Source organism: Citrobacter sp. Marseille-Q5395 (assembly GCF_947057495.1).
In the GTDB taxonomy this organism is placed as follows: domain Bacteria; phylum Pseudomonadota; class Gammaproteobacteria; order Enterobacterales; family Enterobacteriaceae; genus Citrobacter; species Citrobacter murliniae.
In genome coordinates this window covers 1-57671 of record NZ_CAMSEL010000023.1, presented here as the reverse complement: position 1 = coordinate 57671, position 57671 = coordinate 1, and the positions used below count along the sequence as shown (strand labels likewise).

The following is a 57671-nucleotide window of genomic DNA, read 5'->3' as shown; positions in this document are numbered from 1 at the left end:
GCAGAAACGGCAGGAATACCAGCGCCGCAAGCCCAACACGAACCAGTACCGCAAAATAGCTATCGACATGACCAGCAAGGTACTCGCCAAACAGGCTAAAAGAAAAGGCCCACAGAATCGTGGTAATGATGAGTAACGCCACAATGGATGTCTCTGAACAAAAGGTACACCCATTGTAGCGAAGAGTTTAGTTGACAACTGGTCAACTAAAGAACAATTACTTTAAAAAGAGATCGCGCAGATAGTGCGGCACGGCATCGTCGGCATTGAGACCAATCACATCCAGTTCCGGATGCAGATCTTTCAGGCGCTGATGCGCATTCCCCATAATGCAGCCTTTTCCTGCCATGGAGAGCATCTCTGCATCATTCATACCGTCGCCGAAGGCAATGCAGTCCTGAAGGCTGTAACCCATCGCTTTCGCTACCGCTTCCAGTGCATGGCCTTTCGAGACGCCGCCAGCCATCACTTCCAGGCAAGTGAGAGTGGAGAAACTGACGTTCACGCGATCGCCCCAGCGGGCATTAATCGCCTGCTCCAGCGGTAGCAGCCTTTCGTGTGAGTCGGTGGTGAAAAACACTTTGCTGATGCCTTCCGGCTCCAGTAGCGCAGGTTCAAACAGCGAGTAGTTAAATACCGCTTCTTTGAAAAAACGCATTTCATCCGGGCGATGGCGGTTCATAAACCACTCATCATCGCGATAAACGTTAGTCACGATGTCCGGATTTGCATTCACCACACCAAACAGGTCACTGGCAATGTCACGATCCAGGTTATGCGAGAACACCAGCTTTCCATCAGGATCATGCACACGCGCGCCGTTGGAGGTGATCATGTAGGATTTAATCCCCAGGTTATCGCGAATTTGCCCCACATCAACATGATGCCGACCGGTTGCGAACACAAAGTTGACACCACGAGCAGTCAGCAATTTCAGTGTCTCTTTGGCATAAGGGGACAGGGTATGGTCGGGGGAAAGCAATGTACCATCTAAATCAGACGCAACAACCTGATACATAAGAAAATTAAACCTCTAAGCAAAGCGATTTCCGCTGGATGAGTTATGCCTGTTGAAAAATTCAACAATGGCGTTGAGCGCGACTGAGCGCATTGCGTCCTTTTCAAAAAGGATCTCATGGTACGCGCCTTTTATGACAAGCGGCTGACCTCCTTCTACAGGATGGTCCGCTGCGGCGCGGAGTTCACAAAAACGATCGTGCATGCGGTTATCCACCACACGTTCTTCTTCAGCCTGAATTAGCAGCATTGGGGTAGCGTCATCTCCAGCTCCGGCCAGGACCTGCTCACCAGCCAGAATGCCTTCACGCACCCAGTGATAAGTGGGACCGCCGACACGCAGTTGCGGATCATCAGCATAGAAGCGCAAATTACGCCGATAGCGCTGTCGGCTATGGGTTAGCGAATTCATCCCAAACGGCAGTGCCCGCCAGCGACCGGTTCCCATAGCATAGCCTTCGCGAATGCGCGGGTGCCCCTCGGCCCAGTCAAGAATATGGCGCACCATCCAGTCAGGAAAACGCATCACAATACCAAACATTGGGGCGCAGAGCGCGATGGCATCACACTGATTAGGATGGCGCTGCAGGAACAGCGTTGCAATCGCACCGCCCATGGAATGCGCCAGTATGTAACGTTTTCTCCATGGACCTGGCTGTACTTCCTGCTGCCAGAAGGCGGCTAAATCGTCAACATAGTCATTAAAGTTATCCACATGACCACGATGCGGGTCCGATAACATCCGCCCGGAACGCCCTTGCCCGCGGTGATCGATAATGAGTATGTCAAAACCAGAATAAAACAGGTCATACGCCAGTTCAGCGTACTTCACGTAGCTTTCAATGCGCCCAGGACAGATAACGATCACACGATCGTTTTTTTCTGCACGAAAGCGGACGAAACGAACAGGGACATCATCTACGCCTGTAAACTCCGCTTCCTCCCGCTGATGCCAGAAATCTGTCAGTGGCCCCATGGAAAAAGCGGCAAACGCGTTTTCTCTTGTTTCCCAGTCTTTTTGCTGCTGAAACATCAGGTATCCAGCCTCGCTGACCAAGTAAAATCGTTTTTTTCGCCGTGTCTGACACAACGCAGCGACAGTAGCGTATTGTGGCATAAAAATAGACAATCCGGGAGTTTCTCATGACCTTTGAATGGTGGTTCGCCTACCTGCTGACCTCTATTATTTTGAGCTTGTCTCCGGGCTCAGGTGCAATCAATACCATGACTACCGCCATCAGCCACGGCTATCGGGGAGCAAGTGCATCGATTGCTGGTTTGCAAACCGGGCTGGGTATCCATATCGTGCTGGTTGGCGTTGGACTGGGAACGTTATTCTCACGTTCGGTTATCGCATTTGAGGTGTTGAAATGGGCGGGAGCGGCTTATCTGATTTGGCTGGGAATTCAACAATGGCGCGCTGCGGGCGCTATCGACCTGAACACCATGGCGAATTCACAATCACGCAGTCGCCTGTTCAAACGGGCCGTTTTTGTCAATCTGACTAACCCGAAGAGTATTGTGTTTCTCGCCGCACTGTTCCCCCAGTTCATTATGCCGCAGGAGCCTCAGTTAATGCAGTATGTCGTGCTTGGCATCACGACCATTGTGGTCGATGTGATAGTGATGATCGGTTACGCGACGCTGGCCACGCGCATTGCAGGCTGGATTAAAGGGCCAAAGCAAATGAAGGCGCTAAACAAAGTGTTTGGGTCACTGTTTATGCTGATAGGCGCCCTGTTGGCATCAGCTCGGCATGCGTAGCAAATGGAACAGTGCTCGCACTGAAATACTGACAGTCAGAACATCTGTACATGGCTTTTCGGGCATCGCCGCAAAGGGATAAAAGTCTTTTATTCTGCGCTATCAGGGGATTAATTGCTCATGCCAGAATTCAGCCACATTCACCTTTCACGGATGATGGACGATGGCGGAAGCAACGACACCACACGATGCTGTATTTAAGACCTTCCTCTCCCGCGTGGAAACCGCGCGGGACTTCATCGAACTTCATCTTCCTCCCTCATTACTCAAAATTTGCAAACTGGAAACGCTGCAACTTGAATCAGGTAGCTTTGTGGAGGACGATCTGCGTCCCTATTTCAGTGACATCCTCTATTCACTGGAAACCACCAGCGGCCATGGCTACGTACATGTGCTTATTGAGCATCAAAGCTCACCGGATAAATATATGTCGTTTCGACTGATGCGCTATGCAATCGCAGCCATGCAACGTCATCTGGAGGCAGGAAACGATACTCTACCGCTGGTTATTCCTGTTCTCTTTTACCATGGGAAGCAAACGCCCTGGCAAGGTTCAATGAACTGGCTGGATCACTTTGAGGATCCGGGTACCGCCCGTCAGCTTTACAGCACGCCATTTCCACTGGTGGATGTGACGATAATCCCCGATGATGAAATCATGCAGCATCGCAGTATGGCAGCACTGACATTAGTGCAAAAACATATTCGCCAGCGTGACATGGCGCAGTTGCTGGATAAACTTACCCGCCTGTTTATGCTGGAGAAGATGAGCGGACAACAAATAATCGTGCTGATAAACTACATGGTGCAAGCAGGGAATACACAAGATGTTCAGACATTACTGTATAAGCTGGCACAGCGCGTGCCGCAGCATGGAGACAAACTGATGACAATGGCGGATCAGCTAAAGCAAATTGGTCGCGAAGAGGGCAAACGTATTGCCATACTGGACATTGCAAAAGCAATGCTTAAGCGAGGTCTGGATATTGATGCAATTATGGAAATGACCGGCCTTTCGAAGGATGAATTACAGAAACTTGCGCAATAAACAGCTCTCCGCCTGGGTCTACCCAGGCGGGTAACCGAATTAACGCGAAATAATCAAATGGATACCAAAACCAGCGAACAACGCGCCAGCAAATCCATCAATCCACTTCGCCAGACGCTGATAGCCACGACGCATTTTCGGTAGCGCAAACAGGCTGGCGACCACGGTAAACCAGGCCAGCGTTTCTACGATTATCAGGGCAAAAATACCCCAGCGCGCGCCGGTACCTACGCTATCACCTACAAACAGCGAGAATACAGAGCCAAAATAGATAATGGCTTTAGGATTCGCCAGGTTGGTCAGCAGGCCTTTGATAAAGCTGCGTCCACTCTGTGCCAGCTCAACCTGCGGTGCGGGAGCAGCGACATCCTGTTTTTTAAACGCGCCACGCAGCATCTGGTAGCCCATCCAGCACAGATACAGACCGCCACCCACCATAATAATAGTGTGCAGCCAGGCCATTTTTTCGATGATCAGATGCAGACCGAGCAGCGCCACACCTGCCCAGACCATGACACCACAGGTGATGCCCAGCACGCCCATCATCGCTTCTTTACGCGAACGGCTGACGGCCGTTTGAGAAACAAAGAAAAAATCGGGGCCAGGGCTCATCAGCGCAACGATGTGTACCAACGCAACGGTAAAAAATAGCGTTAACATAAAATTGACTCGCGGGGGAATAGTTCAGTGAGTCACCATCCTGGCACTTTTTTGCCTGGCTGACTACTCTTCGTCGTCACCATCAACGTGCGCACGAATAAGCGCCATAAACTCTTTGCCGAATCGCTCAAGTTTACGCATCCCTACGCCATTGACGCTCAGCATTTCGCTCGGTGAAACTGGCATCTGTTCCGCCATTTCAATCAGCGTGGCATCGTTGAAGACCACATACGGTGGAATATTCTCTTCATCTGCAATGGCTTTGCGCAGCTTACGCAATTTGGCAAACAGCTTGCGATCGTAGTTGCCGCCAAAGGATTTCTGCATCGCACGCGGTTTTAGCGCCACAATACGCGGCACGGCAAGCTGTAGCGGGACATCGCCGCGCAGTACCGGACGCGCCGCTTCGGTTAACTGTAACGCGGAGTGATGGGCAATATTCTGCGTGACCAGGCCAAGATGGATCAACTGGCGGATCACGCTCACCCAGTGCTCGTGGCTCTGCTCACGTCCAATACCGTAGACTGGCAGTTTGTCATGAGCCAGCTCACGAATACGCTGGTTATTTGCTCCGCGCAGCACTTCGACGACATAGCCCATCCCAAAACGTTGGTTAACGCGATATATCGTCGACAGCGCTTTACGCGCATCCATTAAACCATCGTACTGTTTCGGCGGATCGAGACAAATATCGCAGTTGCCGCACGGCTCCTGACGCCCTTCGCCAAAATAATTCAGCAGGACCAGACGACGGCAGGTTTGCGCCTCGGCAAACGCCCCCATCGCATTCAGCTTATGTCGCTCAATATCAAGCAATTGCCCGGCGGGTTTCTCTTCAAGGCAGCGGCGTAACCACGCCATATCGGCTGGATCATAAAACAGCATCGCTTCTGCAGGCAGGCCATCACGCCCGGCGCGCCCCGTTTCCTGGTAATACGACTCGATGTTACGTGGGATATCAAAGTGCACCACAAAGCGTACGTTAGGTTTATTAATTCCCATACCAAACGCCACGGTTGCCACGACGATTTGCAGGTCATCGCGCTGGAATTTCTCCTGCACCTCAGCACGAATGCTGTTTTCCAGCCCGGCATGATAGGCCCCTGCGCTGATCCCACGACTTTGCAGACGTGCGGCGGTATCTTCTACTTTCGCACGGCTATTACAGTAAATAATACCGGACTTGCCGCGCTGTTCTTGCACGTAACGCATCAGTTGATCGAGAGGCTTAAACTTCTCCATCAGCATGTAGCGAATGTTCGGTCGGTCAAAGCTGCTGATCTGAATTAATGGATCGTTCAGCCCCAGCAGACGAACAATATCCAGTCGGGTTGTTTCATCAGCGGTTGCCGTCAGTGCGACAAACGGCAGAGCAGGAAAACGTTGACGCAGCTGGCCCAGTGCGGCGTATTCCGGACGAAAATCATGCCCCCACTGAGAAATACAGTGCGCTTCATCAACAGCCAGCAGTACCGGATTCCAGTGCGCCAGATGCTCAAGAAAGTTATCCAGCATCAGACGTTCGGGCGCAATGTATAGCAAGCGGATTTGCCCGCTGCGGCAACCGTCCATCACCTCAAGCTGCTGCTCGCGACTCTGGGTGGAGTTCAGACACGCAGCCGCTACGCCATTTGCCAGCAGTTGATCAACCTGGTCTTTCATCAGGGAAATCAGCGGTGAAACGACAACGGTTAGCCCGTTCAGCAATAATGCGGGAATTTGATAGCAGAGGGATTTACCGCCACCGGTCGGCATGACGACCAGGCAGTCGCGGCCAGAGAGCACGGTGTCGATGATTTCTTCCTGACCAGGGCGAAACTGTTGGTAGCCAAAGGTTTCCTGTAAAACCTGTTTAGCGCCCATTTCCAGATTCAACACTTCCGCCTGCGCCACATTAACCCCATTAGCTATAAATAAAAACAGGCGCTATTTTCAGCGCCTGAGAGAGAAACTGCAATGTTTAAAACACAATCATTGCGCAGATCAGAAAATGTCATTGAGCATTACGCCCACACCCACGCGCGTCTGATTAAAGTTGTAGTCGATCAACGATTCGCCATAGCCACTGTAGACCTGGGTATAAAGACGAACATGCTTCGTGATGGGGTAACTTAAACCCAGCTCCGCGCCGCCATAGCCCGTATTCCAGTTGTACTGACCTTTGGCGCTTAACACGGCATCCCCCAGGTGATAACCAATTTTGAGCTGATAGTAACCCATGTATTTGGTGATATCGGGGTTGTCATCTGTGCTACCGATGACGTACCACGGTTTCACTTCCACCAGCCAGTTACCCTGTTCTGCCATCAGGCGGGTATACAGGCGGTTCCAGCTACGCGAGGTCGGATCGGAACGACCGTTAGAGTCATGGTTGTAACCCATTTCGACATCACGCAGCGTCCAGCCAGCAAAGCGATAGTCGGTGGCAAAACCGAGGAAAAGTTGCGGCTCGTAGTTGGTTTCGCGAAACGGTGAGGACTCTTCACTATTGGAAAGCTGCCACCATGATTTCTGGGTATAGGAGCCACCGAGCACAGAGTTCGGGCCTAAAATCCCGCGCCAGAGCGGAAACGCCAGGCTCAGCTGGAACTTAACCTCATCTTTACGCGCATTATCAGACCAGCTATAGCTACTGATAGCCTCTTTATTCATGTCGCTGGTATTGGTGTAGATGAGATAGTTGGTGTCATAAGGGTAAAGCGTGAAGGGGTTATCATGCTCCTGCAGCATATTGGCGATAACACTGCCGCGCACCGCTGGTGCATCATGAATCTCTTTCACTGTCGCTTCCTGCGCATACGCGGTCAACGGCAGCATGACTGCTGGTAATAACCAACCCAGAATCGCCCGCATTTTTAGTGTTCTCCAGACCAAATATTGATGAATTGTATAATTATCTGGCAAGTATTCTACATACTTAGCTGGCTTCTCGTTAGTTATCCCGTCTTAAAGTAGAAAACAACAAATAATAAGCATAATATCAACATTTCATTAACCAACGGGGTGTCAGGATCGTATGTCTGCCGTACTTACTGCTGAGCAAGCGCTGAAATTAGTGGGTGAAATGTTTGTCTACCATATGCCGTTTAACCGGGCTCTGGGGCTGGAACTGGAACGCTATGAAAAAGAGTTTGCGCAATTAGCGTTTAATAACCAACCCATGATGGTCGGCAACTGGGCGCAAAGTATCCTGCATGGAGGCGTAATCGCCTCAGCATTGGACGTTGCCGCCGGACTGGTATGCGTTGGCAGTACGCTGACCCGCCACGAAACCATCAGCGAGGACGAACTGCGCCAACGGATGTCTCGTATGGGGACTATCGATCTACGTGTTGATTACCTGCGCCCGGGCAGGGGCAATCGCTTCACGGCGACCAGTAGTCTGCTGAGAGCGGGCAACAAAGTTGCTGTTGCTCGTGTGGAACTGCATAACGAGGAACAACTTTATATCGCCAGCGCAACCGCCACTTATATGGTGGGGTAAGCGCGTAAAAACAGGTAAACTGCTGTTACATTTCTGAACCGAGTTTTCCCGATGGATGCTAAACAAACGCGGCAGGGCGTGTTACTCGCTCTTGCTGCCTATTTTATTTGGGGCATCGCACCCGCGTACTTCAAGCTGATTTACTATGTCCCCGCCGACGAAATCCTGACGCACCGCGTCATCTGGCCGTTTTTCTTTATGGTGGTGTTGATGAGCGTCAGCCGCCAATGGTCGGGCATCAAAACGCTGCTGCAAACGCCAAAGAAGATTTTCCTGCTGGCGCTATCAGCGGTGCTCATCGGCGGAAACTGGCTGCTTTTTATCTGGGCGGTCAATAACCACCATATGCTGGAAGCGAGCCTGGGCTATTTTATTAACCCGCTGGTAAATATTGTGCTGGGGATGATTTTCCTCGGCGAGCGCTTTCGCCGCATGCAGTGGCTGGCCGTACTGTTAGCCGCCTGCGGTGTACTGGTACAACTGTGGACATTCGGTTCACTGCCCATCATTGCGCTGGGGCTGGCTTTCAGCTTTGCTTTTTATGGTCTGGTACGTAAGAAGATTGCCGTCGAGGCGCAAACTGGCATGCTGATCGAAACCCTGTGGTTATTACCCGTTGCGGCAATTTATCTGTTTGGTATTGCAGATAGTCCAACCAGCCACATGGCTCAGAACCCTATGTCGCTAAATCTGCTGCTGATTGCTGCGGGGATCGTAACTACTATTCCCCTGCTCTGTTTTACCGGCGCAGCCACGCGTCTGCGTCTGTCCACGCTGGGCTTTTTCCAGTACATCGGCCCAACGCTGATGTTCCTGCTGGCAGTGACATTCTACGGCGAGGTTCCGGGTGCGGATAAAATGGTAACGTTCGCCTTTATCTGGGTAGCATTGGCGATTTTTGTTGCGGATGCGATTTACACCCAGCACAGGACGCGTAAAGGGCTTTAATATCGTTTACCTGATGGCGCGAGCTTATCTGGTCTACAGATTACGTAGGCCGGGAAAAGCTAAGTCGCCATCAGGCATAAAAATTACAACCAGTTCTTGCGCTTAAAGTACAGATATGGCGCCAGCCCTGCGAGCATCATAAAGACAATCGCCCCTGGGTAACCAAAACTCCAGTGCAGCTCAGGCATAAACTCAAAGTTCATCCCGTAGCTTGAAGCCACCAGTGTTGGCGGCAGGAATACCACAGATACCACCGAGAAGATCTTGATGATACGGTTCTGCTCGATATTGATAAAGCCCATCGCCGCCTGCATCAGGAAGTTAACTTTCTGAAACAGTGATTCGTTGTGCGGCAGCAGGGATTCGATATCTCGCAGGATCTCACGCGCCTGCTCCAACTGACCGCCTGGCAGACGCGCCTTGCGCACAAGGAAGTTCAATGCGCGCTGGGTATCCATCAGACACAGGCGAACTTTCCAGCCGATATCTTCCAGTTCCGCCAGCGTAGAGAGCGCCTCGTCATATTCATCGCCCTGACGTCCTTCCATAATCACGCGACTGAGCTTTTCCAGATCGCTGTAGATGTTTTCTATTTCATCTGCCAGTTGTTCGATTTTGGTTTCGAACAGGTCGAGCAACAGCTCGTAAGCGTTGCCATCTACCATCGCCTGGCTTCGCGCACGCATACGGTACAAACGGAATGCCGGCAGTTCGCGCTCACGCAGGGTAAACAGGCGCCCTTCGCGAATGGTAAATGCGACAGTTGAGTTGCCCGCGTGATCGTCGGCATCTTCATAGAAGAAGAAGGAGTGAATATGCAGACCGTCTTCGTCTTCGAAAAAACGTGCGGATGCTTCGATGTCTTCCAGTTCAGGGCGCGTAGCCAGATTCTGGCCCAAGTCCTTTTGCACACGGTTTCGTTCTTCGTCATCCGGCTCGACTAAATCGACCCAAACCGAACTGGCCAGGTGCTCGATCTCGTCTGCCTCAAGGCGAGTTAAACGATTGTTTTCCAGTTGAAATGCGCTCAGCATGACCGGGACTCCCAATGCAAAAAATTATCGGACAGTTCGGTGGGCACACAGAAACAAATTGGGTTTCAGACCATTAAACAGCCTGACTCAGCGCGACGGGAAAAAACAGAAGGTCGCTGACAACCGCGAAGGCTATCAGCAAAAAGGGATAGCCTTAGGAGTTGATCCTGGATGACAGGATAATGAGCCAGTATCTACTGGGTGTGTCCAAGGCGAATGTCCTCTTAGCGTAATCGTGCGCGCATGTTACGCCAGCAAAATTTTGACGTCAACACGCAACAGATGGCGAAAAAGTAATAATTTCCCCTCATGCACCAAGGTTAGCAGAATAAGGGTATTTATCTATGATTTCAGAAGATTAAGCGACAGATTGCCGGATAGCGGCTGCATCCTATCCGGCCTACAAATCAGAGCGTTAGCACCTTCACACCGTTTCCAGCCTTGCGTAGGCGGCTACCAGCCATTTTATCCCCTGGCCCTGGAATGCAACCTGCAAACGGCTATGTTCGCCACTCCCTTCCAGATTGACAATAGTACCTTCGCCGAACTTCGCATGCCGAACACGCTGTCCCAGCTTGTAGCCGGTGTCATTTTCCGCCATCGGAGTGCCCATCCGTTGATGGCTCACAGGGCGGCTGACCGTTGCACGTAAACGAACTTCTTCCACGCACGCTTCGGGTAATTCACCAATAAAGCGCGATGGTCGGTGGTAAACCTCTTTACCGTACAGACGGCGCGTTTCCGCATAGGTCAGCGTCAGTTTCTGCATAGCGCGGGTGACGCCAACGTAGGCCAGACGACGTTCCTCTTCAAGTCGTCCACCTTCGTCGAGTGACATCTGGCTGGGGAACATACCCTCTTCCATACCGACGATAAACACCTGCGGGAACTCGAGGCCTTTTGCCGAGTGCAAAGTCATCAGTTGTACCGCGTCCTGCCAGGTATCCGCCTGCCCTTCACCAGCTTCCAGCGCCGCATGGGAGAGGAATGCCTGCAATGGCATTAAATCTTCATCTTCTTCGTTGTAGCTGAACTGGCGCGTTGCCGTCACCAGTTCGTCTAAGTTTTCGATACGCGTCTGGCCCTTCTCGCCTTTTTCCTGCTCGTACATCATGCGCAGACCGGAGTCTTTTACCACCCTGTCGGTCTGCACGTGCAGCGGCATATCGGCCGTTTCCTGGGCCAGCGCGTCAATCAGCTCCATAAAGCGCTGCAATGCGCTGGCGGCTCTACCGGCCAGGGCTTTCTCCTGCAACAGTTCACGACACGCTTGCCACAGCGTCAGTTGGCGGTCACGCGACGTCTGGCGCACCACATCTAAGGTACGATCACCAATACCACGCGTGGGCGTATTTACCACACGTTCAAAGGCCGCATCGTCGTTACGGTTAGCGATCAGGCGCAGGTAAGAGAGTGCATCTTTGATTTCCTGGCGCTCGAAGAAGCGCATACCACCGTAAATACGGTACGGCATACTGGCCTGTAATAAAGCCTCTTCAAGCACACGCGACTGGGCGTTACTACGGTACAGAATGGCGCACTGTTCCAGCGCACCGCCGTTGTCCTGCCAGGTCTTGATACGGTTAACCACAAAGCGCGCTTCATCGAGTTCGTTGAACGCACAGTAAAGCGAAATCGGTTCACCATCGACACCGTCAGTCCACAGTTTCTTGCCCAGACGCCCGTTGTTATTCTCAATCAGGGCGTTGGCAGCGCTGAGGATATTATTGGTCGAACGGTAGTTCTGCTCCAGGCGAATAGTCTCTGCACCAGGGAAGTCGGTGAGGAAGCGCTGGATATTTTCCACCTGTGCTCCGCGCCAGCCGTAAATCGACTGGTCGTCATCACCGACGATCATCACCTTACCGGTATCACCTGCCAGCAAGCGGATCCACGCGTACTGGATATTGTTGGTATCCTGGAATTCATCCACCAGGATGTTGGTAAAGCGTTCACGATAGTGCTGCAGGATGTGTGGTTTGTTGAGCCACAGTTCGTGGGCGCGCAGCAGCAGCTCAGCGAAATCCACCAACCCCGCACGGTCACACGCTTCCTGGTAAGCCTGATAGACTTTCTGCCAGGTTTGTTCAACCGGATTGCCGTAGCTCTGTAAATGGTGCGGACGCAGGCCTTCATCTTTCTGGCTGTTGATAAACCACATTGCCTGACGCGGTGGCCACTGCTTCTCATCAAGGTTCATCGCTTTAATAAGACGCTTAAGCAGACGCAGTTGGTCTTCGCTGTCGAGGATCTGAAAATCCTGCGGCAGATTAGCGTCCATATGGTGTGCGCGCAGCAAACGATGCGCCAGACCATGGAAAGTCCCCACCCACATACCGCCCTGACTGGTCCCCATAATCTGACCAATACGATGGCGCATTTCCGCCGCGGCCTTATTGGTAAAGGTCACAGCCATAATGGAGTACGGTGAGTTATTCTCTACGGTCAACAGCCAGGCGATGCGGTGCACCAGCACGCGGGTCTTACCACTCCCCGCCCCCGCCAATACCAGCATATTGCTGCGTGGCGCGGCCACCGCTTCGCGCTGTTTATCATTGAGGCTGTCGAGCAGGTAAGAAACGTCCATTGGCACCGCCGCGTAAAAGTATGTAGGGCGGATAAGCGCAACGCCATCCGCCAAAAAGCTGGGTATATATACAGAGTTCTGTTGGTGATTATATCAGCGAGGTCAGAGATGCCAACCGTGAAATTTCGATATGCGGCAGTAAACGACTGTCAGATGTTTGCATCAGGTCGGCATTTTCCGGTTTGATCCAACAAGCCTGCATACCACAGCGAATCGCGCCAGCGACGTCTGTTGTCAGGTCGTCGCCCACATGAAGTATTTCACCAATTGGCATATTCAGTTTTTCCGCCGCCAGTGAGTACATGTCGCTGAACGGTTTGGATCGTCCATCCGGTCCGGCACGCAGCACAAACTCAAAGTAATCGCCCAGACCAAACAGTTCCGGCTGCGCATTACCGTTGGTAATAGCAACCAGTGGCCACTTGCGGGCCAGAGCCTTCAATGTGTCATGTGTAGACTGCGGGACGTCGATGCGGCTGCGCCATTTCGCGAAATTCATCATCGCGGCGTTCGCCCCCATTTTTGCCTCTGCCGCCGACAGGCCAGCCTCCAGCATGGCACGCTCTACAGCACGATGGCGCCACTGGGTAACATCATGGTAGATCTCCGGTTCGGCGTCGCGTACAGCCTGACGCAGACGCTGTAGATCGCTATTTTTTAGCGTACTCAGCGCCGGGTGATAATTTTGTACAAAGGCAAGCGCTTCCTGCTCGGTGCGCAGGATCACGGGACGGTTATCGTAAAGGGTATCATCAAGGTCAAAGGTGAGCGCAGAAATGCGCCCCAACGGCCGGTAAAAACGCATTATTTCCCCCGTTTGGCGCGCGGATGCGCCGCATCGTACACTGAAGCCAGGTGTTGAAAATCAAGATGGGTGTAGATTTGGGTGGTAGAAAGGTTGGCATGTCCCAACAGCTCTTGTACACCGCGCAGGTCGCCACTCGACTCCAGCATATGTGTCGCAAATGAGTGGCGTAATTTATGTGGATGCACGTGGCTGTTTAGCCCCTGCTTAATACCCCATTCAGCAAAACGCTTCTGCACGTTACGCGCCGAGATGCGTTTACCCAGTTTTGACAGGAAAAGAGCATCGTCATCACCACCAAACAATCCACGCAGATCCAGCCAGTGTTCAATCCACGCCACCGCGTTGCGACCAATGGGCAGACGGCGTTCTTTGCTACCTTTTCCCATCACCCAGACTTCGCCTGTGTCGAGATCGAGATGTTTAATATCCAGCCCAACCAGTTCTGATAGACGCAATCCTGCGCCGTACATAACCTCCAGCATCGCCCGGTCACGAACGGCGAGGGGATCGTTGAGATCGATATCCAGCAGACGGTTAACGTCATCCACATCAATATTTTTTGGCAGATGACGCGGTGCTTTCGGTGCGGATACACCTTTTGCCGGGTTGGCTTTCAGCTCTCCCTGATTGACCAGCCAGTCAAAGAAACTGCGCAACGCAGAGAGGCGCAATGCCAGGCTCGCAGGTCCCAAACCTTTGCGCCGGCTACGCACGGCAAAACTACGAACCATCGCAGCATCACATTGTTGCCAGCTTTGCAGGCCGGTTTCTCCGGCTAACGCGATGATGGCATCAAGCTGACGCTGATAATTGAGTAGCGTTATCGGGCTAAGTTGACGCTCAACGCCCAGATAGCGTAAGAAGCGTGCAACGTCCTGAGAAAGCGGTGAGTCGGTCATACGCGTTCAATCCAGCGCTCCAGCAGCTCCGGCAACATCAGCGAAATTTCCTGTAATAGCTGCGTTCCCTGCCCTTGCTGGTAATGATTGGCATCACGACTGCTAAACAGCATGACACCAAGAGAGCCATCCTGCCCCAGCAGCGACATGGCCACAGAACCGATAGCTTTCGCTTCCGGCATCATGACCAGCAGTTCCGGGCCGTGAAGTGGGCCAAGGTAATGCTGCGACTGACCCAGACGCTGAATACGCAACGGTTCGAACGCCTGACGACTTAATGCCAGATGGGTGAATTTCGACGGTGCGCCGAGTCGCCAGCGATCCGGAAACAAGCGAACCGTAGCGCCAGCCAGCCCCAGGTCTCGCGCCCAGCGATGCAATCGCATCAGCATATCGTCGAGACTGTTGGCTGCCACCAGGCGCCCTTGCAGATTTAACAGACGATAGAACAGACTTTCGTTGGCGTTTGCTTGTTCCATCAATAACGCCATGTTCTCTTCAAGCACGTTGATGTGATTACGCGCCCTTGCCATATGCCATTCAACTAAAGAGATCGTGCCTCGCACCGGGTGCGGGACACGCATCGCTTCAACTGCCTGGGCATTACGGATAAAAAACTCAGGATTACGTTGTAGATAATCGACGACCGCCCGATCGTCCAGATCCATGAGCGTTTCCTGTAGTTCTTCCCCTGGTTGCTTCATAAGTGAATAAATCCGTCGTAGACATGTGCCGCCGGGCCAGTCATATACAACGGATGACCCGGACCTTTCCAGGCGATATCAAGTCGACCACCCGGTAATTCCACGCGCACTTCTTCTGCCAGCAGGCCCTGCTGAATACCAACAGCAACAGCTGCGCACGCGCCGCTGCCGCAGGCTTGTGTTTCACCCGCCCCGCGTTCATAGACGCGCAGTCGGATATGCTCGCGTTTCACTACTTGCATAAACCCGATATTTGCGCGTTCAGGAAAGCGTTCATGGCTTTCCAGAACTGGCCCCAGCGTTTCCACCGTGGCAGTTTCAACATCATCAACCTGAATCACGCAATGCGGGTTACCCATTGAGACTACGCCGCACAATACTGTCTGCTCAGCCACTCGCATAATATAGGTCTTCTCTGCTTTATTGGCGCGAAAAGGGACCTGCGAAGGTTCAAAGTTGGGTTCTCCCATATTCACCCGCACCAGCTCGTCGTCCGTTACGCTCAATACCATGCGACCATTGGCAGTGCTGACTCGAATATCACGTTTGTTCGTTAGCCCTTTCAGGCGAACAAACCGGGCAAAGCAACGAGCGCCATTACCACACTGTGACACTTCACTGCCGTCGGCATTGAAGATACGGTAATGGAAATCCAGCTCCGGATCATACGGAGGCTCAACCACCAGCAGTTGATCAAACCCAACGCCAAGATGCCTGTCTGCCAGGCGGCGGATCAGCTCCGGTGAGAAAAAGACATTCTGCGTTACCGCGTCGACGACCATAAAATCGTTGCCAAGGCCATGCATTTTAGAGAATTGCATTGTTCACTCCGTTTACGCGGGTACAGAGACTTACCGTCAGTAATTCACCTGAGAAGGGCCATCTCCCGTTGCCCGATCGTTTTTCTCGGGCACCGTGGATTGCGTTTGTGGCTCAATGCTCTTTGTCGGAGGCGGCGCGGTTTTATCTGCTGGCGGAAAATAGAGTGGACCTTTCAGACCACAGCCCGTCAGGCTGAACAGAGTAAAAAGTACAGCGAGTGCCTGAAACACGTTTTTCATTATGGATTGCCTGTAAGTTCATACTTTCTGTTTTCTATCATCGCAGGAGAAGGCGTAAAAGCAAGAGTTTGCCTGCAAACTGCAACGTGATTTATTTCGCGTTATACTGCGACCATCACGAAAAACAGGATAAAAAAATGAACGACAGTGAATTTCATCGCCTTGCCGACACCCTGTGGATGGCTATTGAAGAGCGTCTGGATGACTGGGATGGCGACAGCGATATTGATTGTGAGATCAACGGCGGCGTATTGACCATCAGTTTTGAAAACGGCAGCAAAATTATCATTAACCGTCAGGAGCCGCTGCATCAGGTATGGCTGGCAACTAAACAAGGCGGCTACCATTTTGATCTGAAGGGTGATGAGTGGATTTGCGATCGTAGCGGCGAAACGTTCTGGGATCTGCTGGAACAGGCAGCAACGCTGCAGGCAGGTGAAGACGTTCGGTTCCGTTAATGTCTTTTTGCCGGATAGGAGCCTCTCCTTATCCGGCTTACAAGCAGCGCTGTGCATCCAGGCCCGGCAAGCATAGCGCCTCCGGGTAAGCGCAATTACGAGAAATACTGCTGCAACATCGGTGTGTCGTTATCCTGATTAGCCGGAGGAATAGGGTTAATCGGCTGAGTACGGAACGGGATTACCTGCGCGCGCCCGTCGGTATTCACGATCTGATAAAACTGCGGCAGGTTAAAGTTGATAAAGCTGGAGCCGTAGGTAAAGCGATCGTGCGACGATGAATAGAAGCGACTGACATCACGTACCAGCTCCTCTTTGCTGCCTTCGCAGTGGTGATACACTTCAACCCGGTTACTTTCATCCAGAATATAAATATTAAAGCCCTGTTCATCGCCCGTTTCTTCAAAAAAGAACTGAATGATCCCTTCACTGGCAAAACCATCCACCACAGACGGCAATTTCACATGGTTAGTCTCAACCTGTACGGAAAGACCGTGCAGTTTGTTGTGCGAAATCGCGCCATAAAACTCAATGGCGTTTTCCAGTTTCTGTACTGATACGTTCAGGCGTTCGAAGAACAGTCCCCACGTCTGACCGGAAACGCGCAGCGCTTTGAAGCGTCCGGTTTCATGGCGCGTACTGGAAAGGCGCAGTTCAATGCATTCAGACACCAGTTGCTGGACGCGGGTACGGATCAGGCCACGCAGATGCTGACTGTAGCAGAAGACTTCAACACTATCTGGCGGCGCCGCGTCCTGGTGCATTTTGCCCAAAATCGTTTTTAACGCTTCAATCATCGCCTGCTCGCCGTTGAAGTGCAGCGTACGCACTTCGTTCCACGAGTTGCGGTATAGCAGATCTACACTACCCACCAGACAATTTTGTTCTTCGCCAAAGCTGAAGACATCCAGCTTACGAAAATCAAAATGCACGACCTGATTACGGAACGCTGCTGTCGGGTCGTATTCAAGGTTAACGATAATCGCCAGATGGCGAATTTCGCACGGGCTATAGAGCGCTTTTGGTGTGGGCGCAGGTAAACGCAGCGGGAAGTGGTGCGACACATCAGCCACCATCTCCTGCAGCTTCGGCAAATCGACAATGCCGTTACCCTTAATAAACAGATGCGTACGCGACGTCAGAAGACCGTTAAACCACGCCCACGCCACCAGCTTGTTCAGGTAGCGGTTATATTCAAGCGGCTGATGGCTGACGATGGAATCCATATTGGGCGCACGGTTGTAGAGATACCAACCTGAACGGTTGGCACGCCCAGGCGGCACATGGATAAAGGTCAGATTCGGTTCCGAGAGATCCGGTGAGATCTGTGGGTTCACCAGCGTCACTTTACCCGGCAGGGCTTCGAACGCAGCATACAACTTACGGGTCAGTACGCCGATATCCTGCGGGCTGGCGCTGACGCTAAGGTTATTGCGGCGCGCAAAGCGGATCAGATTACGATAGCTCTGCATCATCGCGTCGAGCAGTTCGTTATGTGCCTCGCGCACCTGGTCAATCTTCCAGTTGGCGCGGTTATCAAGCATCGTCAGACGGGCGTCATCCCACCCCCACTCTTGCACCAACTGACTTAACACTTCACGACGCCAGCCAACGCACGCGCGCTCGCGGCTCAGTTTCTCGCAGACTTTTAAGTAGAAACATCGACGCACTAAATCCAGACGAGTCGGATCTTCAATCGCCGTGAGGTATTCGGTGACGCGCTCCAGCATCATGCAATACGGATCAAGACCAAAAGAAACGATTTCGCCGTCGTGCAGGCGCTGTTTAATGTCTTTCGCCAACAGGCGTGGGTTCGGGTATTCCCAGGAATAAGCTTCCAGCAGCAGCGTTTTCAACACCGCTTTGTACGGGGAGTCGATACTCTTGTACAACTGCCAGAGGCTGGCACCAAAGTACTCTTCAGCAGAGAGCGAGCTGAGTCCGCCCAGATCCAGCCATTCGTTTGGTGTTAACACCCCCTGCGCGTAGAGCGTCATGACGTAATCGTCGTAATGCTCTTCTTCATCGCCCGGCACCATATTCCACAGAATACGTTTGCCCGCAAGGCGCACGGCGGTGCGATAGAATTCATCAAGCAACAGAATATGCTGCGTCGAGCCACAGTCTTCACCACCCAGACTGCCGCTTTCATTGTGACGGAAACGGTTTTCATCAATCAGGAAGAAACTGACTTCCACGCCCAGCGAGGCAGCCCAGCTTTCTAACAGGCTACATTTACGCTGCAGCAACTGACGCTCTTCGCTATCCAGCCAGGATTGATGGCAGACCCAAATATCCAGGTCAGAGGAACAACTTTGCCCTACTGAAGAGGTACTGCCCATCGAGTAAACGCCGGTAATAGGCAGTTCGCCCTTGGGAGGGTCCTGCGGTGACATACCACGGTACAGTTCTAGTTCATTCAGGTAGTGGCGTTGGGTTTCATCAGGCGTGTAAAAGCATATGCCTTTGGGAACGTTACCATCGAGGTAACCCGGCATCAGCGGATGGTGGTAGTGCAATAATGTCGGCAGCAGACTGTATACCTGCTGGAAGGCAGGTCCCATGGCAGCAAGCGCGCGATCCACACGCAGTTGATTTATGGCATCCAGTCTCTGTTTCAGAGTCTCAATATAGAGGTACAAGACGTATCGCCTGATGTTGCTATCCGTCATGTTGTCGATCGTTGCGGCATATACGCCCGCAAATAATCTTCATCCATTCGGATAAACCGTATGTCAAAAATAACCGTTACCTTTTTTTCGCCCCTCTTTTTTTATGGAGTACAGCCGAAAAAATGGTCTAAAACGTGATCAATTTAACACCTTGCTCATTGACCGTAAAGAAAGATGCGCTACATACAAGTGTAGCACCGTTCGTTACGTGTAAATTCCTTCATACGGTCGGGAGGTTTCTCGTCATTAATCACTGCCAGTGATGATGCAGCGCCTTTTTCCTCTCACTAACGTTTGAGCGTAACGCTGACATCCCTTTGATAAGGATGTTAGGATGGTCAATGATTGATAATGACGGTAACAAGCATGTTAGACAATGTTTTGAGAATTGCCACACGCCAAAGCCCCCTTGCGCTCTGGCAGGCACATTATGTCAAAGACGCCTTAATGGCAAACCACCCCGGTCTGATCGTAGAACTGGTACCTATGGTGACCCGTGGCGATGTGATTCTGGATACTCCACTGGCAAAAGTGGGGGGTAAAGGTTTGTTTGTTAAAGAGTTGGAAGTCGCGCTGCTGGAAAAACGTGCCGATATCGCCGTGCATTCCATGAAGGATGTGCCGGTGGAATTCCCTGAAGGACTCGGACTGGTCACTATTTGCGAACGCGAAGATCCACGCGATGCTTTTGTCTCGAATAAGTACAACACGCTGGATGAACTTCCTGCAGGCAGCATCGTTGGAACATCCAGCTTACGTCGCCAGTGCCAGTTGGCTAAACGTCGCCCGGATCTCGTTATCCGTTCGCTACGCGGCAACGTGGGAACACGCCTGAGCAAACTGGATAACGGCGACTATGATGCGATTATTCTGGCCGTAGCCGGGTTAAAACGCTTAGGGCTGGAGTCGCGGATCCGCACAGCGCTGTCGCCGGAAGTCTCTCTTCCAGCTGTCGGACAGGGCGCAGTAGGCATAGAATGTCGACTCGATGATCTGCGTACTCAAGCACTGTTAGCACCGCTCAACCATGAAGAAACCGCTCTGCGTGTAAAAGCCGAACGCGCAATGAACACCCGCCTGGAAGGGGGTTGTCAGGTGCCCATCGGCAGCTATGCTGAGCTCATTAACGGTGAGATTTGGCTACGTGCGCTGGTCGGTGCTCCTGACGGTTCACAGATGGTTTGCGGGGAACGTCGCGGCACACCAAATAATGCCGAACAAATGGGCATTTCTCTGGCGGAAGAACTGTTGGAAAACGGTGCACGCGCCATTCTGGCTGATGTTTATAACGGAGAAGCACCCGCATGAGTATTCTGGTCACCCGCCCATCTCCCGCAGGGGAAGAGTTAGTGAGCCGTCTGCGCACACAGGGGCAGGTGGCCTGGAGCTTTCCGCTCATTGAGTTTTCGCCAGGCAGGGAACTGGCAACGCTAGCCTCCCGCCTGTCGACACTGACGGAAAACGATCTGGTTTTAGCTCTCTCGCAGCACGCGGTCACTTTTGCTGATGCTCAGCTTCAGCAGCAAGGAGAACGCTGGCCCTCCCTCCCGCGCTATTTTGCCATTGGCCGCACCACGGCATTGGCGCTCCATACCGTTAATGGATGCAATATTCACTATCCTCTGGATCGGGAAATTAGCGAAGTCTTGCTACAATTACCTGAATTACAAAATATTGCGGGAAAAAAAGCGCTTATTTTACGCGGCAACGGCGGTCGGGAGTTGATAGGCGAAACTCTGAAAGCACGTGGGGCCAATGTAGATTTTTGTGAATGTTATCAACGCAGTGCAAAGTATTACGATGGTGCAGAAGAAGCGATGCGATGGCAATCTCGCGGCGTGACGACGGTGGTTGTCACCAGCGGAGAGATGCTACAACAGCTCTGGTCGCTCATTCCGCAGTGGTATCGTGAGCACTGGTTACTACGCAGTCGGCTGCTGGTCGTCAGTGAGCGTCTGGCGCACCTCGCCCGGGAACTGGGCTGGCAAGATATTAAGGTCGCTGATAACGCCGACAACGATGCGCTGCTACGCGCATTACAATAACTCTCATAATGGGATGCCATAATGACGGAACAAGAAAAATCCTCCGCCGTGGTTGAAGAGACCAGGGAGGCCGTGGAAACCACGTCACAGTCAGTCAATGCTGAAAAAAAGAGCAAGGGCAGCACCGCACTGATACTAAGTGCAGTAGCGATTGCTATTGCGCTGGCGGCAGGCGTCGGACTGTATGGCTGGGGGAAACAACAGGCAACAACACAGACTGCAACCAGCGATGCGTTGGCTAATCAGCTCACGGCGCTGCAAAAAGCGCAGGAAAACCAGAAAACTGAGCTGGAAGGTATTATTAAACAGCAGGCAACACTGCTGGATGAAGCAAACCGTCAGCAAGCAGCACTGGCTAAACAGCTTGATGAAGTGCAGCAAAAGGTTGCCACAATCTCTGGCAGCGATGCTAAAACATGGCTGCTGGCGCAGGCCGATTTTCTGGTGAAACTGGCCGGTCGTAAATTATGGAGCGATCAGGACGTTACCACCGCAGCGGCGCTATTGAAAAGCGCCGATGCCAGCCTGGCCGATATGAACGATCCAAGTTTAATCACCGCCCGTCGAGCGATTACTGATGATATCGCCAGCCTCTCTTCTGTCTCTCAGGTGGATTATGACGGCATCATTCTCAAGATAAATCAGTTGTCTAATCAGATTGATAACCTACGTCTGGCCGACAATGATACTGATGATTCGCCGATGGACTCCGACAGCAGCGAGCTTTCCAGCTCCATTAGCGAATGGCGCGTCAATCTGCAAAAAAGCTGGCAAAATTTTATGGACAGCTTTATTACCATTCGACGTCGCGATGAAACCGCCGTACCGCTGTTAGCACCAAATCAGGACGTGTACTTACGTGAGAACATCCGCTCCCGTCTGTTAGTGGCCGCGCAGGCCGTACCACGCCATCAAGAAGAGACATACCGGCAGGCGCTGGAAAATGTCTCCACCTGGGTGCGCGCGTACTACGATACCGACGATGCAGCGACGAAAGCCTTCCTTGAAGAAGTGGACCAACTAAGCCAACAAAGCATCAGTATGGATGTACCAGAAACGCTTCAAAGTCAGACCATTCTTGAGAAATTAATGCAGACCCGTGTGCGTAATTTACTGGCCCAGCCAGCAACATCTCCGGTTGAAGCCGCTCCTGCGCCAGCGCCTCAGGCAGAAACCCCGGCAACCGCGCCGCAAGGAGAGTAACGATGCTAAAAGTATTATTGCTCTTTGTGCTGTTGATCGCCGGGATCGTCATCGGTCCGATGATTGCCGGTCATCAAGGCTACGTACTGATCCAGACGGATAACTACAACATCGAGACCAGCGTAACTGGCCTGGTGATCATTCTGATCGTCACCATGGTGGTCCTGTTTGCGATTGAGTGGTTGCTGCGTCGTATTTTCCGTACCGGCGCACACACGCGTGGCTGGTTCGTCGGTCGCAAGCGCCGCCGCGCCCGCAAACAGACCGAACAGGCGCTGCTCAAGCTGGCAGAAGGCGATTATCAGCAAGTCGAAAAACTGATGTCGAAAAATGCCGATCACGCAGAACAGCCGGTGGTGAATTACCTTCTGGCGGCAGAAGCGGCTCAACAACGTGGTGACGAGGCTCGGGCCAATCAACACCTTGAGCGCGCAGCCGAGCTCGCCGGAAATGACACGATTCCGGTAGAGATCGCTCGCGTTCGCCTGCAACTGGCCCGGAATGAAAATCACGCCGCGCGCCATAGTGTAGATAAACTGCTGGAGGTGACTCCACGTCACCCGGAAGTATTGCGTCTGGCTGAGCAGGCTTACATTCGCACTGGCGCATGGAGTTCCCTGCTGGATATCATTCCATCCATGGCAAAAACGCACGTTGGTGATGAAGAGCACCGCGCCATGCTGGAACAGCAGGCATGGGTTGGCCTGATGGATCAGGTTCGTGCCGATCAGGGCAGTGAGGGGCTACGTGCCTGGTGGAAAAATCAAAACCGTAAGACCCGTCATCAGATCGCTCTGCAGGTGGCAATGGCGGAACATCTGATTGAGTGCGACGATCACGATACAGCACAACAGATCATCATCGACGGCCTGAAACGTCAGTATGATGACCGTCTGGTGCTGCCAATCCCGCGTCTGAAAACAAACAACCCAGAGCAGATTGAAAAAGTTCTGCGCCAGCAGATTAAAGCCGTGGGCGATCGTCCGCTGTTGTGGAGTACGCTTGGTCAGTCGTTGATGAAGCACGGCGAATGGCAGGAAGCCACTCTCGCCTTCCGTGCGGCGCTCAAACAACGCCCGGATGCATACGACTACGCGTGGCTTGCTGATGCGCTGGACAGACTGCATCAGCCGGAAGAGGCCGCTACCATGCGCCGTGATGGCTTAATGCTGACACTACAGAACAATCCCCCGCAGTAATCCTTTAAGCCCGGTAGCGAAATGCTTACCGGGCTTACACCAATACACAGAATCATTCGAAACACATTGAGACAAACTCAGAGCACTTACATAAGTAAGTAGCAGGGTGAGAGGACGCCGCCAATAAAGAGGCGTCTGAAGAGTGAAGTGTATGCATAAAAAAACGCCCGCTCGGTTAAGAGCAGGCGTTAAACAGGTCTGTATGACAACATAAATGGGTGCTTCACTCAACGTTATGTCCATGGTGTTCGATGAGGCTAAGCGACATCTGTCAGTGGACGATAAGCACCGTAAACGGCTCTGCGTCATTCCTGAGTTTATGAGGCCTGATGGCGAACATAAGAGATGGAATGAGCATCTACCCAAATATTATCGCACAACACATGGCATGATTGCACTGCAAAAACCAGGTCTTCGGGATTTTTAGGACATCAGGTAATTCAGATCAGATTGGTGGCGTAACGCCGGTATTGACTGGCACAAGAGCAGAGAGAAAGGGAAATCAGAAAACAAAAAACCCCGCCGAAGCGGGGTTCAAAATTGGTCGGCGAGAGAGGATTCGAACCTCCGACCCACTGGTCCCAAACCAGTTGCGCTACCAAGCTGCGCTACTCGCCGTTTTACTGCTTTTTGAATTTTTAGTTCAATTCTTTAAGTCGTGGTGCGAGGGGGGGGACTTGAACCCCCACGTCCGTAAGAACACTAACACCTGAAGCTAGCGCGTCTACCAATTCCGCCACCTTCGCATTTCACAACTTTAAATTAATGGGGTGGCTAATGGGATTCGAACCCACGACAACTGGAATCACAATCCAGGGCTCTACCAACTGAGCTATAGCCACCACTGCAAATCTTTTACGCGGTATTAAAACCACCGCAGCTCCGGCACCTTACTAAATAATGGTGCGCCCGACAGGATTCGAACCTGAGACCTCTGCCTCCGGAGGGCAGCGCTCTATCCAGCTGAGCTACGGGCGCTTAGCGCCGTTGCGGGGCTGGATATTACGGAGGTCTCGGTCTGCTGTCTAGTGCTTTTTTAAAATAAATTATCGTTTGGTCATGCTTTGTGCGTTTTGTCGCTTATTCCTCCAGTTTTTGGGCCACACCATGACGATTCAGGCCAAAAACCTTATAAATGAGCGTCACACCCAGCAGGAAGGCGATACCGACAAAAAGCGACATACGGGTATCTTCATTAAAGTACATACCGATTAATACGCAAACCAGGAACGCCATCGTCAAATAATTCGCCCACGGGAACGAAATGGAACGGAAGGGATGGCTGGCAATCGCGTCTTTGTGCGCTTTGCGAAAACGCAGCTGGCTTATCAGGATCACAAACCACGGCACCATGCCCGGCAACACGCTGGCGCTATAGACATAGACAAATACGCGCTGCGGATTCGGAATGATGTAGTTCAGGCATGAGCCAATCAGCAAGATGGCGATAGAAATCGCAACGCCGGCAACTGGCACGCCATGACGAGAGACTTTTCCGACAACCGCAGGCAACTGACGATTCTTCGCCAGGGCGTAGAGCATGCGGCCGCAGCTATACATCCCACTGTTGCAACCAGAAAGCGCTGCCGTCAGGACCACAAAGTTGATAATCCCGGCCGCAGCGGTAATACCAATTTTGGCAAACGTGAGAACAAACGGGCTACCGTTGCTACCGATCTCATTCCACGGGAAGATGGTGACGATAACGAAGATCGCGCCTACATAGAAAATCAGGATACGCCACAACACCTTACCTACCGCGCTACGCAACGTGACCTGTGGGTTTTTGGCTTCGCCCGCCGTGATACCGATTAGCTCCACGCCCTGGTAGGAGGCTACCACAATACACAATGCAGTCAGAAAGCCTTTCCAGCCGCCGGCAAAGAAGCCGCCGTGTTCAGTCAGGTTGCTGAAGCCAATCGCCTGACCACCATTACCAAAGCCGAAGAAAATGACACCCACTCCTATAACAATCATCACAATGATGGTTGTCACTTTGATCATGGCAAACCAGAATTCAATTTCACCATACAGGCGAACCGCAGCCAGATTTGCCAGCGCCACCAGGCCTACGGCAATCAGCGCGGGTATCCACTGCGCCATTTCCGGGAACCAGAACTGCACGTAGACCCCAATGGCGGTAATCTCCGAGATCCCCACAGCCATCCACATAAACCAGTATGACCAGGCGGTGAGATAACCAAAGAAAGGGCTCATATAGCGGTGAGCGTAAACGGCGAACGAACCGGCAACCGGCTCCAGGAACAACATCTCGCCCATGGAACGCATGATAAAGAAGACAAATAGTCCGGCAACGATATACGCCAACAGGACCGATGGCCCCGCCCATTTCAGGGTACTGGCGGCGCCCATAAACAATCCGACGCCAATGGTGCCCCCAAGGGCAATCAATTCGATATGACGAGCCTCCAGCCCACGCTGTAGCTCTGGTTTGTTCTCTGCCATAAATCCTCTTGTTGTGTTTGTATTGTTTCCGGTATTACCGGTTATCGTTATGGGTACATCTTCTTATGCCATAACAGGCCATCCAGCGCCGACCGCTTTACGGTTGGCGCCAAAAACACCACGACACTGAAATGATTGTTGCGAATGGTTTCTTAAAATCGTCTAAATGGCAATTAAAGCATTCAAAAAATAAATAGATTGTGCGAGAAAGCAGCGATTATGTTGTGAATAAGTAGCGCATTTAGCAGAACACACTACTTATCAGAGGAGAGAAAATGTTAGAGATTGCCGGTATAGTGCCAGCGGAGATAGCGCAATAAACGAAGTTGACGGGTAATACGGCTCGGCTGTGACAGTAAGCGGTACAGCCACTCCAGCCCCAAATTCTGCCAGAATTTAGGCGCTCGCTTTACGTGTCCGGTAAACACATCATAGGTGCCACCCACCCCCATATACAGCGCATTCGGATGTACCAGGCGGCAATCGCGCATAAAAATCTCTTGTTTAGGCGAACCCATTGCCACCGTAACAATCTGCGCACCGCTGGCATGAATACGTTCAAACAATGCCTGCCGCTGCTCTGGCGTGAAATATCCGTCCTGGCTACCAACAATATTGACGCGCCACTGTGCTCGCAGTTTTGCTTCTGTTTGCGCCAGTACCTCTGGCTTACCACCAACCAGGAATACGGGTGTGCTCTCCCGCCCAGCGCGCGCCATCAAGGCTTCCCAGAGATCGGCTCCGGCCACGCGTGAAACCTGTGCTTGTGGGTATTTTTTACGCACGGAGCGCACCACGCTAATTCCATCTGCATACTTGAACTCGGCGGCATCAATCAAAGCCCGAACCTCCGGGTTATCTTCCGCCGTTAGCATTTTCTCGGCGTTAATAGCCACCAGCGTCCCCTGTCTGAGATGCCCCTCAGCAAACAGGTAATTCAGCGCATGCTGCATATCACGCCAGCCAATAAGTTTTAATCCGCGCAGCGAATATAGCGGCGCAGTTGTATTATCTGTCATTACGATCCTTCAACCTGTGTCCGGGGCAGCGTCTTTATTCGTCTATGGACAAGTCCTGCACTATCAAACAGCCAGTACAATAATTTTGCTACCAGCAAACAGACACCAAAAATCACGAGGAAAAAGACCACTCGCGAGACAAACGAATCCAACCCTTCTCGTGCCAAAACGATCATATTGAAAATGGCACCAAAACAGAAGCTGTGCAAAATCGCCGCCTTATAACGGTTTTTTTCCTGATTGCCTAACTCATACAGCCAGTCGAACCATTTGATTATCAACCCGACCACGATCGCGCCTAACGGGATAAACAACGCTCCCCCCATAACCACCAGCGAACCAATCAACGTTGGAGAGATAGCCAGGCCCGAGTGGTTGTTCAGCACTTCCCAGGTAAAATAGTTCGCAGAGTTGAGTACGATACTCGGCCGTCCAGGCCACAGCCAGGAGGGAATAAAAACGTAGAAATCACGGACAATCGGTGCCAGTCCCTGGAACTCAATATTGTGGTAATTCTGCAGTAACAGCGCCAGATTCTCCCACGGTGAGAAGGTATCCCTCGTGAGATACAGGAACGTATAGAATGCCTCATCGCCGCTCACGTTCATCCCGTAGCGCTTCAATGCCAGCCAGAACATGCCGACAATTCCCAGCACACCGGCCGCAGCCAGCATCCACAGTGAAATCCAGCCGCGAATAATGCCGATAAACAAGAAGATGGCAAACGCGATAATGATATTGGCGCGCGTGCCGCCAACAATCATATAAGTCAGAAGACCAAACGCGACGGTGCTCACCAGGAAGAACAGCCACGCTTTACTATCCTGGCGCAGGAAATACACCACCAGCATTGCCGGAATGAAGAAGTAGAAGAAGCGTTTCAGGGCCACACCAGAAACTTCACTGGAGAAGATCTGGCTATAGGACTGCAATCTGAATAACAGGAAACCGTTGTGCATAAAGAAAATGCCTACACTCACCAGCGCAATCGCCATCAGGATAATCCATGTCAGATGGGCCTCAACGCGGTTGATGGTAAACAGCGGTTTGCGTGACTTTTCCGGTATTCGCTTACGTAAACGCGTTTTATAGGTCACGTAGTAGACGGCATAGAAACAGGCGGCGGAAAGCAGTGCCTGTAACAGAATTTCCGGTGGGGCGACCGCGACGTCGAAACGGAACACCAGTACGCTGGTCAGGGGAAATCCGAAGAAAAACGTCAGCAAAAACAGCAATGAGAAGAACACATTGAAGTTAAAGCGCACACGTCGAAACTCAAACCAGGTCAGCGTAGCGATAAATAAGGTAGAGAGTAGCCATACTACCAGCAGACCGCTGAATTGCATCAGACTCATAGGGTTTCTCCGGAGGCAATGCTCAGCGCGTTATGCCACGGTTGCAGGTAATTCGGGCTAAAAAAGGTAATCGTGCTTTTATCAACCGAGGCCAACTGACGCTGCGCTTCACGCACAACATCGGCATTGAGTTCATCGGTGGTAAACAGTACCGGGAGGTGCTGCTCTGCCATATCCTGCCAGAAAGGGTTTTCGCGGTTTAGCACGCACGGAATACCGGCCTGGATCAGCAAACACAATGTACCAATCCCTTGCTGGCGTGCAAAAATAAAGTAACCGAGATCGCACTGACGCAGTAATGCCAGATAGGCATCAAATTCCAGTTTTTCACTTAGAATTTGCAGATTTCCTGCACTAAATAATTCCTGGCCAGCCTGGCGTACTTCATCAATATACGCCCCGTTATTAGCCGGATAGCCCATTGGCACAATAACGTTCACCGTATCACCGAACTGCTGATGTACGGCGCGTAACGCTGCGATATGTTCATTGCTGCGATCGCCAGAATTACCTACAAGAATCGTCATTTTCCCGCTGCGTTCGCACTCGCTGCCCATATTATTCAGCGACGGATCCATACGCGTAGGGAAATAGAGCAGTTCACCGCGCACACGGGGATGCTGCTGTGCGAAATAGCTCAAATCACCTCGAGTGGCAAACACGCAGCCCACACGGTTTTGCGCCATGCGGCGAATCGGATAAAACAGGCGGAATTTCAGCCCACTGGAGACTTCATACAAATCTGCGCCCCAGATATGCCAGTAAAACTGCTCTGGTTTAATTCCTCCGCTCAACAGCGCCAGCCACAGGCTGGTGTTGAACTGACCATGGAAGAAGAAACGCTGCTGGCGATCTGCTTTCGCTTTCGCGATTACCGCTTCCGCCAGTGCCTTTTTTCCGCCATAGAAGCTCAGCGATAACGCCGGGCAGCTTGCACTGAATCCCGCATCCTGACCTGCAACCATAAATACGCGCGCGTGCTCGCTCGTCGCGGCCAGCGAATCATTAAAAAACCGCAGTACGGTTTGATTATGGTGAGGGATATCCGATCCCAGAACGTGAACCAGTACTGTCATGCCCGCCTACACCAGAGTAAAAATACGCCACAGCAAAGAGAAAAATAGACCACATAGGTTGCCATATAAGCCTGCGCTGCCCCCAGAGCGCCATGCGCGGGGATCAGCCAGTGGGCAAATGCCGTCAACAAAATGAACTGGCTAATTTCAGCCAAAATATAAAACCGCAGCGACGCCTTCGCGATCACCAGATACCCGAAAACGTAAGCACCGACCTTCAGTACATCGCCCACCAGTTGCCAGGCAAACAGGTCTCGCATGGCAGTAAATTTAGCGGAAAAGAGCAGCCAGATAGCAAAATCACGCAGTAACCAAACGGTAAAACTCGCGGCGGCAACCGCCGGTAACACAAACTTCAGCGACTTCACCACTTCACGCGTAATGTCACGCTTTTCGCTCAGGCGCGACAACGTCGGCAGCAAATAAACGCTGAATGAGGCGGTGATAAATTGCAGATAGGCATCGGAGATACTGCTTACCCCTTGCCAGATCCCAACATCATCCCAGCTGTAATGCGCAGCCAGAAGGTTTCGCATCATTACATATGCCACTGGCAGCGTCACAGAGGTGATCAGCGCCATCAGCGTAAACTTGCTTAACTGCCCTGCCAGACTGTTATCCCATGAGGGTTTCAGGTAGTGCAGTGGAATGGTTCCACGCTTGATCAGCATAAAACTGGCTGGCACAACCACCAGCGCAGGCACCAGCGCCAGGCCCAGCAAAGCACCTTCATAGCCCCCCAGTCGATAGCAGCCATAATAAGCCACAACACCGACCAGACTGCCAACAATCAGCGACAGTGCATTGCCTGCGGCATCACGGAAGCCTTTCATTAACGCCAGTAAGAGATTCGCCCAGGCAATACCCATCTGTACCAGCGCAACCAGACGCACCAGCCCCTGGTAATGCGTATGACCAAACAAACCCTGGCTTATGGGCGCAGCCGCCAACAAAAAGATCACGGCCATCAGTGTGGAGAATCCCAACACCATGGCGGAAGATGTGCCAACCACGTTGCGTAGCCGCGCCGGATCATCATGATGCTGTGCCACATACTTTGTGACACCGTTGAAAATTCCGGCTCCTGCCAGCACGCCCAGCACAGTGACCATCTGACGAAAGTTACCCGCCTGCCCGACTCCCGCAGGGCCAAACGACACCGCCAGCAGTTTTACCACCAACAAGCCTGCACCGATTTTTACCAGCGTACTGGCTGCCGTCCAAAGGGACGCTTTAGCAAGCGACATCTCAGGCGAAGTAGTTCAACAGGGTCGTAATTACTGTGCGCTGGTTCACCGGCGACAGATTGTAAAACAGCGGCAGGCGTAGCAGGCGCTCGCTTTCTTTGGTGGTGTAACGATCGACACCCGCGAACTCACCAAATTTATCGCCAGCCGGGCAATCATGCAGCGGGATATAATGGAATACCGCCATAATTTCGGCTTCTTTGAGGAAGTTAATCAACGCCGTGCGATCATCAATATCACGCAGCTTGATGTAAAACATATGGGCGTTTTGCACGCAACCATCCGGTATGGAAGGCAGGTCAATCCGCCCGGCTTTCGCCAGCGGCTCAAGTGCATCGTAGTAGTTTTGCCACAATGCCAGACGCTGCTGATTGATACGATCGGCCACTTCCAGTTGCGCCCACAGATAGGCAGCCTGCAGATCGGACATCAGATAGCTGGAGCCGATATCCCGCCAAGTATATTTATCCACCTGGCCGCGGAAAAACTGACTGCGGTTGGTGCCTTTTTCACGGATGATCTCAGCACGTTCGATTAATTTACGGTCGTTAATCAGCGTTGCGCCACCTTCACCACCCGCGGTGTAGTTTTTGGTTTCGTGGAAGCTGAAACACCCAATGTGACCAATCGTTCCCAGCGCACGTCCCTTGTAGGTAGACATTACGCCCTGTGCAGCATCCTCCACTACAAACAGATTGTACCGTGTCGCCAGCGCCATAATGGTATCCATTTCGCAGGCGACGCCCGCGTAATGCACCGGTACGATAGCGCGGGTTTTGTCGGTGATCGCCGCTTCAATCAGCGTTTCGTCAATGTTCATGGTATCTGGTCGGACATCAACAAAGACGATTTTTGCCCCGCGCAACACGAAGGCATTAGCGGTGGAGACGAAGGTGTAGCTTGGCATGATAACTTCATCATCAGGCTGGATATCCAGCAACAATGCTGCCATCTCAAGTGATGCAGTACAGGACGGCGTCAGCAGCACTTTCTCACTGCCAAAATGCTGTTCCAGCCACTGCTGGCAACGACGGGTAAAACCGCCATCGCCACACAGTTTGCCGCTGCTCATCGCAGACTGCATATACTCAAGCTCGGTTCCCACCACCGGCGGTGCGTTAAATGGAATCATTTTGTCACCTGTATAACCAGTACGCGGTGCTTTCCACATTCGCACCACTCTGTATATAACGTTTAAGCGCGGCGGTGTTGCCCATCTGGGTCGCCACCCGCAATGTTGTTTTACCGCGAGCCTGCGCCCAGAAAAGCGCCGCCTGCATTAATTCTGCACCCACACCGCGACCTGCCAACAGGCCAATTCGCACGTCAGTGTTATTCAGCTCACGCAGCGAGACATACCCGCGGATCTCGTCTGTCGCTGTGCGAAAAACGAGGCATTGATGATCGAATGTGCCCAACACCGCATTTTCAATCCACTGCGCGTAGAAACGGGCGCTGGCATCCGGCGCATACCATGGAGCACGAAAGCGGCTTTGTGCGAACGCCTGGCTCGCGAGCTGGCGTAGTGCCGGGATATCTGCGGGTTGCGCCACCTGCACGCCGGAATTATCGCAGACGCGCGTTACCGGCAACACAAAATCCACTTCGCCTTCTACCAGCGAGAAACCCAGTTGCTGCAAAACGTCTAATTCGTGAGTGTTCGCGGCGGGAATTTTTGCCTGTACCCGTCCCCAGGACTGCAATGCTTCCGCAGTCAGGACCGCCCCGTGCGGGTCAAAACGTACAATGGCGCTATTAACGCCAAAGAACGTATTTTCCCAGATAAGGGGCTCAATACTGGCACGGATTGTCACCGCCAGACTCCCTTGGTATCAACCACATACTGCTGTTGAACCGCATCGCCCTTAATGGCTTTAAATTCATTATGGTCAACCAGCATTACCAGCACATCTGCGCTTGTCAGCGCATCATCCAGTTTCGCCAGCGTGCAAAGACCATCCAGTTTTTTCGGCAATTGATGAATATTCGGTTCCACCACCAACGTTTCGCCGCTATGCCAATGCGCAATACTTTGCGCAATTCCCATCGCCGGGCTTTCACGTAAATCGTCGATATTCGGTTTAAATGCCAGACCAAAACAGGCAATTTTCACTTCGCTGGCACGTTTGTTACTCTCCGTGAGGCAGTCCGCCACGGCGGCTTTTACCCGATCAACGACCCAGTGAGGTTTGCCATCATTCACTTCACGCGCGATGCGGATTAATTTCGCCTGCTCTGGGTTCTGTGCCACGATAAACCACGGATCGACCGCAATACAGTGCCCACCAACCCCCGGTCCAGGCTGCAGAATATTCACGCGTGGATGGCGGTTCGCCAGACGGATCAGTTCCCAGACGTTAATCCCCTGATCGGCACAAATCAGTGACAGTTCATTGGCAAAAGCAATATTGACATCGCGGAAGCTATTCTCAGTCAGCTTGCACATTTCCGCCGTACGGGAATTGGTCACCACACACTCACCTTCAAGGAAGATGTTGTACAGCTCGCTGGCACGCGCGGAACAGACGGGGGTCATCCCGCCAATCACGCGATCGTTTTTAATTAGCTCAACCATCACCTGGCCTGGCAGAACACGTTCTGGACAGTACGCAATATTTACGTCTGCCTGTTCCCCTACCTGCTGTGGAAAAGTCAGGTCGGGCCGCATTTCTGCAAGCCACGCAGCCATCTGTTCCGTTGATCCTACAGGTGAAGTCGATTCGAGGATCACCAATGCCCCTTTTTTTAGCACTGGTGCAAGAGACTTCGCGGCAGCCTCGACGTACACCATATCGGGTTCATGTTCCCCTTTAAACGGTGTTGGTACGGCAATTAAATACGCATCAGCTTCTACGGGTGTTGTGGTAGCGCGAAGATATCCATCTTCGACTGCTGTTTTCACCGCGATACCCAGATCCGGTTCAACAATATGGATTTCACCACGGTTAATGGTATCTACCGCATGTTGATTTACATCTACGCCAATGACATGTTTTTGACGGGAAGCAAAGGCGGCTGCCGTTGGCAGCCCGATATAACCCAGCCCGATGACAGAAATGGTCGTAAAACTCATAGCGATATCCGATTATTTTTTAACGCGTGTAAAATGCGGCCACACGCCTGCCCGTCACCATACGGATTATGGGCGCGGCTCATGGTCTGATATTCATTTTCGTCATGCAGCAAACGGGTGACTTCTTCCACAATTCGCTGCGAGTCTGTTCCCACCAGACGAACAGTACCTGCAGTGATGGCCTCCGGGCGTTCAGTCGTTTCACGCATCACCAACACAGGTTTGCCCAGAGAGGGGGCTTCTTCCTGAATCCCGCCGGAATCGGTAAGGATCAGCCAGGCATGGTTCATCAACCAGACGAACGGCAAGTAGTCCTGAGGTTCAATCAGAATCACGTTTTCAACGTGGCCCAGGATGCGATTAACCGGCTCGCTGACATTAGGGTTCAGGTGTACCGGATAGACAATTTGCACATTCTGATTTGCTGCAGCAATTTCCGCCAGCGCATGGCAAATTTGCTCAAAACCGCGACCGAAGCTTTCCCGACGATGACCGGTCACCAGGATCATCTTTTTATCAGAACGAAGGAAAGGATAGTGTTCAGCCAGTTCAGCGCGCAGCGTTTCATTCTCGAGTACGCGATCCCGAACCCAGATCAATGCATCAATAACCGTATTGCCCGTGACAAAAATACGGTCATCGGGAATTGTTTCGCGTAATAAATTTTGGCGTGAATTTTCGGTTGGAGCAAAATGATACATTGCCAGACGCCCTGTCAGCGTGCGGTTTGCCTCTTCCGGCCAGGGTGAGTAGAGATCGCCAGTTCGCAATCCAGCCTCAACATGCCCCACCGGAATACGCTGGTAAAAGGCGGCCAGACTGGTGGCTATTGTCGTTGTGGTATCACCGTGCACCAATACGACATCGGGTTTAAACTCAGCCAGAATGGGTTTTAATCCTTCCAGGATTCGGCAGGTAATTTCTGTGAGTCCCTGGCCTGGCTGCATAATATTGAGATCGTAGTCAGGTACAATAGAAAAGAGGTTTAACACCTGATCGAGCATCTCCCGATGCTGCGCAGTGACGCAAACTTTCGCTTCAAAATCAGGATCTTTTGCCAGCGCATGAACCAGAGGTGCCATTTTAATAGCCTCTGGTCGCGTGCCAAATACAGTCAGTACTTTCACATCGATTCTCTTAGGATTGGCAGTGAGGGCCCAGCCCCTCACTGCAACGGAGTTGCTAAATCGAGCGACGACGGGTTAACGCGACACCGGCACCGATCAGAGCCCCAACGATGCCCCACATAATCATCAGGAAGGCACGACGTGGGCTATCACGTTTTACCGGTTCTTCCGGCGTTCGCAAATAACGATAGGTCTGAAAACGCGAATCCAGAGTTGGCCCCACGTTCAGCGTGTTCAGCATGGCCCGATTTTGAAAATAGTCCAGATCGAAGTCCGGGCCAACAGCCTGCAGGTTTTCGAGTCGCGCCTGCAGCATCGGGCGTCCGAGTAAAAACAGTTCAGAATCAGGTAATTCATCAGCAGGGACATCGGTTGATGTGCGAGAAATGTTATTTTGTTCTGCAATTTTAAGCGCCTGCTCAATATTATGAACACCGCGAGAGAAAATAGCTTTTGCCACTTCTTCCTGACGTTTAACCTGCGCCTTCATTTGCACAGTGCGCGCAGCCCACGCCCCTTTTAACTCATCGTTCAGATGACCCGCCGCACGCTGGCTGGCAAACGCCACATACTGGCGTAGCAGGTTATTGGCGTCAGGAGCCGTTTCCGCAATTAGCTTCACGCTGTCATTGGTATTGCGCGCTGCATCGCCAGCCATAAACTGAATGTTATTAATCAGTTCATCCAGCATTGCCGCGTCGGCTTTGCTGTTACCGACCATACGCTGCTTGTAATAATCGGTCTGCAGCCAGAAATCGCGGCGCGTATCCCAGGAAGCAAGTTGCATGACAAATTCTTTATAAGCCTCATCCATTACCGACGGTTGATCCGTTGACGCGAGGCTGGCCTTAATATCCAGATTACGCAAAAACTGTTGTTGGGAATAATATCCGCCCAACATATTAACCGTAGGCTTGTCCGAAATGGCCGTTGCACTCCACTCCTGGCGGGCAAAAAAAGTATAGGCGAGCGCAATGAGCGCAAAGGCGAGAGCTATACCGACAATCCACACCTTTCCTGCCCACAAGGTACGAAACAAGCCACGAATATCCAGTTCATTTTCAGCGCTCACGGCGTCTTCCCCCGGTAATGGTTGTGTCATCGCATCCTCAGTTCACTTGGTTAAGTTTGGTTTGCTTTCACGGATTCTTCGCAATCTGCGCTTCACTCGTTTGATAAATCTCGCCACCTTCCAGGCTCGCTTAATGCAGTAACCATAAAGGCCAAATGCCAGTAAAAAGAGCACCAGCATGCCCCATTCAGGGACCAAACGAAAATATTCAGCCAGCACACCGATGGAGGCCAGAATCGCGGCGGCCAGCGTAATCAGAACAAATGCCTGTCGTGAAGTAAACCCCGCACGCATCACCAAATGATGAATGTGCTGGCGATCAGCAGAGAAAGGACTCATGCCTTTACGCAAACGACGGTACATGATTGCCACCATATCCATCAACGGAATGGCGATAATCCACAGTGCGGTAACCGGGCTGATAGGATGCGTTTTACCCTGCGTAGTTTCCAGCAGGATCCAAATAACGGTGAAACCAATCAGCGTGCTACCAGCATCGCCCATAAAGACTTTATAACGGCGTCCAAGAACCCCCAGGTTCAGCAGGATATAAGGTAGAATTGCGGCGATCATGGCAAAGCACCAGATAGCCAGGCTAGTCTGACCATCAAACCACAGAATAAATCCCATCGCTGCGAATGAGACGCTCGACAATCCGCCTAATAATCCATCTATGCCATCTACCATATTAAAGGCGTTAATTGCTGCCCAAACGGCAAAAAGGGTGAGGAAATAACCAAAGGGACCGAGTATCAACTCCCAGGAACCAAAGATATATCCCAGGCTACTCAAATAAAGATTTCCTTTTACCATCATAACAATAGCAATCGCAGCCTGAACAACGGCTCGTATCTTTACGCTTATGTCAAAACGGTCGTCAAGTGCGCCAATCAACACCAGCACACCAGCACAAAAGAGGTATAACGAGGCATGCGGGATGTAATAATCCGAGAGGCCAAACATAAAATTAATTCCTGCAAACACAGAAATCCCACCAACTAAAGGAATGATCCCCTGGTGTCGTTTGCGGAAATTAGGCTTATCCACTAAACCTATTTTTATGGCTACTTTTCGCGCAAAAAAAATAAAAATGGTAGTGAATAAGAAAATACTGATTAGCTCAGATAAAGCAGCGAGTAAATTCACAGTGTATGTGCTCTCAGCATATATCATTTCCTTAAAGTATAATGCGTTACGAGGTCTCCTTGAAGAGACCAACTAAAACATTACACTTCTGACCTCTTGTCGTTCATGCCGCACATTGTGACATCTCTTCGACGCCGACAATAATGACTAGTTTATCCGACCAGACATTAGGATGAATCGCAAAAGCAAAACGCCACGTAAAAACGTGGCGTTTTCGGATGATGCCAGAGTTACGAACGTTTCATCATATCGAAGAAGTCGTCATTGGTCTTGGTCATCGCCAGCTTATTAATGAGGAATTCCATCGCATCAATTTCACCCATCGGATGGATAATTTTGCGCAGGATCCACATTTTCTGCAGCTCTTCCTGAGTCGTGAGCAGTTCTTCTTTACGGGTACCAGAACGGTTGTAGTCGATAGCCGGGAAGACGCGTTTTTCAGCAATTTTACGCGAGAGATGCAGTTCCATGTTACCGGTGCCTTTAAACTCTTCGTAGATAACTTCATCCATTTTAGAGCCGGTATCGATAAGCGCGGTTGCAATGATGGTCAGGCTACCGCCCTCTTCCACATTACGCGCGGCACCGAAGAAACGCTTCGGACGGTGCAGAGCGTTAGCATCCACACCACCCGTCAGCACTTTACCGGAAGCAGGAACCACGGTGTTGTATGCACGCGCCAGACGAGTGATGGAGTCGAGCAGGATGATAACGTCTTTCTTGTGTTCAACCAGACGTTTCGCTTTCTCGATAACCATTTCAGCAACCTGAACGTGACGGGATGCCGGTTCGTCAAAGGTAGAAGCAACTACTTCACCTTTCACCAAACGCTGCATCTCGGTCACTTCTTCCGGGCGTTCATCAATCAACAGAACCATCAGCACGCAGTCTGGGTGATTGTAGGCAATGCTCTGTGCGATGTTCTGCAACAGCATGGTTTTACCCGCTTTCGGCGGTGCCACAATCAGACCACGTTGGCCACGGCCAATCGGAGAAGCCAGATCCAGTACGCGAGCCGTTAAGTCCTCAGTAGAACCGTTACCACGCTCCATACGCAGACGAGAGTTTGCGTGCAGCGGCGTTAAGTTCTCAAAGAGAATTTTATTACGGGCGTTTTCCGGTTTGTCGTAGTTAACTTCGTTAACTTTCAACAGCGCAAAATAGCGTTCACCTTCTTTCGGCGGGCGAATCTTACCGGAGATGGTATCACCAGTGCGGAGGTTGAAACGGCGGATTTGGCTGGGAGAAACGTAGATGTCATCAGGACCGGCGAGGTAGGAGCTGTCTGCAGAGCGGAGGAAACCAAATCCATCCTGCAATATCTCCAGCACACCGTCACCAAAGATATCTTCGCCACTCTTTGCGTGCTGCTTCAGGATGGCAAAAATAATGTCCTGCTTGCGCATACGAGCCAGGTTTTCCAGACCCATATTTTCGCCGAGAGTGATCAGCTCAGAAACCGGCGTATTCTTTAATTCGGTAAGATTCATAATGGTGTGAGTTCTTAAACTTGGGGTAAATCTCGAACTTAATGTTGTGAATGGTATGGCAGGGTCATCCATGCCTGTTTACGGCCTTCGACTCATGTCTGTTCGCTGTCTGGTCACAGGAAAGTACGCAGAACTGAAACGACAAGACGGATTGAGTGACAAGCCAGGAATCTGTCCACTTCTCGCACGAGAAACAACGGGAAGCAGTGGATAAAACAAGATTCAAACTTAATAAGGTATGTTTAATACGAAGTCAACACTAACTTAGCACGACTCAAGTCGGGCGTCCAGTCATCCGAATCATTTTGGAGTATGGGCGCCCGATCATGATACTTCCTTACGCCAGGTTGGCGTCGAGGAACTCTTTCAACTGACCTTTGGACAGCGCGCCGACTTTCGTCGCCGCAACTTCGCCGTTTTTAAACAGCAGCAGGGTCGGGATGCCACGGATACCATACTTCGGCGCGGTGCCTGGGTTTTGGTCAATATTCAGTTTAGCAACCGTCAATTTGCCCTGATATTCGTCAGCGATTTCATCCAGAATCGGAGCGATCATTTTGCACGGACCGCACCACTCTGCCCAGAAATCAACGAGGATAGCTCCGTCCGCTTTGAGTACATCCGTGTCAAAACTGTCGTCAGTCAGGTGAATAATTTTATCGCTCATAATAACTCCACAGGAATAAGCCTGGTGTGTTGGTGTATACACATCATCCTTCAAGCTGCCTCATTGTTGGCTGCGCTCTGTGTCCCAGTCACGTACTATTGTACGCTCCAGTGACTCATTCACTTGCCGCCTCGACGCATCATGAATGCTTTATGTACTGCATTAACCAACTAAAGGTTGACTTTATTTCACCGGATACGCTTTCGTAAAGCAATAGTAAGCTGATATTCTACCACACTATGAGCAAAACACATTTAACAGAACAGAAGTTTTCCGACTTCGCCCTGCACCCAAAGGTGATAGAAGCCCTTGAAAACAAAGGGTTTCATAATTGTACGCCCATTCAGGCACTGGCCCTCCCGCTTACGCTGGCTGGTCGTGATGTAGCAGGGCAGGCGCAAACCGGTACCGGAAAAACGATGGCGTTTCTTACGTCAACGTTTCATTACCTTCTCTCTCATCCCGCGATTGCCGATCGCAAGGTGAACCAACCGCGTGCGTTAATTATGGCGCCAACGCGTGAGTTAGCCGTGCAGATCCACGCAGACGCCGAGCCACTCGCGCAGACAACAGGACTGAAATTAGGCCTGGCATATGGCGGCGACGGTTACGACAAGCAGTTAAAAGTGCTGGAGAGCGGGGTCGATATTCTTATCGGCACCACTGGCCGTCTAATTGACTACGCAAAGCAGAACCACATTAACCTGGGCGCGATTCAGGTCGTCGTACTGGATGAAGCCGATCGCATGTACGATCTGGGCTTTATTAAAGATATCCGTTGGTTGTTCCGTCGTATGCCGCCAACCAACCAGCGTCTGAACATGCTGTTTTCCGCAACCCTCTCTTACCGCGTTCGCGAACTGGCGTTCGAACAGATGAACAATGCCGAATACGTTGAAGTCGAACCGGAACAGAAGACAGGTCACCGTATTAAAGAAGAGCTCTTCTATCCTTCAAATGAAGAGAAAATGCGTTTGCTGCAAACGCTGATTGAAGAAGAGTGGCCGGATCGCGCCATTGTTTTTGCCAATACCAAGCACCGCTGTGAAGATATCTGGGGCAGTCTTGCTGCCGACGGTCATCGCGTAGGCCTGCTAACTGGCGACGTGGCACAGAAAAAACGCCTGCGTATTCTGGAAGAGTTCACCCGTGGCGATCTCGACATTCTTGTTGCGACTGATGTTGCCGCGCGTGGTCTGCATATTCCGGCCGTAACACACGTGTTCAACTATGACCTGCCAGATGACTGTGAAGATTACGTTCACCGTATTGGTCGTACGGGTCGCGCTGGAGCGAGCGGTCACTCTATTAGCCTCGCCTGTGAAGAGTACGCGTTGAATTTACCTGCAATCGAGACCTATATCGGCCACTCGATTCCGGTTAGCAAGTACAACCCAGACGCGCTGATGACCGATCTGCCAAAACCGCTGCGCCTGACGCGCTCGCGCCCTGGCAATGGCCCACGTCGTACTGGTGGTGCTCCACGTAATCGTCGTCGTTCAGGTTAACTAAGTCATGCTCAACTCTACTTCGCTCTATGCAGCAATAGATCTCGGATCCAATAGTTTTCATATGCTGGTAGTGCGCGAAGTAGCAGGGAGTATTCAGACACTCACGCGAATTAAGCGCAAAGTGCGTCTGGCTGCTGGGCTGAACAGCGAAAATATTCTCTCCGCAGAAGCAATGGAGCGCGGCTGGCAATGCCTGCGCCTGTTTGCTGAGCGTCTGCAGGATATCCCTCAGCCGCAAATCCGGGTGGTCGCCACAGCGACATTGCGTATCGCCGTCAATGCCGATGTTTTTATTGCGAAAGCGAAAGAGATCCTCGGCTGTGCTGTTCAGGTTATTAGCGGCGAAGAAGAAGCGCGTCTTATCTATCAGGGCGTTGCCCACACCACCGGCGGCGCTGATCAGCGTCTGGTCGTTGATATTGGTGGAGCAAGTACAGAGCTGGTAACTGGCTCTGGTGCGCAAACAACCTCACTGTTTAGTCTGTCAATGGGCTGTGTTACGTGGCTCGAACGGTATTTCACCGATCGAAATCTGGCACAAGAAAACTTTGACGAAGCCGAGAAAGCAGCACGTGACGTTCTGCGCCCGGTCGCTGACAAGCTGCGCTTTCATGGCTGGAAAGTCTGCGTAGGTGCTTCTGGCACCGTACAGGCTTTGCAGGAAATTATGATGGCGCAGGGCATGGATGAACGCATTACTCTGGCAAAACTCCAGCAGTTAAAACAACGCGCCATTCATTGCGGACGTCTGGAAGAGCTGGAAATCGAAGGGCTAACACTGGAGCGCGCACTGGTGTTCCCCAGCGGGCTGGCGATTCTGATCGCCATTTTTACCGAACTGAACATTCAGTGTATGACTCTCGCGGGCGGTGCATTACGTGAAGGCCTGGTGTACGGCATGCTGCACTTGCCGGTGGATCAGGACATTCGCAGCCGTACGTTACGCAATATTCAGCGTCGGTTTATGGTCGATACCGATCAGGCAAACCGCGTTGCAAAATTGGCAGTACATTTATTCGATCAAGTGAAAAATGAGTGGCATCTTGAAGCTATCAGTAGCGAACTGCTGCAAAGTGCCTGTCAGTTGCATGAAATAGGCTTGAGTGTGGAATATAAGCAGGCACCACTACATGCCGCCTGGCTGGTGCGAAACCTTGATCTTCCAGGATTTACCCCGGCACAGAAAAAACTGTTAGCGACGCTATTATTAAACCAGACCAATCCGGTCGATCTCTCCTCACTCCACCAGCAAAATGCCGTGCCGCCTCGCATCGCAGAACATCTTTGCCGCTTGCTACGCCTGGCGATTATTTTCGCCAGTCGTCGCCGTGACGACTTAGTGCCAGAAATTCATCTGGACGCAAAGAATGAGCACCTTACGGTAAGATTGCCAGAAGGCTGGCTGGCGCATCATCCGCTGGGTAAAGAGCTTATCGATCAGGAAAGCCAGTGGCAAAGTTACGTCCACTGGCCACTGGAAGTACAGTAACGTTTCACATGCCGGATGGTGATGCCAGCGCATCTTATCGGGTCTGTCAGCACATTTCAGACCCGCCCCGATCGACTATTTCGCTTTCTTTGCAGCCATCATTGCTTTCAGATTCGCCAGGTGACTCTGTCCTTTTTGCATCCGTTCTTCGGCACTCACCACTTTACGTTCCTGTTCCCAGATAACGTCATCCTGCGGTAATTCCAGCAGAAAACGGCTCGGTTCCGGGCGCACCAGTTCGCCGTACTGGCGACGCTCTTTACACAGCGTGAAGATAAGCTCTTTCTGTGCACGGGTGATCCCTACATAGGCCAGGCGACGCTCTTCATCTATGTTGTCTTCGTCAATGCTGCTCTGGTGCGGCAGGAATCCCTCTTCCATGCCCACCATAAACACATACGGAAACTCCAGCCCTTTTGAGGCGTGTAGCGTCATTAACTGCACCTGATCCAACTCTTCTTCGCTCTCCCCGCGCTCCATCATGTCGCGTAACGTAAAGCGCGTCACCACCTGGGTCAACGTCATCGGCTCTTCCAGCTCGCTGCCTTCCAGCATCTCCGTCATCCAACTGAACAGCGTATTGACGTTTTTCATGCGCATTTCTGCAGCTTTCGGACTGGGCGAGGTTTCATACAGCCAGGATTCGTAATCAATGCCGTGGATCAGGTCACGTACTGCTGCAATCGGTTCGCGCTCTGCCAGGCGCTGAATTTCACCCAGCCAGTGAGTAAAACGAGTCAGAGAGTCATAACCACGCCCGGTAAGCGTCTGGCTAAGCCCCATATCAAAGCTGGCAGTAAACAAACTTTTATTACGCGTCATTGCCCACTCGCCCAATTTTTGCAGCGTGGCAGGGCCGATTTCACGTTTCGGGGTATTCACTATGCGCAGAAATGCGCTGTCATCATCCGGATTGCTCAATACCCGCAGATAGGCCAGCAAATCTTTGATCTCCGGGCGCGAGAAAAACGACGTTCCGCCGGAAATTTTGTACGGAATGCGGTTCTGCATCAGGAATTTTTCGAACACCCGCGACTGATGATTACCGCGATAGAGGATCGCGTAATCTTTATACTGTGTTTTGTTAACAAAGTGATGGGCAATCAGTTCTCCGGTCACGCGCTCTGCTTCGTGCTCTTCGTTATTGGCACTCAGTACTTTTAGTTCAGCGCCATAACCCAGTTCGGAAAAGAGCCTTTTTTCAAAGACATGTGGGTTGTTGGCAATGAGAATATTTGCCGCTTTCAGAATACGTCCGGAAGAACGGTAGTTTTGTTCCAGCTTGACCACCTGCAACGCCGGAAAATCTTTGCTCAGCAGCACCAGATTCTGCGGACGTGCACCACGCCAGGAATAGATAGACTGGTCATCGTCCCCCACCACAGTAAAGCGCGCACGGCGTCCCACCAGCAGCTTAACCAACTCGTACTGACTGGTGTTGGTATCCTGGTATTCATCCACCAGCAGATAGCGGATTCTGTTCTGCCAGCGTTCTCTCACCTCTTCATTGCGCTGTAGTAGCAAAGTCGGAAGCAAAATCAGATCGTCAAAATCGAGAACGTTACACGCCTTCATATGGGCATCGTACAAACCGTAGCAATGGGCAAAAATACGGTCACGCTCCCCTTTAGCGCTAGCCGCCGCCTGCGCCGGAGTCATTAGATCGTTTTTCCAGTTGGAGATCGTCGAGATCAGCTGTTGCAGCACCACTTTATCATCGTCGATCAACCCCTCGGTCAGATCTTTAAGCAGCGCCACCTGATCGGTATCATCAAACAGAGAGAAGTTGGATTTCATCCCCAACGCCGCGTACTCACGCTTGATAATATCCAACCCCAGAGTGTGGAAGGTGGAGATCATCAAACCACGCGCTTCTTTACGGCCCAGCGTCTGCGCCACACGCTCTTTCATCTCGCGCGCGGCCTTGTTAGTAAAGGTCACCGCTGCAATATGTCGTGCCTGATAACCACATTCGCGAATCAGATGGGCAATTTTATTCGTGATCACGCGCGTCTTACCAGAACCGGCCCCCGCCAGCACCAGGCAAGGTCCGGTGACGAATTCGACGGCTTGTTGTTGTCCGGGGTTTAAACGCATAAAGGTCACTCAATGAAAGTCGGGAGGGGAGATTTAGAGCATGGTAGTATAGCCAGCCTCAACCATCCCACTCAAGGCACGATCATGGCAAAAACAGCAGCAGCACTGCATATCCTTGTTAAAGAAGAGAAACTGGCTCTGGATCTTCTGGAACAAATTAAAAACGGCGCAGACTTCGAGAAACTGGCGAAGAAACACTCTACCTGCCCGTCAGGTAAAAAAGGCGGTCACCTGGGTGAGTTCCGTCAAGGCCAGATGGTTCCGGCGTTTGATAAAGTGGTTTTCTCCTGCCCGGTACTGGAACCCACCGGCCCACTGCATACGCAGTTCGGTTACCACATCATTAAGGTGCTGTACCGCAACTAATAAAAAACCCGGTGAGTATAAGCACCGGGTTTATCTGCCGGATGGCAGCTACGTACTACGATGAAAGTCGGGTAAGCGTTAACGCCACCCGACACATTTTTAGCCCGCGACAGCAATACGCTTCATGTCAGTCATGTAGCCACGCAGCTTCTGACCCACTTTCTCAATTGCATGGCTGCGAATCGCATCGTTCACATCACGCAGCTGTGCGTTATCTACCGCACCTTCGGCAATCGCTTTACCCAGGTCGCCGGTCTGCAACGTAGTCATGAACTCTTTCAGCAGCGGTACGCAAGCGTAAGAGAACAGATAGTTGCCGTATTCTGCAGTATCGGAAATAACCACGTTCATTTCGTACAGACGCTTACGGGCAATGGTGTTGGCAATCAGCGGCAGCTCGTGGAGTGACTCATAGTAAGCGGACTCTTCGATAATGCCGGACGCCACCATGGTTTCGAACGCCAGCTCAACGCCCGCTTTCACCATTGCGATCATCAGAACGCCTTTATCAAAGTATTCCTGCTCGCTGATTTTACCCTCGAACTGGGCGGCTGTTTCGAACGCGGTTTTACCGGTCTCTTCACGCCAGGTCAGCAGTTTCTTATCGTCGTTAGCCCAGTCAGCCATCATGCCGGAGGAGAATTCGCCGGAGATGATGTCGTCCATATGTTTCTGGAACAGCGGCGCCATGATCTCTTTCAGTTGCTCGGACAACGCGTAAGCACGCAGTTTCGCCGGGTTAGACAGGCGGTCCATCATCAGCGTAATACCACCCTGTTTCAGCGCTTCGGTGATGGTTTCCCAGCCGAACTGAATCAGTTTTTCTGCGTAAGCCGGGTCAGTACCTTCTTGCACCAGTTTATCGAAGCACAGCAGAGAACCGGCCTGCAGCATACCGCACAGGATAGTCTGCTCACCCATCAGGTCAGATTTCACTTCCGCGACGAAAGAGGATTCCAGTACGCCAGCACGGTGACCACCGGTTGCCGCAGCCCAGGCTTTAGCAATCGCCATGCCTTCACCTTTAGGGTCATTTTCCGGATGGACGGCGATCAGGGTCGGTACACCGAAACCACGTTTGTACTCTTCACGCACTTCGGTTCCCGGGCATTTCGGCGCTACCATCACCACGGTGATATCTTTACGGATCTGCTCCCCCACTTCCACGATGTTGAAGCCATGGGAATAGCCCAGCGCCGCGCCGTCTTTCATCAGCGGCTGAACGGAACGCACAACGTCAGAGTGCTGTTTGTCTGGCGTCAGGTTAACCACCAGATCAGCCTGCGGGATCAGCTCTTCGTAAGTACCTACTTTGAAGCCGTTTTCTGTTGCTTTGCGCCAGGATGCGCGCTTCTCAGCAATCGCTTCTTTACGCAGGGCATAGGAGATATCCAGACCAGAGTCACGCATGTTCAGCCCCTGGTTCAGACCTTGAGCACCACAGCCGACGATAACCACTTTTTTACCCTGAAGGTAGCTCGCGCCGTCGGCGAATTCTTCGCGGCCCATAAAGCGACATTTACCCAGCTGTGCCAGCTGCTGGCGCAGATTCAGTGTATTAAAGTAGTTAGCCATGGTGATTCCTCGTGATGTTGTGCTTCTTATTGTTCGGTTCGCGTTTAAGCGAGAATGTACTCACATTACAACAGGAAATTTATTGCGGAAATTGATATATTCACAACGTCACATTGCAATATCTGCAACGTCAACATTGAGGGCTAAGCCTGTGGATTTACGCGATCTGAAAACCTTCCTGCACCTGGCGGAAAGCCGCCATTTTGGCCGCAGTGCACGGGCGATGCACGTCAGTCCTTCCACGCTCTCCCGACAGATTCAGCGCCTTGAGGAAGATCTCGGGCAACCACTGTTTGTGCGCGATAATCGCACGGTCACGCTGACCGAGGCGGGAGAAGAGTTGCGCGTGTTTGCCCAACAGACGTTGCTCCAATATCAGCAATTGCGTCATACCCTTGATCAGCAAGGGCCATCGCTGTCCGGTGAGTTACATATCTTCTGCTCGGTAACCGCCGCCTACAGCCATTTGCCCCCCATTCTGGATCGCTTTCGCGCCGAACATCCGTCAGTAGAAATTAAGCTCACAACCGGCGACGCCGCTGATGCGATGGAAAAAGTGGTCACCGGAGAAGCCGATCTGGCCATTGCCGGTAAACCGGAAACGCTGCCTGGCGCCGTCGCCTTCTCAATGCTGGAAAATCTGGCGGTGGTGTTAATCGCCCCGGCATTGCCCTGCCCGGTTCGCAGCCAAATCTCCGCCGATGAACCTGACTGGTCATCGATACCGTTTATCATGGCCGATCAGGGGCCGGTGCGCCGCCGTATTGAGCTGTGGTTCCGGCGTAATAAAATCAGCAACCCTATGATTTACGCCACAGTCGGTGGGCATGAAGCCATGGTATCGATGGTGGCGCTCGGGTGTGGCGTGGCATTGCTGCCAGAAGTGGTGCTGGAAAACAGCCCTGAACCGGTGCGTAACCGCGTGATGATATTAGAACGTAGCGATGAAAGAACACCGTTTGAGCTGGGCGTTTGTGCACAAAAAAAGCGGCTGCATGAGCCGCTCATTGATGCATTCTGGAAAATTTTACCCAACCATTAAAACCTGGGCGGATAGGACGCTTGCGCCCTATCCGCCCAACGAACGTTAATACTAACCTGCAAGGAAGAAGCGAAACGCCGGGTTGTGAGTCTCATCATGACAGTCATAACCCAACTCGTTCAGTCTGGTTTCAAAGTCCGGTTCATGATCGGCCAGTTCAAATGCAGCCAGCACCCGACCATAGTCGGTACCGTGGCTGCGGTAGTGGAAAAGGGAAATATTCCAGTGGGTACCCAGGGTATGCAGGAATTTCAACAGCGCCCCCGGAGACTCGGGAAACTCGAAGCTGTACAAACGCTCTTGTAGCGGTTTTGACGGACGCCCACCAACCATATAGCGCACATGCAGCTTGGCCATTTCGTCGTCGGAAAGATCCACCACGCTGTAACCACCGTCATTGAGCAACTGGAGGATTTCCTTACGTTCTTCCAGCCCACGGCTCAGGCGCACACCGACAAAAATACAGGCGTCTTTGGCATCGGCAAAACGGTAGTTAAACTCGGTGACCGAGCGCCCACCCAGCAGCTGACAGAATTTCAGGAAGCTGCCCTTCTCTTCCGGGATCGTCACCGCCAGCAACGCTTCACGCTGTTCCCCCAGCTCGCAGCGTTCAGAAACGTAGCGCAGACCGTGGAAATTGACGTTAGCGCCAGAGAGCACATGCGCCAGACGTTCGCCGCGAATATTGTGCTGGGCAATGTATTTTTTCATCCCCGCCAGCGCCAGTGCACCAGACGGTTCCGCCACAGCACGCACGTCCTCGAACAGATCCTTCATCGCCGCACAGATAGCATCGCTGTCAACGGTGATGATGTCATCAAGGTATTCCTGACACAGGCGGAAAGTTTCGTCACCGATACGCTTGACCGCCACCCCCTCTGCAAACAATCCGACGCGCGGAAGATCTACCGGATGACCGGCTTCCAGCGCCGCCTTCAGGCAAGCAGAATCTTCAGCTTCAACCGCAATGACTTTGATCTGCGGCATCAGCTGTTTAATCAGCACCGCAACACCTGCCGCCAGTCCGCCGCCACCCACCGGAACAAAAACGCGATCCAGGTGCGCATCCTGCTGAAGTAATTCCAGCGCCAGCGTCCCTTGTCCGGCAATAACCATAGGATGGTCGAACGGTGGAACCCAGGTAAAGCCCTGCTGTTGCGAAAGCTCAATGGCTTTAGCTTTAGCTTCATCAAAATTTGCGCCGTGCAGCAACACCTCGCCGCCAAAACCGCGTACCGCATCAACTTTGATATCCGCAGTCGCGGTCGGCATGACAATCAACGCCTTCACGCCAAGACGAGCAGAAGAAAAGGCAACGCCCTGGGCATGATTACCTGCAGATGCGGTGATTACACCATGCGCTTTTTGCGCTTCTGTAAGGCCCGCCATCATGGCATAGGCACCACGCAGCTTGAAGCTGTGAACCGGTTGTCGGTCTTCGCGCTTCACCAGAATGACGTTGTCGAGGCGCGATGAGAGCTTTTCCATTTTTTGCAGCGGCGTCACCTGTACCGCTTCATAGACCGGCGCACGCAGCACCGCCCTGAGATACTCAGCACCCTCAGGGGTGCCAGACAGGGGTTGTGAATCAGCCATAGTCATTACCCCCCCAATTTCGATTTATCACGTACCGCACCTTTGTCGGCACTGGTTGCCAGACTGGCATAAGCGCGAAGAGCAAAGGAAACCTGACGCTGACGATCTTTTGGTGTCCAGGCTTTATCGCCGCGGGCTTCCTGCGCTTCACGGCGGGCAGCAATTTCCGCATCGCTGAGTTGCAATTGAATACCGCGATTCGGGATATCGATGGCAATCATGTCGCCATCTTCAATGATAGCAATATTGCCGCCGCTGGCCGCTTCCGGAGAGACGTGACCGATAGAGAGACCCGATGTTCCACCGGAGAAACGACCGTCGGTTATCAGCGCGCACGCTTTACCCAGCCCCATCGATTTCAGGAAGGTCGTTGGGTAGAGCATTTCCTGCATCCCCGGTCCACCTTTAGGCCCTTCGTAGCGAATAACGACCACATCGCCCGCAACAACTTTACCGCCAAGAATCGCATCTACCGCCTCATCCTGACTCTCATAAACTTTGGCAGGACCAGTGAATTTCAGAATACTGTCGTCCACACCAGCGGTTTTGACGATACACCCATTTTCAGCGAAATTACCGTACAGTACCGCCAGGCCACCATCTTTGCTGTAGGCATGTTCCAGCGAGCGGATACAACCCTCAGCACGATCATCATCCAGCGTATCCCAGCGGCAGTCCTGCGAGAATGCCTGGGTGGTACGAATACCCGCCGGGCCTGCGCGGAACATCTTTTTCACCGCCTCATCCTGAGTCAGCATCACATCGTACTGCTCCAGAGACTGCGACAAAGTCAGCCCCAGTACGTTTTTCACATCACGATTCAACAGACCTGCACGATCCAGCTCGCCTAAAATGCCCAGTACGCCGCCCGCACGGTGAACATCTTCCATATGGTATTTCTGCGTACTTGGCGCCACTTTACACAACTGTGGAACCTTGCGAGACAGCTTATCGATATCACTCATCGTGAAGTCAATTTCCGCTTCCTGCGCGGCGGCCAGCAAGTGCAGAACGGTGTTAGTGGAACCGCCCATGGCGATATCCAGCGTCATGGCGTTTTCAAATGCCGCCTTGCTGGCAATATTGCGCGGCAGGGCGGAATCATCATTCTGCTCGTAATAGCGTTTGGTCAGTTCAACGATTCGTGAACCGGCATTGAGAAACAGCTGCTTACGGTCAGTGTGGGTTGCCAGCAGCGATCCATTGCCCGGCTGCGACAAGCCCAATGCTTCTGTCAGACAGTTCATCGAGTTAGCGGTGAACATCCCGGAACAGGAACCACAGGTTGGGCAGGCGGAACGTTCAATCTGATCGCTTTGGGAGTCAGAGACTTTCGGATCTGCACCCTGAATCATCGCATCAACCAGATCGAGCTTGATGATTTGGTCGGAGAGCTTGGTTTTACCGGCTTCCATCGGCCCGCCGGAAACAAAAATCACCGGAATGTTCAGCCGCAGAGAGGCCATTAACATCCCCGGGGTGATTTTGTCGCAGTTGGAAATGCAAACCATCGCATCAGCGCAATGAGCATTCACCATATACTCCACCGAATCGGCAATCAGCTCGCGCGACGGCAGTGAATAAAGCATACCCCCGTGCCCCATGGCGATACCGTCATCCACAGCGATAGTGTTGAACTCTTTCGCCACGCCGCCTGAGGCTTCAATCTGTTCGGCAACCAGCTTACCGAGATCGCGCAGGTGCACGTGGCCCGGTACGAACTGGGTAAAGGAGTTCACCACGGCAATAATCGGTTTACTGAAATCATCATCGGTCATCCCGGTGGCGCGCCACAGTGCGCGTGCACCCGCCATGTTTCGGCCGTGGGTGGTGGTGGCAGAACGATACTTAGGCATGCTGTATTTACTCCCGTCTATCTAATAATTGGGACGGTGCGTGCCGTCCCAAATTTATGTTTATTGGTTAACCTGATCCAACCAACCGTATTTATCTTCCGTTTCACCAGTAAAGAGACCAAAGAAGGCTTGCTGGATACGTTTGGTCACCGGGCCACAACGGCCTTCACCCACCTGGATACCGTCAACGCTACGCACCGGAGTGATTTCTGCCGCAGTACCGGACATGAACACTTCGTCGGCCAGGTACAGGGATTCGCGGGACAACACCTGCTCACGCACTTCGATATCAAGATCTTTCGCCAGCTTGATGATCGCGTCACGCGTGATGCCTGGCAGCGCGGAGGAGGTAAATGGCGGGGTAAACAGAATGCCATCTTTAACTTCAAACAGGTTTTCACCTGCACCTTCGGAGATGTAGCCATTTACGTCCAGCGCAATCCCTTCCTGGTAGCCATGACGACGTGCTTCGCTACCCACCAGCAGCGAAGACAGGTAGTTACCACCCGCTTTAGCAGCGGTAGGAATAGTGTTTGGTGCAACACGGTTCCACGAGGAAACCATCGCATCGATCCCCTGATCCAGCGCTTCAGCGCCCAGATACGCCCCCCACGGGAACGCAGCGATGATCACATCCGTGGTGTATCCTGCCGGCGGGTTAACGCCCATACCCACATCGCCAACAAATACCAGCGGACGGATATAGGCGCTGGTCAGATTATTTTTGCGGATCACCGCGCGACAGGCTTCCATCAGTTCATCAACGCTCTGAGATACCGGAAAACGATAGATCTTGGCTGAATCACGCAGACGCTGCATATGTTCGCGATGACGGAACACCACCGGGCCTTTGTGAGAATCGTAGCAACGGATACCTTCAAATACTGAAGTACCATAGTGCAGTGCGTGGGACATCACGTGAACCTTCGCATCTTCCCAACGAATCATCTCGCCATTGGACCAAATGTAATCAGCTTTTTTCGTCGTCATTTTTCTTCCTTTTGCGCTCAGGCGCGGATTTGTTGTGATGTGGTAGAACTCTGGCAGATAGCAACATGTGCAACATCGACCAGTTTAGTTAACTGACTAAACAGTAAGTCGACCGACCGGGGGCTGGCAACGGTCAATTCGATATTTATATTTTGAGCATCGGAAGCTGCTTCCATGTTCATGGAACACACCTGAAAACCACGATGGCGTACCACGCGTAAAACACGTTCTAACGTTTCCGGATTGAAACGAGCCTCAACGGCGACCTGATGTTGCATCATGATAATTTCTCCAGCATTTCTGAGTTACTGGCACCTGGCGGTACCAGAGGCCAGACGTTCTCAAGTTCGTCGATTGAGACATGAAGCAGGTATGGACCCTCACTATTCAGCATAGTGTCGAGTGCCGCTTCAACCTGGTCTTTACGGGTAATGTGTTGGCCAGGGATGCCGAAGGCGCTGGCTAACATAAGAAAATCGGGGTTATCGGTAAGAGTGGTTTCGCTATAACGTTCCTGGAAAAACAGCTGCTGCCATTGTCGCACCATGCCTAACCGCTGGTTATCGAGTAAGACAATCTTCAGCGGCAACTGCTTGCGTTTTACGGTGCCCAGCTCCTGTACGTTCATCATAAAAGAGCCGTCACCGGAGATACAGATTACCGTATCGTCCGGGCGAGCCACCTGCGCGCCCACCGCCGCAGGTAAGCCAAAACCCATTGTTCCGAGGCCACTGGAGGTGATGAAGTTCTCCGGGCGAGCGTAGGTCATGTGCTGTGCGGACCACATCTGATGCTGACCGACATCGGTGGTGACTACGCTATCGGCAGGTTTACGGTCGGACAATTGTTTTAATAACAATGGCGCGTAGATAGCTTCGCCAGGATGATCGTAGCGCCAGGCATGTTCAGCCCGCATATCTGCGGCATATTGGCACCATTCGTTGATGGTCAACGGCTGTTGTAATGCGGGTAACAGCGTATTCAAATCACCTTGCAGCGCAACGTGCGTCTGACGCAGCTTGTTCATCTCGGCCGGATCGATATCCATATGGATCACGTTGGCATTCGGTGCGAAAGTATTTAACTTACCGGTCACCCGGTCATCAAAACGAGCACCGACAGCAATCAGCAAGTCGCACTCCTGCACGGCAAAGTTTGCAGCTTTGGTACCGTGCATTCCCAACATACCCAGGTAGTACGGGTAAGCTGCATCGACAGAACCCAGACCTTTCAGTGTACAAACCGCTGGGATCTGCGTTACTGCAATGAACTCACGCAGAGCCGGAACCGCCTGCGCCATGCCCACACCGCCGCCAACGTACAGAACCGGCTTTTGTGCCTGCGCCAGCATCTTACGGGCTTGTTCAACCTCAGGATATGGGAAAGCCGCTGCGTTTTCGACGGTAGAAAAATAGGGTTCCAGCGACCCACTGGCCAGTTGGATATCCTTTGGGATATCCACCAATACCGGGCCTGGGCGACCAGAATTCGCAACCTCGAAAGCTTCAGCCAGGATGCGTGGTAACTCTTCAAATGATTGCACCAAAAAACTGTGTTTAGTACATGCCAACGACAATCCCAGAACGTCCACTTCCTGGAACGCATCGGTTCCGATAAACGGGGAGGACACCTGGCCGGTGATGGCAACAACGGGAACGGAATCTAACAAGGCATCAGCCAGACCGGTGATCAGGTTAGTAGCACCTGGACCAGAGGTGGCAATACAAACGCCGGTTTTACCCGTTGAACGGGCATAGCCAATCGCCGCCATCGCCGCACCCTGCTCGTGTCGGCACAACAAGTGTTCTACGCCACCGTCATACAATGCATCGTAAACCGGCATAATTGCGCCCCCGGGATAACCAAAGACGGTTTTAACCCCTTGTGCACGCAACGCATGTACCACCCACTGTGCCCCATTCATAGTTACATCCCCGCCGTAAATCTTGAGAAACAGAATTTTATGCTATCGTTCACTTTCTGCTCCTCGTTTATGTTTTTAAGGTCAAAAAAAACCCCCGGACCTTTCGGTGCGGGGGTCTTAGTTCGTTAAGGCTTGTTTTCTAAGCCTTTCCTCGTCCAAGTGCAGCCCCGCACGGTGGGATAATAATCACCACCACGCTAATCACGACCAGGCTAATCACTCGTAGAAGGGCTGTCATTTTTGTATTTTCTTGCATCTTGTTCGAAGGAATACCTAAAGAGTTACCATAGAATTTAAAGATGACACAAGATATTTTTACATTCATTTTTCTGACGCAGTTAACGGTTTATATAAACACCGTTGTTTTTTATACAAAAAATAGAAAATGAAAATATTTCACGTTATTGAGCAATTTCGACGGCGCTATCTATCGACTTTGAGCTGATTAACTTACCTTTGCTAGCACGATTCCAAAGGTTACATAGGCAGTTTGCAATTACACAAAAATACGTGAATAAGCATCTAAAAATATCAAAAAGACAAGATATTGCCGTTATTTTTTACGACATAATACCTATCTCAGGAGGGGATATGTCACTGTCAATTGTCTACACACGCGCCGCGCTTGGTGTGAATGCGCCACCCATTACCATTGAGGTACATATCAGCAATGGTCTGCCAGGTTTAACCATGGTGGGGTTACCCGAAACGACGGTGAAAGAAGCCCGCGATCGGGTTCGCAGTGCGATTATTAATAGCGGGTATGAATTCCCGGCAAAAAAGATAACGATTAACCTCGCCCCGGCAGATCTTCCCAAAGAAGGGGGGAGATACGATTTACCTATCGCCATCGCGCTTCTGGCCGCTTCTGAGCAGCTTACAACTCATAATCTCAACACATATGAGCTGGTAGGCGAATTAGCGCTTACAGGCGCACTACGCGGCGTTCCAGGAGCTATATCCAGCGCGACCGAAGCAATTCGTGCAGGCAGGCAAATTATTGTCGCAAAAGAGAATGCAGCAGAAGTTGGACTGATACACGGTGAAGGGTGTTTGATTGCCGATCACTTGCAGGCCGTATGCGCATTTCTGGAAGGTAAGCATGATTTGGAAAGGCCGATATCCGCAGATTCCACACCCAGAGTTTTTCCTGATGACCTTAGTGACGTCATCGGTCAGGAACAGGGCAAACGAGGGTTAGAGATCACCGCTGCAGGCGGTCACAATCTCCTGCTAATAGGTCCTCCCGGGACGGGGAAAACGATGCTGGCAAGTCGTCTGAGAGGGTTGTTACCACCTCTTAGCAATGACGAGGCTCTGGAAAGCGCAGCAATCCTCAGTCTGGTCAATTCCGACACGATACAAAAGCAGTGGAAGCAACGTCCATTTCGCTCACCTCATCACAGCGCCTCATTAACCGCAATGGTGGGTGGTGGATCCATTCCCGCGCCAGGAGAAATTTCTCTGGCACATAACGGCGTATTGTTTCTGGATGAATTACCCGAGTTTGAACGGCGTACGCTGGATGCACTACGCGAACCTATTGAATCCGGGCAGATCCATTTATCACGCACTCGGGCAAAAATAACTTACCCTGCACGATTTCAACTGGTTGCTGCAATGAACCCAAGCCCAACGGGCCACTATCAGGGAAACCACAACCGTTGTACCCCAGAGCAAACGCTACGTTATCTCAGTCGATTATCAGGTCCTTTTCTCGACCGCTTCGATCTCTCACTCGAAGTACCCCTGCCGCCTCCAGGCATACTTTGCCAGAGCGTAATGAAAGGAGAAGACAGCGCTACAGTGAAGAAACGCGTCATGGTGGCAAGAGAGCGTCAGTATCAGCGACAAAAGAAATTAAACGCGCATCTGAATAGCCAGGATATACATAAATTTTGCGAGCTGCGCAGCGATGACGCACGCTGGCTGGAAGAAACGTTAGCGCACCTTGGATTATCCATCCGCGCCTGGCTACGGCTGATAAAGGTCGCTCGAACTATTGCAGATATTGAACAATGCGACCATATAACCCGCCAGCACTTACAGGAAGCTGTTGGTTATCGGGCAATAGACAGATTATTAATTCATTTGCAGAAACTACTGGCATAAAAAAAGGGCTTTCGCCCTTTTTTTATTAATCATCTGACTCGGTGTAATCTTCAGCACCTTCTACCTGAGGTTTCCCGCCAGACAGAGTGTGGAAACGCTTCGGACGCTTAATACGCGTCATGTATTTAGACCACACACGTTCAGCTTCGGTAACCGGCTCACGTTCACCACGGCATACCGCAACAAACAGTTTTTCTTCTTCAGTTACCGGTTCACGCTTGCCCAGATCCAACTCATTGAAGGCATAACCGTGACGCTCAAGCAGCTGTGCCTCTTTAATGGTGAAATCACCATGACGGGAGAATCCGCGGGGATAATATTTATTGTCGAAATATCGATTAGTCGTCGTAAAGCTTTCCGCCATCCTGCACGCTCCTAATTCTTTGGCCGAGCTATTTATGGCGCGGAGTATTAGTTACGCTTGACAGAGCGTCAAACAAAAGATTTAAATCATAACGACAAATAATTTTACGGAGCGAGTTGTGGATACGGAATTGTTAAAAACTTTCCTGGAAGTTAGCCGGACACGCCACTTTGGTCGGGCTGCTGAAGCGCTCTACCTGACCCAATCGGCAGTAAGTTTTCGGATCAGACAGCTGGAAAATCAACTTGGTGTGAACCTCTTCACCCGACACAGAAACAATATCCGTTTGACCGCTGCGGGTGAAAAATTATTGCCCTATGCAGAAACACTGATGAATACGTGGCAAGCAGCACGTAAGGAAGTTGCAAATACCTCGCGACATAATGAGTTTTCTATCGGAGCCAGCGCATCCCTTTGGGAGTGCATGCTTAATAACTGGTTGGGTCGTTTGTATCAGTTGCAAGAGCCACAATCCAGCCTGCAATTTGAAGCCAGGATCGCTCAGCGTCAGTCATTAGTTAAACAGCTTCATGAGCGACAACTTGATCTGCTGATCACAACTGAAGCCCCAAAAATGGACGAATTTAGTAGCCAATTGCTGGGATATTTCACGCTGGCACTTTATTGCAGTACACCATCACTAACAAAAGATGAATTGAATTATTTGCGCCTGGAATGGGGGCCGGACTTTCAACAACATGAAACTGGATTGATCGCAGCCGATGAAGTTCCGGTGCTTACCACCAGTTCAGCTGAACTGGCAAGGCAACAACTTTCTGTACTTAAGGGGTTTAGCTGGCTTCCCGTCAATTGGGCAAAAGCAAAAAGTGATCTCCACACAGTTGCCGACAGCGCTACGCTTTCACGTCCATTGTATGCAGTTTGGCTACAAAATAGCGATAAGTACCCGCTTATTCGAGATCTTCTAAAAACGAATATTTTGGAAGGTTAGAGAAAATACTGGCAAGGATGCCGGGAAACTGAAATCAGGAGGGTCTATTGGCACAATTTTCAGGTAAAAAAAAATCCTTAGCAAAAATGCTAAGGATTGTTTCTGGCAGGGGCGGAGAGACTCGAACTCGCGACACCCGGTTTTGGAGACCGGTGCTCTACCAACTGAGCTACGCCCCTAAATTTTATTATCATTAAGCCTGCATTAATAGCAGGCTTAATTTTCTAATAAGTGGCGGAACGGACGGGACTCGAACCCGCGACCCCCTGCGTGACAGGCAGGTATTCTAACCAACTGAACTACCGCTCCACCGAATTTCTTTGTCACTACCCGGATTAGTCATCCCGGTTTACTGCAATTTGATGCCTGGCAGTTCCCTACTCTCGCATGGGGAGACCCCACACTACCATCGGCGCTACGGCGTTTCACTTCTGAGTTCGGCATGGGGTCAGGTGGGACCACCGCGCT

General features: G+C 51.8%; 53 protein-coding genes, 6 tRNA genes and 1 rRNA gene (1 of these 60 running past the window's edge). 15 read left to right on the top strand and 45 right to left on the bottom strand.

Annotated features, from left to right (window positions below):
- The 3 genes from OH663_RS22045 to pldB form a co-directional block, all read right to left on the bottom strand.
- On the bottom strand, positions 1-142 hold the 5' portion of the coding sequence (locus OH663_RS22045; RefSeq protein WP_045449135.1) for a carboxylate/amino acid/amine transporter. 758 nt of this gene lie to the left of the window's left edge; only the first 142 of its 900 coding nucleotides appear in the window; its start codon is at positions 140-142; its stop codon lies off the left edge, out of view.
- Positions 143-217: 75 nt separating this feature from the next.
- Positions 218-1018, bottom strand: coding sequence for a sugar/pyridoxal phosphate phosphatase YigL (gene yigL, locus OH663_RS22040; RefSeq protein ID WP_045449133.1), 801 nt, complete (start codon positions 1016-1018; stop codon positions 218-220).
- Positions 1019-1033: 15 nt separating this feature from the next.
- Positions 1034-2050, bottom strand: a complete 1017-nt coding sequence (gene pldB / locus OH663_RS22035) for a lysophospholipase L2 (protein WP_045449131.1) — start codon at positions 2048-2050, stop codon at positions 1034-1036.
- A gap of 110 nt (positions 2051-2160) precedes the next feature.
- Here pldB and rhtB point away from each other — a divergent pair, with 110 nt between their 5' ends.
- The gene (gene rhtB, locus OH663_RS22030; RefSeq protein WP_045449129.1) at positions 2161-2781 is read left to right on the top strand and encodes a homoserine/homoserine lactone efflux protein; all 621 of its coding nucleotides are present in this window, start codon (positions 2161-2163) and stop codon (positions 2779-2781) included.
- Between the two features lie 163 nt (positions 2782-2944).
- Positions 2945-3829 (top strand): Rpn family recombination-promoting nuclease/putative transposase, encoded by an 885-nt coding sequence (locus OH663_RS22025; RefSeq protein ID WP_045449128.1) that lies wholly within the window; start codon positions 2945-2947, stop codon positions 3827-3829.
- A gap of 39 nt (positions 3830-3868) precedes the next feature.
- Here OH663_RS22025 and rhtC read toward each other — a convergent pair whose 3' ends face one another.
- The 3 genes from rhtC to pldA all read right to left on the bottom strand — a co-directional run bounded on the left by rhtC (position 3869) and on the right by pldA (position 7342).
- Positions 3869-4489, bottom strand: coding sequence for a threonine export protein RhtC (rhtC, locus tag OH663_RS22020; RefSeq protein WP_045449125.1), 621 nt, complete (start codon positions 4487-4489; stop codon positions 3869-3871).
- A gap of 63 nt (positions 4490-4552) precedes the next feature.
- A complete protein-coding gene (gene recQ / locus OH663_RS22015) occupies positions 4553-6382 on the bottom strand; it encodes an ATP-dependent DNA helicase RecQ (RefSeq protein WP_200013152.1) in 1830 nt (609 codons plus the stop codon).
- A 90-nt stretch (positions 6383-6472) separates the two neighbouring features.
- A complete protein-coding gene (gene pldA, locus OH663_RS22010) occupies positions 6473-7342 on the bottom strand; it encodes a phospholipase A (RefSeq protein ID WP_045449120.1) in 870 nt (289 codons plus the stop codon).
- Between the two features lie 163 nt (positions 7343-7505).
- Between pldA and yigI the strand changes: the two genes are divergently transcribed.
- Together yigI and rarD are read left to right on the top strand one after the other, a co-directional pair.
- The gene (gene yigI, locus OH663_RS22005) at positions 7506-7973 is read left to right on the top strand and encodes an acyl-CoA thioesterase YigI (protein WP_005133301.1); all 468 of its coding nucleotides are present in this window, start codon (positions 7506-7508) and stop codon (positions 7971-7973) included.
- A gap of 51 nt (positions 7974-8024) precedes the next feature.
- The gene (rarD, locus tag OH663_RS22000; protein WP_200013150.1) at positions 8025-8921 is read left to right on the top strand and encodes an EamA family transporter RarD; all 897 of its coding nucleotides are present in this window, start codon (positions 8025-8027) and stop codon (positions 8919-8921) included.
- An 83-nt stretch (positions 8922-9004) separates the two neighbouring features.
- On the opposite strand, the gene corA is transcribed toward rarD, so the two are convergent.
- The 8 genes from corA to lptM form a co-directional block, all read right to left on the bottom strand.
- Positions 9005-9955 (bottom strand): magnesium/cobalt transporter CorA, encoded by a 951-nt coding sequence (gene corA / locus OH663_RS21995; protein ID WP_045449116.1) that lies wholly within the window; start codon positions 9953-9955, stop codon positions 9005-9007.
- A gap of 154 nt (positions 9956-10109) precedes the next feature.
- Complete coding sequence (gene ysgD, locus OH663_RS21990; protein WP_212723238.1) at positions 10110-10166, bottom strand: YsgD/CorL family protein; 57 nt, start codon at positions 10164-10166, stop codon at positions 10110-10112.
- 213 nt (positions 10167-10379) lie between these two features.
- Positions 10380-12542 carry a DNA helicase II gene (gene uvrD, locus OH663_RS21985; protein ID WP_045449113.1) on the bottom strand — a complete coding sequence of 721 codons (2163 nt, stop codon included), beginning with the start codon at positions 12540-12542 and terminating at the stop codon, positions 10380-10382.
- Between the two features lie 88 nt (positions 12543-12630).
- Positions 12631-13347: a 5-amino-6-(5-phospho-D-ribitylamino)uracil phosphatase YigB gene (yigB, locus tag OH663_RS21980; protein ID WP_045449112.1), complete on the bottom strand. Its 717-nt coding sequence runs from the start codon at positions 13345-13347 to the stop codon at positions 12631-12633.
- On the bottom strand, positions 13347-14249 hold the full coding sequence (gene xerC, locus OH663_RS21975) for a tyrosine recombinase XerC (protein WP_048223287.1): 903 nt from the start codon (positions 14247-14249) through the stop codon (positions 13347-13349). The genes yigB and xerC overlap by 1 nt, the downstream gene beginning before the upstream one ends.
- Entirely contained in the window at positions 14246-14953 is a 708-nt protein-coding gene (locus tag OH663_RS21970) for a DUF484 domain-containing protein (RefSeq protein WP_045449108.1), read from the bottom strand. Before OH663_RS21970 ends, xerC begins: the two co-directional genes overlap by 4 nt.
- Positions 14950-15774 (bottom strand): diaminopimelate epimerase, encoded by an 825-nt coding sequence (gene dapF / locus OH663_RS21965; RefSeq protein WP_045449106.1) that lies wholly within the window; start codon positions 15772-15774, stop codon positions 14950-14952. Before dapF ends, OH663_RS21970 begins: the two co-directional genes overlap by 4 nt.
- Before the next feature lie 36 nt (positions 15775-15810).
- A complete protein-coding gene (gene lptM, locus OH663_RS21960; protein ID WP_045449105.1) occupies positions 15811-16014 on the bottom strand; it encodes an LPS translocon maturation chaperone LptM in 204 nt (67 codons plus the stop codon).
- Between the two features lie 137 nt (positions 16015-16151).
- Here lptM and cyaY point away from each other — a divergent pair, with 137 nt between their 5' ends.
- Positions 16152-16472, top strand: a complete 321-nt coding sequence (gene cyaY, locus OH663_RS21955) for an iron donor protein CyaY (RefSeq protein ID WP_200013148.1) — start codon at positions 16152-16154, stop codon at positions 16470-16472.
- Positions 16473-16567: 95 nt separating this feature from the next.
- On the opposite strand, the gene cyaA is transcribed toward cyaY, so the two are convergent.
- Positions 16568-19114, bottom strand: a complete 2547-nt coding sequence (gene cyaA / locus OH663_RS21950; protein WP_045449103.1) for a class I adenylate cyclase — start codon at positions 19112-19114, stop codon at positions 16568-16570.
- 396 nt (positions 19115-19510) lie between these two features.
- On the opposite strand from cyaA, the gene hemC reads away from it, so the two are divergent.
- Genes hemC through hemY form a run of 4 tightly spaced genes read left to right on the top strand, consistent with a single transcriptional unit; the run spans position 19511 to position 23591 of the window.
- Positions 19511-20452 (top strand): hydroxymethylbilane synthase, encoded by a 942-nt coding sequence (gene hemC, locus OH663_RS21945; RefSeq protein WP_045449853.1) that lies wholly within the window; start codon positions 19511-19513, stop codon positions 20450-20452.
- Positions 20449-21189 (top strand): uroporphyrinogen-III synthase, encoded by a 741-nt coding sequence (gene hemD, locus OH663_RS21940; protein WP_200013147.1) that lies wholly within the window; start codon positions 20449-20451, stop codon positions 21187-21189. Before hemC ends, hemD begins: the two co-directional genes overlap by 4 nt.
- Positions 21190-21210: 21 nt before the next feature.
- Positions 21211-22392: a uroporphyrinogen-III C-methyltransferase gene (gene hemX, locus OH663_RS21935; protein ID WP_045449100.1), complete on the top strand. Its 1182-nt coding sequence runs from the start codon at positions 21211-21213 to the stop codon at positions 22390-22392.
- A 2-nt stretch (positions 22393-22394) separates the two neighbouring features.
- Positions 22395-23591: a protoheme IX biogenesis protein HemY gene (gene hemY, locus OH663_RS21930; protein ID WP_045449098.1), complete on the top strand. Its 1197-nt coding sequence runs from the start codon at positions 22395-22397 to the stop codon at positions 23589-23591.
- A 541-nt stretch (positions 23592-24132) separates the two neighbouring features.
- On the opposite strand, the gene OH663_RS21925 is transcribed toward hemY, so the two are convergent.
- The 18 genes from OH663_RS21925 to trxA all read right to left on the bottom strand — a co-directional run bounded on the left by OH663_RS21925 (position 24133) and on the right by trxA (position 39329).
- Positions 24133-24209: transfer RNA gene (locus OH663_RS21925), tRNA-Pro, on the bottom strand.
- Positions 24210-24250: 41 nt separating this feature from the next.
- Positions 24251-24337: transfer RNA gene (locus OH663_RS21920), tRNA-Leu, on the bottom strand.
- A gap of 20 nt (positions 24338-24357) precedes the next feature.
- Positions 24358-24433, bottom strand: a tRNA-His gene (locus OH663_RS21915).
- A 59-nt stretch (positions 24434-24492) separates the two neighbouring features.
- Positions 24493-24569: transfer RNA gene (locus OH663_RS21910), tRNA-Arg, on the bottom strand.
- A 102-nt stretch (positions 24570-24671) separates the two neighbouring features.
- On the bottom strand, positions 24672-26057 hold the full coding sequence (thrP, locus tag OH663_RS21905) for a bifunctional threonine/serine APC transporter ThrP (RefSeq protein ID WP_200013144.1): 1386 nt from the start codon (positions 26055-26057) through the stop codon (positions 24672-24674).
- A 278-nt stretch (positions 26058-26335) separates the two neighbouring features.
- Entirely contained in the window at positions 26336-27076 is a 741-nt protein-coding gene (gene wecG / locus OH663_RS21900; RefSeq protein WP_045449092.1) for a lipopolysaccharide N-acetylmannosaminouronosyltransferase, read from the bottom strand.
- Positions 27076-28431, bottom strand: a complete 1356-nt coding sequence (gene wzyE / locus OH663_RS21895; protein WP_200013142.1) for an ECA oligosaccharide polymerase — start codon at positions 28429-28431, stop codon at positions 27076-27078. Before wzyE ends, wecG begins: the two co-directional genes overlap by 1 nt.
- Positions 28428-29507 carry a TDP-N-acetylfucosamine:lipid II N-acetylfucosaminyltransferase gene (locus OH663_RS21890; protein ID WP_045449088.1) on the bottom strand — a complete coding sequence of 360 codons (1080 nt, stop codon included), beginning with the start codon at positions 29505-29507 and terminating at the stop codon, positions 28428-28430. The genes wzyE and OH663_RS21890 overlap by 4 nt, the downstream gene beginning before the upstream one ends.
- Complete coding sequence (gene wzxE, locus OH663_RS21885; RefSeq protein ID WP_200013140.1) at positions 29504-30754, bottom strand: lipid III flippase WzxE; 1251 nt, start codon at positions 30752-30754, stop codon at positions 29504-29506. Before wzxE ends, OH663_RS21890 begins: the two co-directional genes overlap by 4 nt.
- A gap of 1 nt (position 30755) precedes the next feature.
- Positions 30756-31886 (bottom strand): dTDP-4-amino-4,6-dideoxygalactose transaminase, encoded by a 1131-nt coding sequence (gene rffA, locus OH663_RS21880; protein ID WP_200013136.1) that lies wholly within the window; start codon positions 31884-31886, stop codon positions 30756-30758.
- Between the two features lie 4 nt (positions 31887-31890).
- Positions 31891-32568, bottom strand: coding sequence for a dTDP-4-amino-4,6-dideoxy-D-galactose acyltransferase (rffC, locus tag OH663_RS21875; RefSeq protein ID WP_045449082.1), 678 nt, complete (start codon positions 32566-32568; stop codon positions 31891-31893).
- Complete coding sequence (wecC, locus tag OH663_RS21870; RefSeq protein WP_045449072.1) at positions 32565-33827, bottom strand: UDP-N-acetyl-D-mannosamine dehydrogenase; 1263 nt, start codon at positions 33825-33827, stop codon at positions 32565-32567. The genes rffC and wecC overlap by 4 nt, the downstream gene beginning before the upstream one ends.
- On the bottom strand, positions 33824-34954 hold the full coding sequence (gene wecB, locus OH663_RS21865; protein WP_045449070.1) for a non-hydrolyzing UDP-N-acetylglucosamine 2-epimerase: 1131 nt from the start codon (positions 34952-34954) through the stop codon (positions 33824-33826). Before wecB ends, wecC begins: the two co-directional genes overlap by 4 nt.
- Positions 34955-35009: 55 nt before the next feature.
- The gene (gene wzzE, locus OH663_RS21860) at positions 35010-36056 is read right to left on the bottom strand and encodes an ECA polysaccharide chain length modulation protein (RefSeq protein ID WP_045449067.1); all 1047 of its coding nucleotides are present in this window, start codon (positions 36054-36056) and stop codon (positions 35010-35012) included.
- A gap of 12 nt (positions 36057-36068) precedes the next feature.
- Positions 36069-37199 (bottom strand): UDP-N-acetylglucosamine--undecaprenyl-phosphate N-acetylglucosaminephosphotransferase, encoded by a 1131-nt coding sequence (gene wecA, locus OH663_RS21855; protein WP_233617306.1) that lies wholly within the window; start codon positions 37197-37199, stop codon positions 36069-36071.
- 203 nt (positions 37200-37402) lie between these two features.
- Complete coding sequence (gene rho, locus OH663_RS21850; RefSeq protein WP_002437993.1) at positions 37403-38662, bottom strand: transcription termination factor Rho; 1260 nt, start codon at positions 38660-38662, stop codon at positions 37403-37405.
- A gap of 78 nt (positions 38663-38740) precedes the next feature.
- Complete coding sequence (locus tag OH663_RS21845; RefSeq protein WP_071829085.1) at positions 38741-38869, bottom strand: rho operon leader peptide; 129 nt, start codon at positions 38867-38869, stop codon at positions 38741-38743.
- Positions 38870-38999: 130 nt separating this feature from the next.
- Positions 39000-39329 carry a thioredoxin TrxA gene (trxA, locus tag OH663_RS21840; protein WP_001280776.1) on the bottom strand — a complete coding sequence of 110 codons (330 nt, stop codon included), beginning with the start codon at positions 39327-39329 and terminating at the stop codon, positions 39000-39002.
- A 239-nt stretch (positions 39330-39568) separates the two neighbouring features.
- On the opposite strand from trxA, the gene rhlB reads away from it, so the two are divergent.
- Together rhlB and gppA are read left to right on the top strand one after the other, a co-directional pair.
- Positions 39569-40837, top strand: a complete 1269-nt coding sequence (gene rhlB, locus OH663_RS21835; RefSeq protein WP_045449063.1) for an ATP-dependent RNA helicase RhlB — start codon at positions 39569-39571, stop codon at positions 40835-40837.
- Between the two features lie 7 nt (positions 40838-40844).
- Entirely contained in the window at positions 40845-42329 is a 1485-nt protein-coding gene (gppA, locus tag OH663_RS21830) for a guanosine-5'-triphosphate,3'-diphosphate diphosphatase (protein WP_200013134.1), read from the top strand.
- Positions 42330-42404: 75 nt separating this feature from the next.
- On the opposite strand, the gene rep is transcribed toward gppA, so the two are convergent.
- Complete coding sequence (gene rep / locus OH663_RS21825; RefSeq protein ID WP_048223263.1) at positions 42405-44426, bottom strand: DNA helicase Rep; 2022 nt, start codon at positions 44424-44426, stop codon at positions 42405-42407.
- Between the two features lie 84 nt (positions 44427-44510).
- On the opposite strand from rep, the gene ppiC reads away from it, so the two are divergent.
- The gene (ppiC, locus tag OH663_RS21820; protein WP_015960967.1) at positions 44511-44792 is read left to right on the top strand and encodes a peptidylprolyl isomerase PpiC; all 282 of its coding nucleotides are present in this window, start codon (positions 44511-44513) and stop codon (positions 44790-44792) included.
- A gap of 99 nt (positions 44793-44891) precedes the next feature.
- Here the strand turns inward: ppiC and ilvC are convergent, their stop codons facing one another.
- Positions 44892-46367 (bottom strand): ketol-acid reductoisomerase, encoded by a 1476-nt coding sequence (gene ilvC / locus OH663_RS21815; RefSeq protein ID WP_200013132.1) that lies wholly within the window; start codon positions 46365-46367, stop codon positions 44892-44894.
- A gap of 151 nt (positions 46368-46518) precedes the next feature.
- Between ilvC and ilvY the strand changes: the two genes are divergently transcribed.
- Positions 46519-47409: an HTH-type transcriptional activator IlvY gene (gene ilvY, locus OH663_RS21810; protein WP_200013130.1), complete on the top strand. Its 891-nt coding sequence runs from the start codon at positions 46519-46521 to the stop codon at positions 47407-47409.
- Between the two features lie 51 nt (positions 47410-47460).
- Here the strand turns inward: ilvY and ilvA are convergent, their stop codons facing one another.
- The 6 genes from ilvA to ilvL all read right to left on the bottom strand — a co-directional run bounded on the left by ilvA (position 47461) and on the right by ilvL (position 54013).
- Positions 47461-49005, bottom strand: coding sequence for a threonine ammonia-lyase, biosynthetic (gene ilvA, locus OH663_RS21805; protein ID WP_045449849.1), 1545 nt, complete (start codon positions 49003-49005; stop codon positions 47461-47463).
- 5 nt (positions 49006-49010) lie between these two features.
- Positions 49011-50861: a dihydroxy-acid dehydratase gene (gene ilvD / locus OH663_RS21800; protein ID WP_200013128.1), complete on the bottom strand. Its 1851-nt coding sequence runs from the start codon at positions 50859-50861 to the stop codon at positions 49011-49013.
- 60 nt (positions 50862-50921) lie between these two features.
- On the bottom strand, positions 50922-51851 hold the full coding sequence (locus OH663_RS21795; protein WP_045449049.1) for a branched-chain amino acid transaminase: 930 nt from the start codon (positions 51849-51851) through the stop codon (positions 50922-50924).
- Between the two features lie 17 nt (positions 51852-51868).
- Positions 51869-52132 (bottom strand): acetolactate synthase 2 small subunit, encoded by a 264-nt coding sequence (gene ilvM / locus OH663_RS21790; RefSeq protein WP_045449048.1) that lies wholly within the window; start codon positions 52130-52132, stop codon positions 51869-51871.
- Positions 52129-53775, bottom strand: coding sequence for an acetolactate synthase 2 catalytic subunit (gene ilvG / locus OH663_RS21785; protein WP_200013126.1), 1647 nt, complete (start codon positions 53773-53775; stop codon positions 52129-52131). Before ilvG ends, ilvM begins: the two co-directional genes overlap by 4 nt.
- 139 nt (positions 53776-53914) lie before the next feature.
- Positions 53915-54013, bottom strand: a complete 99-nt coding sequence (gene ilvL, locus OH663_RS21780) for an ilv operon leader peptide (RefSeq protein ID WP_001311244.1) — start codon at positions 54011-54013, stop codon at positions 53915-53917.
- Between the two features lie 353 nt (positions 54014-54366).
- On the opposite strand from ilvL, the gene OH663_RS21775 reads away from it, so the two are divergent.
- A complete protein-coding gene (locus OH663_RS21775) occupies positions 54367-55887 on the top strand; it encodes a YifB family Mg chelatase-like AAA ATPase (RefSeq protein WP_200013124.1) in 1521 nt (506 codons plus the stop codon).
- Positions 55888-55912: 25 nt separating this feature from the next.
- Here OH663_RS21775 and maoP read toward each other — a convergent pair whose 3' ends face one another.
- Positions 55913-56251: a macrodomain Ori organization protein MaoP gene (maoP, locus tag OH663_RS21770; protein WP_003018025.1), complete on the bottom strand. Its 339-nt coding sequence runs from the start codon at positions 56249-56251 to the stop codon at positions 55913-55915.
- 88 nt (positions 56252-56339) lie between these two features.
- Between maoP and hdfR the strand changes: the two genes are divergently transcribed.
- Positions 56340-57203, top strand: a complete 864-nt coding sequence (gene hdfR / locus OH663_RS21765; RefSeq protein ID WP_370637026.1) for an HTH-type transcriptional regulator HdfR — start codon at positions 56340-56342, stop codon at positions 57201-57203.
- Between the two features lie 103 nt (positions 57204-57306).
- Here hdfR and OH663_RS21760 read toward each other — a convergent pair.
- The 3 genes from OH663_RS21760 to rrf all read right to left on the bottom strand — a co-directional run.
- Positions 57307-57382 (bottom strand) — tRNA-Trp (locus OH663_RS21760).
- 53 nt (positions 57383-57435) lie between these two features.
- Positions 57436-57512, bottom strand: a tRNA-Asp gene (locus OH663_RS21755).
- A 55-nt stretch (positions 57513-57567) separates the two neighbouring features.
- A 5S ribosomal RNA gene (gene rrf, locus OH663_RS21750) occupies positions 57568-57671 on the bottom strand; the annotation flags it as partial.

Bases quoted from the DNA above. Each gene is read 5' to 3' on its own strand.
- yigL (WP_045449133.1), bottom strand. From the start codon at position 1,018: ATGTATCAGGTTGTTGCGTCTGATTTAGATGGTACATTGCTTTCCCCC.
- pldB (WP_045449131.1), bottom strand. From the start codon at position 2,050: ATGTTTCAGCAGCAAAAAGACTGGGAAACAAGAGAAAACGCGTTTGCC.
- rhtB (WP_045449129.1), top strand. From the start codon at position 2,161: ATGACCTTTGAATGGTGGTTCGCCTACCTGCTGACCTCTATTATTTTG.
- OH663_RS22025 (WP_045449128.1), top strand. From the start codon at position 2,945: ATGGCGGAAGCAACGACACCACACGATGCTGTATTTAAGACCTTCCTC.
- rhtC (WP_045449125.1), bottom strand. From the start codon at position 4,489: ATGTTAACGCTATTTTTTACCGTTGCGTTGGTACACATCGTTGCGCTG.
- pldA (WP_045449120.1), bottom strand. From the start codon at position 7,342: ATGCGGGCGATTCTGGGTTGGTTATTACCAGCAGTCATGCTGCCGTTG.
- yigI (WP_005133301.1), top strand. From the start codon at position 7,506: ATGTCTGCCGTACTTACTGCTGAGCAAGCGCTGAAATTAGTGGGTGAA.
- rarD (WP_200013150.1), top strand. From the start codon at position 8,025: ATGGATGCTAAACAAACGCGGCAGGGCGTGTTACTCGCTCTTGCTGCC.
- corA (WP_045449116.1), bottom strand. From the start codon at position 9,955: ATGCTGAGCGCATTTCAACTGGAAAACAATCGTTTAACTCGCCTTGAG.
- uvrD (WP_045449113.1), bottom strand. From the start codon at position 12,542: ATGGACGTTTCTTACCTGCTCGACAGCCTCAATGATAAACAGCGCGAA.
- yigB (WP_045449112.1), bottom strand. From the start codon at position 13,347: ATGCGTTTTTACCGGCCGTTGGGGCGCATTTCTGCGCTCACCTTTGAC.
- xerC (WP_048223287.1), bottom strand. From the start codon at position 14,249: ATGACCGACTCACCGCTTTCTCAGGACGTTGCACGCTTCTTACGCTAT.
- OH663_RS21970 (WP_045449108.1), bottom strand. From the start codon at position 14,953: ATGAAGCAACCAGGGGAAGAACTACAGGAAACGCTCATGGATCTGGAC.
- dapF (WP_045449106.1), bottom strand. From the start codon at position 15,774: ATGCAATTCTCTAAAATGCATGGCCTTGGCAACGATTTTATGGTCGTC.
- lptM (WP_045449105.1), bottom strand. From the start codon at position 16,014: ATGAAAAACGTGTTTCAGGCACTCGCTGTACTTTTTACTCTGTTCAGC.
- cyaY (WP_200013148.1), top strand. From the start codon at position 16,152: ATGAACGACAGTGAATTTCATCGCCTTGCCGACACCCTGTGGATGGCT.
- hemC (WP_045449853.1), top strand. From the start codon at position 19,511: ATGTTAGACAATGTTTTGAGAATTGCCACACGCCAAAGCCCCCTTGCG.
- hemD (WP_200013147.1), top strand. From the start codon at position 20,449: ATGAGTATTCTGGTCACCCGCCCATCTCCCGCAGGGGAAGAGTTAGTG.
- hemX (WP_045449100.1), top strand. From the start codon at position 21,211: ATGACGGAACAAGAAAAATCCTCCGCCGTGGTTGAAGAGACCAGGGAG.
- hemY (WP_045449098.1), top strand. From the start codon at position 22,395: ATGCTAAAAGTATTATTGCTCTTTGTGCTGTTGATCGCCGGGATCGTC.
- thrP (WP_200013144.1), bottom strand. From the start codon at position 26,057: ATGGCAGAGAACAAACCAGAGCTACAGCGTGGGCTGGAGGCTCGTCAT.
- wecG (WP_045449092.1), bottom strand. From the start codon at position 27,076: ATGACAGATAATACAACTGCGCCGCTATATTCGCTGCGCGGATTAAAA.
- wzyE (WP_200013142.1), bottom strand. From the start codon at position 28,431: ATGAGTCTGATGCAATTCAGCGGTCTGCTGGTAGTATGGCTACTCTCT.
- OH663_RS21890 (WP_045449088.1), bottom strand. From the start codon at position 29,507: ATGACAGTACTGGTTCACGTTCTGGGATCGGATATCCCTCACCATAAT.
- wzxE (WP_200013140.1), bottom strand. From the start codon at position 30,754: ATGTCGCTTGCTAAAGCGTCCCTTTGGACGGCAGCCAGTACGCTGGTA.
- rffA (WP_200013136.1), bottom strand. From the start codon at position 31,886: ATGATTCCATTTAACGCACCGCCGGTGGTGGGAACCGAGCTTGAGTAT.
- wecC (WP_045449072.1), bottom strand. From the start codon at position 33,827: ATGAGTTTTACGACCATTTCTGTCATCGGGCTGGGTTATATCGGGCTG.
- wzzE (WP_045449067.1), bottom strand. From the start codon at position 36,056: ATGACACAACCATTACCGGGGGAAGACGCCGTGAGCGCTGAAAATGAA.
- wecA (WP_233617306.1), bottom strand. From the start codon at position 37,199: ATGATATATGCTGAGAGCACATACACTGTGAATTTACTCGCTGCTTTA.
- rho (WP_002437993.1), bottom strand. From the start codon at position 38,662: ATGAATCTTACCGAATTAAAGAATACGCCGGTTTCTGAGCTGATCACT.
- trxA (WP_001280776.1), bottom strand. From the start codon at position 39,329: ATGAGCGATAAAATTATTCACCTGACTGACGACAGTTTTGACACGGAT.
- rhlB (WP_045449063.1), top strand. From the start codon at position 39,569: ATGAGCAAAACACATTTAACAGAACAGAAGTTTTCCGACTTCGCCCTG.
- gppA (WP_200013134.1), top strand. From the start codon at position 40,845: ATGCTCAACTCTACTTCGCTCTATGCAGCAATAGATCTCGGATCCAAT.
- rep (WP_048223263.1), bottom strand. From the start codon at position 44,426: ATGCGTTTAAACCCCGGACAACAACAAGCCGTCGAATTCGTCACCGGA.
- ppiC (WP_015960967.1), top strand. From the start codon at position 44,511: ATGGCAAAAACAGCAGCAGCACTGCATATCCTTGTTAAAGAAGAGAAA.
- ilvC (WP_200013132.1), bottom strand. From the start codon at position 46,367: ATGGCTAACTACTTTAATACACTGAATCTGCGCCAGCAGCTGGCACAG.
- ilvA (WP_045449849.1), bottom strand. From the start codon at position 49,005: ATGGCTGATTCACAACCCCTGTCTGGCACCCCTGAGGGTGCTGAGTAT.
- ilvD (WP_200013128.1), bottom strand. From the start codon at position 50,861: ATGCCTAAGTATCGTTCTGCCACCACCACCCACGGCCGAAACATGGCG.
- OH663_RS21795 (WP_045449049.1), bottom strand. From the start codon at position 51,851: ATGACGACGAAAAAAGCTGATTACATTTGGTCCAATGGCGAGATGATT.
- ilvM (WP_045449048.1), bottom strand. From the start codon at position 52,132: ATGATGCAACATCAGGTCGCCGTTGAGGCTCGTTTCAATCCGGAAACG.
- ilvG (WP_200013126.1), bottom strand. From the start codon at position 53,775: ATGAATGGGGCACAGTGGGTGGTACATGCGTTGCGTGCACAAGGGGTT.
- ilvL (WP_001311244.1), bottom strand. From the start codon at position 54,013: ATGACAGCCCTTCTACGAGTGATTAGCCTGGTCGTGATTAGCGTGGTG.
- OH663_RS21775 (WP_200013124.1), top strand. From the start codon at position 54,367: ATGTCACTGTCAATTGTCTACACACGCGCCGCGCTTGGTGTGAATGCG.
- maoP (WP_003018025.1), bottom strand. From the start codon at position 56,251: ATGGCGGAAAGCTTTACGACGACTAATCGATATTTCGACAATAAATAT.